The sequence below is a fragment of the Acinetobacter sp. Gutcm_16 genome, assembly GCF_028649355.1.
Classification (GTDB): Bacteria; Pseudomonadota; Gammaproteobacteria; order Pseudomonadales; family Moraxellaceae; genus Acinetobacter; species Acinetobacter johnsonii.
The window spans coordinates 57672-101630 of the sequence record NZ_JAQSUV010000029.1; the positions used below are offsets into that span (position 1 = coordinate 57672).

At 40.9% G+C, this 43959-nt stretch carries 42 protein-coding genes (1 of these 42 cut by a window edge); 23 read left to right on the forward strand and 19 right to left on the reverse strand.

Annotated features, from left to right (window positions below; all coding sequences use genetic code 11):
- A protein-coding gene (locus tag PTT44_RS07380) for a phosphomannomutase CpsG (RefSeq protein WP_273795598.1) crosses the window boundary here: on the reverse strand, positions 1 to 1012 show its 5' portion. 359 nt of this gene lie to the left of the window's left edge; the window shows 1012 of its 1371 coding nt (coding positions 1–1012); the start codon lies at positions 1010 to 1012; its stop codon lies off the left edge, out of view.
- 225 nt (positions 1013 to 1237) lie between these two features.
- Entirely contained in the window at positions 1238 to 1720 is a 483-nt protein-coding gene (locus PTT44_RS07385) for a hypothetical protein (protein WP_004760341.1), read from the reverse strand.
- An 89-nt stretch (positions 1721 to 1809) separates the two neighbouring features.
- Between PTT44_RS07385 and PTT44_RS07390 the strand changes: the two genes are divergently transcribed.
- Positions 1810 to 2028, forward strand: a complete 219-nt coding sequence (locus PTT44_RS07390; RefSeq protein WP_004760343.1) for a helix-turn-helix domain-containing protein — start codon at positions 1810 to 1812, stop codon at positions 2026 to 2028.
- Here the strand turns inward: PTT44_RS07390 and PTT44_RS07395 are convergent.
- From PTT44_RS07395 to ribBA, 16 genes are all read right to left on the reverse strand, one after another.
- The gene (locus PTT44_RS07395; protein ID WP_004760344.1) at positions 2025 to 2984 is read right to left on the reverse strand and encodes a hypothetical protein; all 960 of its coding nucleotides are present in this window, start codon (positions 2982 to 2984) and stop codon (positions 2025 to 2027) included. The two genes, PTT44_RS07390 and PTT44_RS07395, sit on opposite strands and share 4 nt — an antisense overlap.
- Positions 2985 to 2995: 11 nt before the next feature.
- Complete coding sequence (locus PTT44_RS07400; RefSeq protein ID WP_273795599.1) at positions 2996 to 5005, reverse strand: ORC-CDC6 family AAA ATPase; 2010 nt, start codon at positions 5003 to 5005, stop codon at positions 2996 to 2998.
- Positions 5006 to 5007: 2 nt separating this feature from the next.
- Positions 5008 to 6000: a phosphoribosyltransferase-like protein gene (locus tag PTT44_RS07405; RefSeq protein WP_004760349.1), complete on the reverse strand. Its 993-nt coding sequence runs from the start codon at positions 5998 to 6000 to the stop codon at positions 5008 to 5010.
- 4 nt (positions 6001 to 6004) lie between these two features.
- Positions 6005 to 7420: a DNA adenine methylase gene (locus PTT44_RS07410; RefSeq protein WP_004760350.1), complete on the reverse strand. Its 1416-nt coding sequence runs from the start codon at positions 7418 to 7420 to the stop codon at positions 6005 to 6007.
- A 117-nt stretch (positions 7421 to 7537) separates the two neighbouring features.
- Complete coding sequence (locus PTT44_RS07415; protein ID WP_273795600.1) at positions 7538 to 9154, reverse strand: Tn7-like element transposition protein TnsE; 1617 nt, start codon at positions 9152 to 9154, stop codon at positions 7538 to 7540.
- Positions 9147 to 10670, reverse strand: coding sequence for a TnsD family Tn7-like transposition protein (locus tag PTT44_RS07420; RefSeq protein WP_273795601.1), 1524 nt, complete (start codon positions 10668 to 10670; stop codon positions 9147 to 9149). The genes PTT44_RS07415 and PTT44_RS07420 overlap by 8 nt, the downstream gene beginning before the upstream one ends.
- A gap of 13 nt (positions 10671 to 10683) precedes the next feature.
- The gene (locus PTT44_RS07425; protein ID WP_273795602.1) at positions 10684 to 12330 is read right to left on the reverse strand and encodes an AAA family ATPase; all 1647 of its coding nucleotides are present in this window, start codon (positions 12328 to 12330) and stop codon (positions 10684 to 10686) included.
- Positions 12331 to 14418 carry a transposase gene (locus PTT44_RS07430; protein ID WP_273795603.1) on the reverse strand — a complete coding sequence of 696 codons (2088 nt, stop codon included), beginning with the start codon at positions 14416 to 14418 and terminating at the stop codon, positions 12331 to 12333.
- A complete protein-coding gene (locus PTT44_RS07435; RefSeq protein WP_273795604.1) occupies positions 14405 to 15235 on the reverse strand; it encodes a TnsA endonuclease N-terminal domain-containing protein in 831 nt (276 codons plus the stop codon). The genes PTT44_RS07430 and PTT44_RS07435 overlap by 14 nt, the downstream gene beginning before the upstream one ends.
- Positions 15236 to 15387: 152 nt before the next feature.
- Positions 15388 to 17226 (reverse strand): glutamine--fructose-6-phosphate transaminase (isomerizing), encoded by a 1839-nt coding sequence (gene glmS, locus PTT44_RS07440; RefSeq protein ID WP_094148730.1) that lies wholly within the window; start codon positions 17224 to 17226, stop codon positions 15388 to 15390.
- 12 nt (positions 17227 to 17238) lie between these two features.
- On the reverse strand, positions 17239 to 18603 hold the full coding sequence (glmU, locus tag PTT44_RS07445; RefSeq protein ID WP_168159546.1) for a bifunctional UDP-N-acetylglucosamine diphosphorylase/glucosamine-1-phosphate N-acetyltransferase GlmU: 1365 nt from the start codon (positions 18601 to 18603) through the stop codon (positions 17239 to 17241).
- A gap of 20 nt (positions 18604 to 18623) precedes the next feature.
- On the reverse strand, positions 18624 to 19145 hold the full coding sequence (locus tag PTT44_RS07450; RefSeq protein ID WP_004983912.1) for a phosphatidylglycerophosphatase A family protein: 522 nt from the start codon (positions 19143 to 19145) through the stop codon (positions 18624 to 18626).
- A complete protein-coding gene (gene thiL / locus PTT44_RS07455) occupies positions 19123 to 20040 on the reverse strand; it encodes a thiamine-phosphate kinase (protein WP_160362077.1) in 918 nt (305 codons plus the stop codon). The genes PTT44_RS07450 and thiL overlap by 23 nt, the downstream gene beginning before the upstream one ends.
- Positions 20041 to 20052: 12 nt before the next feature.
- Positions 20053 to 20508 (reverse strand): transcription antitermination factor NusB, encoded by a 456-nt coding sequence (nusB, locus tag PTT44_RS07460; RefSeq protein ID WP_004983920.1) that lies wholly within the window; start codon positions 20506 to 20508, stop codon positions 20053 to 20055.
- A gap of 4 nt (positions 20509 to 20512) precedes the next feature.
- Positions 20513 to 20983, reverse strand: a complete 471-nt coding sequence (ribH, locus tag PTT44_RS07465) for a 6,7-dimethyl-8-ribityllumazine synthase (RefSeq protein WP_004684294.1) — start codon at positions 20981 to 20983, stop codon at positions 20513 to 20515.
- Between the two features lie 18 nt (positions 20984 to 21001).
- On the reverse strand, positions 21002 to 22117 hold the full coding sequence (gene ribBA / locus PTT44_RS07470; RefSeq protein WP_004983924.1) for a bifunctional 3,4-dihydroxy-2-butanone-4-phosphate synthase/GTP cyclohydrolase II: 1116 nt from the start codon (positions 22115 to 22117) through the stop codon (positions 21002 to 21004).
- A gap of 520 nt (positions 22118 to 22637) precedes the next feature.
- On the opposite strand from ribBA, the gene PTT44_RS07475 reads away from it, so the two are divergent.
- Positions 22638 to 24032 carry a methylenetetrahydrofolate reductase C-terminal domain-containing protein gene (locus tag PTT44_RS07475; RefSeq protein WP_168159545.1) on the forward strand — a complete coding sequence of 465 codons (1395 nt, stop codon included), beginning with the start codon at positions 22638 to 22640 and terminating at the stop codon, positions 24030 to 24032.
- Positions 24033 to 24034: 2 nt separating this feature from the next.
- Here the strand turns inward: PTT44_RS07475 and PTT44_RS07480 are convergent, their stop codons facing one another.
- Positions 24035 to 24700, reverse strand: a complete 666-nt coding sequence (locus PTT44_RS07480; protein ID WP_168159544.1) for an epoxyqueuosine reductase QueH — start codon at positions 24698 to 24700, stop codon at positions 24035 to 24037.
- Between the two features lie 376 nt (positions 24701 to 25076).
- Between PTT44_RS07480 and PTT44_RS07485 the strand changes: the two genes are divergently transcribed.
- The 21 genes from PTT44_RS07485 to PTT44_RS07585 all read left to right on the forward strand — a co-directional run bounded on the left by PTT44_RS07485 (position 25077) and on the right by PTT44_RS07585 (position 43661).
- Complete coding sequence (locus tag PTT44_RS07485) at positions 25077 to 25199, forward strand: hypothetical protein (RefSeq protein ID WP_004684300.1); 123 nt, start codon at positions 25077 to 25079, stop codon at positions 25197 to 25199.
- A 700-nt stretch (positions 25200 to 25899) separates the two neighbouring features.
- Positions 25900 to 26817 (forward strand): LysR family transcriptional regulator, encoded by a 918-nt coding sequence (locus PTT44_RS07490; protein ID WP_004684302.1) that lies wholly within the window; start codon positions 25900 to 25902, stop codon positions 26815 to 26817.
- Between the two features lie 144 nt (positions 26818 to 26961).
- Complete coding sequence (locus tag PTT44_RS07495; RefSeq protein WP_168159587.1) at positions 26962 to 27582, forward strand: beta-ketoacyl synthase chain length factor; 621 nt, start codon at positions 26962 to 26964, stop codon at positions 27580 to 27582.
- On the forward strand, positions 27576 to 28388 hold the full coding sequence (locus PTT44_RS07500; RefSeq protein ID WP_159153447.1) for a lysophospholipid acyltransferase family protein: 813 nt from the start codon (positions 27576 to 27578) through the stop codon (positions 28386 to 28388). The genes PTT44_RS07495 and PTT44_RS07500 overlap by 7 nt, the downstream gene beginning before the upstream one ends.
- Complete coding sequence (locus PTT44_RS07505) at positions 28372 to 28632, forward strand: phosphopantetheine-binding protein (protein WP_005012584.1); 261 nt, start codon at positions 28372 to 28374, stop codon at positions 28630 to 28632. Before PTT44_RS07500 ends, PTT44_RS07505 begins: the two co-directional genes overlap by 17 nt.
- Before the next feature lie 9 nt (positions 28633 to 28641).
- Positions 28642 to 28890: an acyl carrier protein gene (locus PTT44_RS07510; protein WP_005012586.1), complete on the forward strand. Its 249-nt coding sequence runs from the start codon at positions 28642 to 28644 to the stop codon at positions 28888 to 28890.
- Positions 28887 to 29441 (forward strand): septation protein IspZ, encoded by a 555-nt coding sequence (locus tag PTT44_RS07515; protein ID WP_168159543.1) that lies wholly within the window; start codon positions 28887 to 28889, stop codon positions 29439 to 29441. The genes PTT44_RS07510 and PTT44_RS07515 overlap by 4 nt, the downstream gene beginning before the upstream one ends.
- Before the next feature lie 77 nt (positions 29442 to 29518).
- Positions 29519 to 31180, forward strand: a complete 1662-nt coding sequence (locus tag PTT44_RS07520) for an AMP-binding protein (protein ID WP_168159542.1) — start codon at positions 29519 to 29521, stop codon at positions 31178 to 31180.
- Between the two features lie 14 nt (positions 31181 to 31194).
- On the forward strand, positions 31195 to 31929 hold the full coding sequence (locus tag PTT44_RS07525) for a glycosyltransferase family 2 protein (RefSeq protein ID WP_168159541.1): 735 nt from the start codon (positions 31195 to 31197) through the stop codon (positions 31927 to 31929).
- Between the two features lie 17 nt (positions 31930 to 31946).
- A complete protein-coding gene (locus PTT44_RS07530) occupies positions 31947 to 32861 on the forward strand; it encodes an LpxL/LpxP family acyltransferase (protein ID WP_168159540.1) in 915 nt (304 codons plus the stop codon).
- A 5-nt stretch (positions 32862 to 32866) separates the two neighbouring features.
- The gene (locus tag PTT44_RS07535) at positions 32867 to 34399 is read left to right on the forward strand and encodes an HAL/PAL/TAL family ammonia-lyase (RefSeq protein WP_168159539.1); all 1533 of its coding nucleotides are present in this window, start codon (positions 32867 to 32869) and stop codon (positions 34397 to 34399) included.
- A gap of 9 nt (positions 34400 to 34408) precedes the next feature.
- Positions 34409 to 34828, forward strand: coding sequence for an acyl-CoA thioesterase (locus PTT44_RS07540; protein WP_168159538.1), 420 nt, complete (start codon positions 34409 to 34411; stop codon positions 34826 to 34828).
- 58 nt (positions 34829 to 34886) lie between these two features.
- A complete protein-coding gene (locus tag PTT44_RS07545) occupies positions 34887 to 35477 on the forward strand; it encodes a LolA family protein (RefSeq protein ID WP_435781939.1) in 591 nt (196 codons plus the stop codon).
- Positions 35452 to 37776, forward strand: coding sequence for an MMPL family transporter (locus tag PTT44_RS07550; protein WP_168159536.1), 2325 nt, complete (start codon positions 35452 to 35454; stop codon positions 37774 to 37776). Before PTT44_RS07545 ends, PTT44_RS07550 begins: the two co-directional genes overlap by 26 nt.
- A gap of 18 nt (positions 37777 to 37794) precedes the next feature.
- On the forward strand, positions 37795 to 39096 hold the full coding sequence (locus PTT44_RS07555; protein WP_168159535.1) for an NAD(P)/FAD-dependent oxidoreductase: 1302 nt from the start codon (positions 37795 to 37797) through the stop codon (positions 39094 to 39096).
- Positions 39086 to 39643, forward strand: a complete 558-nt coding sequence (locus tag PTT44_RS07560) for a DUF3261 domain-containing protein (protein WP_168159534.1) — start codon at positions 39086 to 39088, stop codon at positions 39641 to 39643. The genes PTT44_RS07555 and PTT44_RS07560 overlap by 11 nt, the downstream gene beginning before the upstream one ends.
- Complete coding sequence (locus PTT44_RS07565) at positions 39636 to 40832, forward strand: beta-ketoacyl-[acyl-carrier-protein] synthase family protein (RefSeq protein WP_168159533.1); 1197 nt, start codon at positions 39636 to 39638, stop codon at positions 40830 to 40832. Before PTT44_RS07560 ends, PTT44_RS07565 begins: the two co-directional genes overlap by 8 nt.
- The gene (locus PTT44_RS07570) at positions 40829 to 41266 is read left to right on the forward strand and encodes an ApeP family dehydratase (protein WP_168159532.1); all 438 of its coding nucleotides are present in this window, start codon (positions 40829 to 40831) and stop codon (positions 41264 to 41266) included. Before PTT44_RS07565 ends, PTT44_RS07570 begins: the two co-directional genes overlap by 4 nt.
- Positions 41263 to 41988 (forward strand): 3-ketoacyl-ACP reductase FabG2, encoded by a 726-nt coding sequence (locus PTT44_RS07575; RefSeq protein WP_062031687.1) that lies wholly within the window; start codon positions 41263 to 41265, stop codon positions 41986 to 41988. The genes PTT44_RS07570 and PTT44_RS07575 overlap by 4 nt, the downstream gene beginning before the upstream one ends.
- On the forward strand, positions 41988 to 43208 hold the full coding sequence (locus tag PTT44_RS07580; protein ID WP_168159531.1) for a beta-ketoacyl-ACP synthase: 1221 nt from the start codon (positions 41988 to 41990) through the stop codon (positions 43206 to 43208). The genes PTT44_RS07575 and PTT44_RS07580 overlap by 1 nt, the downstream gene beginning before the upstream one ends.
- 18 nt (positions 43209 to 43226) lie before the next feature.
- Complete coding sequence (locus PTT44_RS07585; protein ID WP_168159530.1) at positions 43227 to 43661, forward strand: excinuclease; 435 nt, start codon at positions 43227 to 43229, stop codon at positions 43659 to 43661.
- The last annotated feature ends 298 nt before the right edge of the window (positions 43662 to 43959 follow it).

The following is a 43959-nucleotide window of genomic DNA, read 5'->3' on the forward strand; positions in this document are numbered from 1 at the left end:
AAGAAAAATCGCGGAAATAATGGTGTGCAGACATTTCACCGCCATAAACAGCATTGTGCTCACGCATTTTGTCTTTAATAAAGGAATGTCCTGATTTAGACTGAACAGGGATACCTTGATATTTCTCTACGACATCAAAGGTGTTCCAAATTAGACGTGGGTCATGGACAATTTTTTCGCCTGATTGTTTGAGTAAGAAGGCTTGTGCTAAAAGGCCAACAATATAATAACCTTCAATGAACTGTCCTTTTTCATCAAACAGGAAACAGCGGTCGAAGTCACCATCCCATGCAATACCCATATCTGCGTGATGTTCAAGTACAGCATGGCGTGTGCTATCACGATTTTCAACTAAAATTGGGTTGGGAATGCCATTGGGGAAATGACCATCGGCTTCATGGTGAATTTTAATAAATTCAACAGGGATATTTAGGGCTTTAAATTTTTCTTCGATCGCATCAATGACATGACCTGCGGCGCCATTTCCTGCATTTACGACCAATTTTAATGGGCGGATTTTAGCAGAATTAATATACCCCATAAGATGGTCAATAAACTCAGGCAGAATATTATATGGTGTGGTTGAGCCTTTTTGCGTGACTTCTGTAAATGCCCCCGATTCTGCTAAGGCTTGGATTTCTGCCAGACCACTATCTGCACCAATAGGGCGTGCTTGTTCTCGAACCAATTTCATCCCATTGTAATCCATGGGGTTATGGCTCGCCGTAATCTCAATACCGCCTTGAACATCGAGATGAAATGCACCAAAGTAAACCTCTTCTGTACCTGTCATACCAAGATCAAGGACATCCACCCCAGCATCATTTAAGCCCTGAATAGTGGCTTGTTTGAGACTTTCACTGGTCAGACGGATATCGCAACCGATAACTACAGTTTTGGGTTGATAAATTTGTCCATAGGCACGGCCAATTTTATAGGCAATTTCTTCATTTAGCTCTGTCCCGAGCTTGCCACGAATATCATAGGCTTTAAAGCAGGTAAGTTGCGACATATGCAATTCTCTATTTAGATAAAGAATAAAGGCTGGATATGTATGAAAGTAATAAAGTTTCATACTAACCTAGCTCTATCTAATTGATATTTATAAACTGTAAATAATTGAAGAAAAAATAAAGTTTCATACTAAACATCATTTTTTCTTCAATTTTTACTATACGTTGAGTAATAAAGTTTCATACTGAAATGAAACTTTAGACTCAGTAAATCACCTTTCATTTTATCTCAATGATGTTAAAAAATCAGTGTAAGCTTTTAGTTTTTCAATATCTTGAAGTAATTGGTTTTTTCTTCTCAAAATATCTGTTTTTAGTTCTGGAAAGTCTATAAGAGCTTGTTCGGAAGCTTTGATTTGGTTTTCATATATCTTTTGCTTTTCTTTTAATTGTTTGGCCTTGAATTCAAGTTTTCCCGCATCATTTTTTACGGTTTTAATATCAAATTGCTTTTTAAAAGTATCCATACTTTTTGTTTCAATAAATGTTGAAAGTCTTGGATTATCTAAATGAATGTTTTTAAGTAAGTGGCCTTGTTGTACAAGTTTCCTCAGAAGTCTATAAAGTTGTTGTTGGTTAGCTCGTTGTTTTTCTTCTTTAGAAAGATTCAAATTGTTCCAAATCTTGTTTGATGTCCATCCATCAATTTGATTTTTGTCTAGAAGGTAAAGAAAAGATTGAAAGAAAGGAGAAGTAATTTGTTTCATGATAGAAAGCTGGAAAACTTAAAAAGAGGATTATAGTCCGTGGATATGTAATCCTCAAATGGTGATAGTTCTATTTTTTAAGCATTTGAATGTTTATGTCAGAACTTACTATTCAATTTGGTCAATTGGTTCGCAAGTACAGAAAAGAAAGAAACATGTCACAAGAACAATTGGCATTGCGCTGTAACATGGATCGAAGCTACTTAGGGCGAATTGAAAGAGGAGAAGTTAATCCTACCTTAGAAAAAATTTATGAGTTGGCTGATGCTTTAAAAATTTTACCTACAAGTTTATTACCAGTAAATTAAACTTTGAGTTCAACTTCGTAAGACCATAGTCTTTTTAATCCTTGAGAAGTTTCACGCGAATAACTTAAGCATTCTGGTAATAAAATAGTTATACCTCTGTCTCTGCCCTCTAACACCCAATAAATGGCGAAACCTAAAGTTTGAGCTTTTGTTGAAAGAGGTGCTAAATAGATATTATTTTTTCCATTAAAATTTAGATCTAGCTCTTTAACCAAGTCACTAATAACTTGGGCTGTAGCAAATGGATTATTAGCAGGAGAAAATTTTCTTTTAGTTATCCAATCGGAATTTTGAGTAATGCTCCCACTTAAAGCTGCTCTCATAGAACTTTGTTGATACATGTCAGCGCTTAATGATGGAAATGAGAATACAGGGTGATAAGTGGCACCATCTTTGTAAGATGCTATTTGTGATAGCATTTTATGGTCATAACCAATATTAATTATTAGATGATCTTTAAATTCAGAGTTCGATGTAGCAGAAATCCCACTTATCGATTTAACAATTGATGAAGTTGTTGTGCTAAAATTCGTATTATCTCCATCAGAATAAAACTTTGGTTCAGAATAAATAGCTGTGAATTTATCTACACCATTATATTTTAAAGAAGCCACTAAAAATATTAACACATGCCGCATAAAACCAGTAATATCGATACAAATGTTTTTATCACTTAAATCTCCAATTCTAGATAATAATTCATTAACTTGAGAAATGTCAGTGATATCAGATGGAATGATTACTTCATTTACTTCTGCGCTAGGTATTTCTTCATTACTAAAATGATATTCTGGATGGACTAGCCAAAATTTTTTAGTAGAAGTTATAGACTCAAATAATGTTTTGACTCTTTCACTATCATTAAAAGCAGAAATAAAAATATCAAAATTAGGAAGGTTCTCTGAAATTTTTGTATATTCAATTGGGCGAGTATAAAAAATAGAATAATCAATCATATGTATTAAACTTAAAAATTAAAAAGATCGTTATGTGCCAAAGATGATTCATCTCTAGTAAATGGTTGATTCCATTTGATATTATAATTTTTTAATAAAGCTTCAAATTCCTTAGCCCGATTAAAATCAAAAATAGCATTTACTAAGTTTGGTGGTAGTCCAATATCACCACGTTTACTAATTGGAAGACCATATATAGGTGAAATCATTGGATTGAGAGAAAATTTTCGATTAATTTTTAAATTATTTCTATTTGGTCGGCCATTTTTTATTTCAAATATAAATGAATAATTTAGTGCACTTTGCAAAGTTTCTTTAGATTGCTTTGTTAATCCTTCATCTGAAAAACTAATTAGTAGTGGGGAAACCTCTGGAATGTTTAAAGCAAATCTAGCTACACGTAGTAATTCACATAAATTTTTTACAGCATCTCTAGCAAGATCTGAAGGTCTGCCAAAATTTGAATCTTGTTCAAATATAAATCTCGCTGAATCTAAAACAGCTTTACTTTGGTCTTCTATAGATAATGGTTTTCCATTGATAAAATCTATATTTTTAAACCTCGCCAAATCATATGCTGCACCTAAAATACTTAGTAAGTTACGAGGGTTGCCAGATGACATTTCAATAAATGTATCCAGTCCAGCATAAATCATAGGTTTGGAAGATTCTTTATTTAATTGAGCAATTAAATCTTTTCTCCAACTAGAATATGAATCTCTATAAGACTTAATACTAGGATCTTTGGGGTCTTGAATAAAGAGAGTACAATCATTTCTAATTTTATTAGCTGTAGCTAAATAAGATTCATCACTTTTATATTCTTTTGCAAACCTAAGAATATTGTGTTTTTTTAAAATTATTGAAAAATCTCTGGTTAAAATATTTAATAGTTCTTCAATATCGTTAGGTTCAATAATGTTGGGTATTTCTTTGAGGGTTTCAATAAATCCATTAATAAACTTAAAATCTTTTCCATTGTTAAAGTTTAAATAATCAATAAATTCTTTATAATGATTATTTTTATTAACATTTTCAAAACATTTAGATAAGTTGAAACTGTTGCTGTCAATGATTTTTTCATAAACTAAGCGTTCTTTAACAAAAGAATAGGCAAAGTCTTTATAATTTGAAACCTCTTGAAGAATATCATCTAAATAGGTTTTTTTGAACTCAACATCTTCTCTATTTTCTTCGCCATTCCCAATAGTACTATATGTTTTAAGAGCATAAAGCCTACCACTTATTCTAAAAGTTACACTACCAGAACTATATCTAATTAAGGTATTAATGATCTCTTGTTGGCTTTCAGTATAAAAATTTTCTATTTCATCAATTAAGTAAAGGAGTGGTATATTTTTAAATGAAGGATGCCAAATATCTATTGCATTCTTAATTTTTATAGAGAAAGTACCTAGTGAAAATGGTGGAATTATGTCTAAAGATTTAGTAAATGCATAGGCATTAATTGCATTATCAATTTTTTTTAATTGTTGGTGAATCCAATTTTTAACAGAAATTAGATCAACAAGATTAGAAAATTCATTTTCATTAAGAACATAAGTGGATAAGAGTTTAATAAAATCATGATTATTAAACTTAACATTAGGTGTGGTTTTTTCTATATCGATTAATATCGAGAATAAATCTTCGGCTAATTTCAGTTCTAGATGAACGCCAAACAGTTGTTGCCATTTTGAGATATCGATATCATTCAAGCAAATAAAACGGCTAGCATCTAATGCATTTGCTCTTAAGAAAACACCTAGTGACTGATGTTGATTTACAATATCTAAGCCAGTTAAATTTGAACTTCTTAATTTCGTTGCATTATAAGAATAATGACGAAGTAAGTGTGTTTTACCTGTTCCTTTACCACCTAAAATAAATTTAGACTTTCTTAAAGTTGGTTCGATAACTGCTTCAACAAAATTTTCACTAATATCGATCCAAAGTTTATTAATTTCTTCGTCAGAGTAATCTGATGCTTTTGCAAATGAGAATGGATTCGAATTTATCATGTTTATGATCTCACAGAGCCATAATTTTTTTCAAATCTTTTGAAAATAGGAAACCAAGAATTACTCGTTTCTGGTATATAACCATCTTTCCAAAAAACTGGTAAAGTATTATTAGGGGTATTGTGAGAAAATCCAATTAATAGCTCACAATCACTATGACCGAATGGATTTGAATAAAGAGGTGAACCATAATGTTCAATTATTTTTTTAAAATTTTCCATATTAAACCAGTCAACTTTTTTGAAATATCTAGCTCCAGTAGTACAACTCTTATAACTCTCATCAAGTTCAAAAAGGCAAACCGCATTTCCATTAAAAACATTATGATCATTAAGAACTTCTAGGCCTTGACTGGTAGAAAATATTGACATAAAACTAATTTGTATATGTGGATTATTTTCTCTAATATTTGCAAGAGTATCTTTTAAATAGCCTGTTATTTGGGTTCCCCCTCCTACAAAGTCATCAAAAAAAACATATCTTTTAATATTAATGTCTCTAGCAATCCATTTAATTTTACCATTTTCATCTGATTCAGCTTTAAATGCATGATAAAGATCTCTAAATAGAAATTTTTTTAAATCATTAACTTGTCTGAAAATATATAATAAATGAGCTCCACTTTCGGCAGGATTACCTACACTGATGAAACGTGATAATTTTAATTCTTCTTCAAATAAATTATTTAAAAGTTCAAAATTAGTGGTGTGGTTATTTTTTTTACGTAGTTCATGAATAATAGGTGTCCGAAAGTAATCCCGATATAGAGATATTAGCATTTCTCTAATCATACGTTGACTGAAAAATATAAACTTTGAAAGTGCTAAAGTCATATATAATTTTTCTTCTTGTTCACTCAGTATTTGGCCAGTAAATTGAGATAGCCACTCTTCAATCTCTGGCATTTTTATTGCATTATCCCATATATCTGAAGCTAAAATTTTTAACTTAGATTCTATTTCTATATAATCCACACTGGAAAAAAAGTCATTCATACTTTTACTTTTCAAATACTAAAACGGTTTCACGAGATATTATTGACGCTGTTCGATTACGCTTTGTCATTAGCCCTCTAGATTTAATATCATCAATAAGAACCAGTTTCAATCGTAACCCATATTTTTTAAAGCAATAAGTCATAAACTCATCATTTCTTAGAGTTTCACCACATACCTGATTGTTTCCTAACACGAAGATGATACGTCCTTTAGGGGCTAGGATACGAGAAAGTTCCTGTGCTACTTGTTCCATCTCAATAAGATATTTCTGAGTTATTCTGGCTCTACTTATGTTGGTTTTGGCTATTTTCTCAATAAGATGAGTATATTTTTTTGGTAAATCGCCTGCCTTTAAACATAATAGTTCCGTTATTAAATGTTCTCTACCTATAGATTTTTCTTCTAAAGATCTTAATCCTTTTGGTGGAACAAAGCCTAACCAATTCAATGAAAGACTAGTAGATCGTATATATTTTTGTGCACTGCCATATGGTGGAGAAGTAATAATTAGTGGTACTGAATTATCTGGCATCTTCGTAGTCAGATCAAAATCTTTAAAAATATCCCTTGCATCTATCCCAACCTTTAACGCACTAATTCTTTTTGGAAATTGAGCGTTAGTCTGTCTAATACGTTCGATATTTGCATCTACAATACTTTTGAATTCCTCTATGACATTAAGATTTTGTATCCAGTCTAATCGCTTCTGAATTCGCTGATTCGTAGCTTCTGAAAATTTTTCTTTGGTTTTTAAACGAACAGGAACACTAATGGCTGGATCTGCATAGCTAATTTTTTTTGCCAAAGATGAAAAACAGACTTTAAAAAAGTCCTTTTCATCGATTTCATCAATTTCATTAATAGCTCTTAAAATAATTTCTAATTTGCTTTTATGTTCAGGTAAATACCACAGATGTGAATTCACCACATCAACTGCAGTGGCTTTTTGGTATCTTTTAGCTTTGACTAGAACTTTTTCTTTAATTTTTATTAGCTTATCAATCGAATAAGATGTTGTTTTTACCTTTGCAATTAATAAGGCAAAAGGATTTGCATCAGCTACCAAGGGTAAGAAACCCTGCATGGATGATTCTAAAGCTACTGTACCTGAGCCACAAAATGGATCTAATACAATTTTATTCTTAAAATTACTATGAGCTTTTAAGAAGAAATTAATTATGTGGGGAAGCAACTTTGCGGGGTATGGGTGAATTTGATGTGTTAACTGATCCCCAGCTTTTAACCAATACACAAGTTTTCTAAAATCGACATTGATTGGAGTTCCAGTAATAGAATACTCAAAAATCATTTTATCTAAAATTCTTTGGACGTACTCATCCTTCGGGGGAGAGTCTTGAAGAATATCTATTTCATATTCATCAGCAGTCATGTATCTATTGATATTCAACTCACCCATTTAAAAGATTGAACTCCATGAATTTTAAAGAAATCTAGCATAATGAAGAGCAGCTTAAATTATTAAACATATTTGGGCAAGCTAATCTTAATTAAGATTAGCTATACCTGTGAAATGTCAGTTTTTATTTTTATTGATAAAGATAGTACAGAGTCTGCTTGACCAGTTGTTTAATTCAGATTCTGAGATTTCCTGACGTTTACTATCCATTCTAGGATGGTTTAATGTACTATTTTTATAGCAAATATTTTTAAAAATTCCTTTTGGCCACCTTAAACATTGAGTGACTACAAGTTCCAGTACTTTAGCTCTATCACTAGTATTCCACTGATTTGTATCTTTAATGAATAGAACACGAGTCGAAAGCGGTTTTTTATTGTCAGATGTATCTACCTCTAAGATCACAATATTTTGATTATTAAGCTGGAAACTCACTTCGGCTACACATCTAGGATTGCCATCGGTTTTTACATGTTTGGAATGACCTTGAATGTTTGGTAGTTTGTGTAATTGAAAGCTGAAATTCTTGATAGGGTTCTCTTTGCAAAACAAATCAATCATTTGTTGAAATGCAGAGAATCGATCAAGATACAGGTGAAGGTCTTCAGTCTCATCTTCTGCACCGTTAAATTCAGCAGAGGGAACAGAGCCTTCAGAAACTGGCTCGTTAGTACTAACACCTGATGATTCATTAGCAGATGGTAGGTCTTGATCTTTTGTACCGTAATTTCTATGGCGAGATTTTTTTGATGCTTTCCTTGTCTCAATTGCTTCAAGAAACTCAAAACTAGTAGGAACTACATCAATAATTTGCACATCATCGTTACTACCTTCTTCGTCATCTTTAATTGTCGGTTCTTTCCCATTATTTTTAATGCCTGAAGAGCTTTCAGTTTTACCACCTGATTTTGACTCTATGAATTTATCGCTATAGAACTCAACCTCTTTTGAGATATGGCTTGAGATTTTTTGAAATCCTGAAATTTCATTTACAAAGAACTCAAAAGTTTCTGCTCTGTAGTAACCATAGGTGTCAAAGATTACGCCATCAAGTTGAGGTGGGTTAAAACAAAAATTCCAGATACGATATTGATCAAAATCATAGCCATATTGGGTGAAAAATTGGCTGATACTTTCGAAAGATTTCCTAATATCACTATCAAGTAGAATCCAAGATAAGATTCGTCGTATGCCAGCATCGTTGAAATGAGAAATTGGGTATGAGCATGCTGGCAAAATATTGATGAGGTAGTGATCTGGATTTGAAACAATATCGAAATCGATACTTAAACTGTTTTCTAAAATCGCTGATCTTGCTAAATATGGGGTATAGAAGAACAAAGACCGAGCAAGTTCAAATTGAGGGAGCTTAACTTTGATTGTTTCCGACATTGGCTGACCAAATTGATCAACACGTACTGCATCGAATAAGAAATAATGCTCTAAAAATTTTCCCTTTGCTAAGTCTGAATTGTAGGTAGAGGATACCCAATCTTGAGTTGAGGTAATTTTAAACCGTAAATGATAGCCTTTAGTATATTCTTGCGTGGGGTTGATATGGGTGTTTTTTCTCAACAACTTTGCATTGGAAAAATTAGTATAGTCTGATGAGATCAGACCATCTTCATTTTCTAGGCTTAAGTTAATTGCCCAAGTGGTAGAATTATGTTTTTTAAATAAGGCACCAATCTTTTTTATTTTCATATCTTTAGCTATGTGACTTATTTTAGCCATAATTAATCCTTTTAATTTGATTTAGGAATTTAAGAGCTTCATCGGTGAATCTTTCTTCGCTTAATCCCGATTTTCGCAAGATTTTCCAACCAGCTTGGTGCTGATTAAATATACAAAATTGAATAATAGTTCGAGTAATTCTTCGGATTTGATAATCGCTAATATCTTCTGAATAAATATTCAGAAATTTATTTGTTAAAGGAAGTTGGTGTAGGTTTTTTTCTACAGTGGAATGTTGAGGTAATTGTTTTAAATACCAATTTCTTGATTGTCTAGGCAAATTCAAATCGTCTAATGATTTATAGAATAATTTGAACAGTTGTTTTACCAGCTGCCAATCCCTCAGAGGCCAATTGACTTTTTTACGGCTTGATGTAGGTAAAACATGAAATCTTTTGTTTTGCGTTAGCAACCAAGTTTTATCATTGCGATAAAGCCATGCGTATAAAGCGGCATTTTTGAGTCTAGAGGGCTTTATTCCGTATTTTAGGATCAAAGATACCCACTCATTACGTTTTTCTGTGAGTGTTGATATGTCTTTATACTCCGTTCCTTGAATTTGTGTATCGGTATTAGAAGGATTAGATGGCATCTGATGGATTTCGCTTACAATGTCTTTCCACGTCCAGTCTTCAGGGTAGAGAGCCTCTAATACAATAATATGTTCAAGATAACTGAAAGACTTACGATGCTTTCTGAAGATTGCTTTAAGCCAACTTGTTTCAGATTTCAGTTCATCTAGGTGATGTTGCTGTAACCATTTTAGATCCCATGTTCTTATAACTGCTGCATGAATTTTTGAATGATCAATGTGTTTAGAAGCTTTGTTGAAACCTAATCGTTTTGCAATACGTTGATAAAATTGACTCCATTGATGGAAAGTAGGTGATGTTGTTGGTGGAAGCTTTAACAGCTGATCAACATACCTACTAACGATTAGATCTAATTCATGAGCAGGGTTATTAGGTTGCTTTCGATCTAGGATAAAACTTGCAGGAATAAATTGATGCCTTCCACACAAATGGGCTGTTGGTAAAAATTCTGTCAATTTAATTTTATGTTTGCTGCAACAATTTGCGCCTTGGATATACCAAACTCTTGACCAAAAGAATTCTCCATATTGGCGATATTGGTCTTTTAAGCAAAGGTGACAGTATCGATGCATTGATATTTGTTTAACTTTGGATGCCGCTACTCCTAATGTTAAATGGATAGAACCTTTTGATTGATTCCCCATCCATTGAAGGCATTTTAAACGTATGTTTTCTGGAGAAAATAAAGCGTGGATGGGAAAAAGCGTATGTTTATAGGCAAGATTTTCAAGCGTGTAGTGTGGTGGTAGATGCTTTAAAAGGCATGTTAGATGGCTAGGTAAATCAATCGTGGCAATAACCTTACGATTAGCAAATACTTCTTCGAGTAATTGCTTTGGACTTGTAATAGCATGGTGAATTCCAGCTCGTGCTATCGTGCTGTAAATTAACTCATTAGGATATGTTGTAGGAAAGTTCAACATGCCAATTCCACTATTACATTGATTGTACCCAAGTTTGAGTATCAAAAATTAAATCGCTTGATTGAAGAACGTCATAAAAATTTTGTGATTTTTGCTTTTGAGAAAATTTAAACCTTAAATCATCTGACGGTAAGCTCATCCATTCACTTTGTTTTATTTTTTTGAGATTCATTTTCTCGGGTTTAATTTCTTTGTCCGCCTTAACTTCAGTGAGCCAATTCGAAACGATAGGCATGAGTTCTTTCATATTAAGGTGAGGGAAGTCGACAAAGGCTTTTTTGATTGCAGAGATTACTTTAGATTCTGGATATCCAGTGGCAATCAGTAGGTTATGCAATCTTTGTGCATGTACATTTCCATTGTATTGTTCAACTTTTTCTTGTTCTTCTTCTATTTTTTTCTGAAGTAGAAGTAAGGTTTTGTCCACATATGGAATAGTTAGGTCGGAATAGAGTGCGATGCGATTAGGATCTCCAGACTTGAGTGCTTCTATCATTGGATGGACAAATTTGAGTTCATCTTCATAGACCTGTCTAAGCAAACGAGATGTAATTCTTTCTAGCCCTGTCATGATCGCTCGGCATTGAGCCAAGACAAAAAGTTTGACGACTATATCTAGTACGCCTTGAGAGAGTTCATACCAACAGTCTCGAATTTCTTCACTCAGTTGTTCTTTATTGGTTAGCCATTGGTATTTCCAAAGGGCATTGGTGAAAGCAATCCATTCTGTTCTAGTTGCGGTATTTGATAATGGGGGATTGTTCTTCATAGGTTCCCATATAACAGCCCCAAAACCAGCCCCACGACGCGCTGAACGTAGATCACCATCAAATATAAATTTGGCTTTAGGTGTGCCGACCATAACCACTGGCAAACCTACAACATTGATTAAGGTGACAAAAAAGTTCAGCATTTTTTCAGCACCACCTGAATTTTTAACACTCAGGTGTTGGATTTCGTCAATGACGAGCACACCAATAGCATAGGTATTGGTAATTTGACGCATATAGTTTAGTAGAGCTTCGATTCCTAATCTTTTTAAGGCCACTTTTCTTTCAAAATCTGTTCCCAATGCAACATCAATCGCCTTAAAGAAATGCAAACATAAATTTTTCAATGAGCCATCATGAGGGCAGTCTATTTTGAGATAAACGAGTTGAGTGAAGTTGTATTTTTCATGATAAATCACTTGAGGATAAAGATTCAGAATGCGTTGTAACGTTGTGCTTTTACCACTGCCTGAACAACCGATAAGTGAATAGCTTAAAGCTGTAGATTTCGGCGCATCAAAACGAAAAGCATTAATGTCTCCCGACATAATACGTTCATAACCATTTTGCAAATGTTGGTGCAATTTCCCATCAGCAATATTGCGCCCTACATAGCCTTGACGAATTAATATTGCAATTTTTTGTTCTAATGAAATATGTCGAGTAATGGGTTGAAAAAATTGATGAAGAAGTTGAGATGAAAGATGAATTCTTTCGTTCTTAGATCTCAGAATATCTTCAGGATTAAAGTCCACTTTACCAATCAGATTAGCTTTGATATCTGCAATTTCTTGCATGATTGGTGGAAGAGCTTCAATAAATGGATTGTCTTTATATTCACCAAAACTAGGTGTGTAACGGGCTTGAATAAAATTTAATGGCAAAGTCATTTAGTCATCCTCACCAAATAATTCGTCTGTTAAGTCTGGATAATGAACTGATTCAGCATCTTGAGGCTTAATTGAGGTTTTCAGTTTAGGCATTGGAATAATATTTGTATCCGCTATTTCTTGCTGTTTTACCTTAGCTTTGCGTTCACTACTTTTTTCTTTTGCTTTATTTTCAGTTATTTCAGCGATTCGTTGAGATGGTTTAATTGGACACTTCGAATGCTTAGTTTTAAATTTCTCATTGATAAAAGCTTCAAGCTCTCTTCGTTTTTTTGAAGCCTCTAGTTCGTGCTGTACAAGGTGCTCTTTTTGGGCTTTTTGCCTTTCTTTGACTTCCCACAAAGTACAATCTTTAAATTCTCTCGATCGATCGGAGAGAGACCCCATCCAATATTCGAGACTATTATCTTTCGGAAAAATATAAATTTTATTCACTGAGTAAGGATCATATGCGGCTTCAAGGTTTTGAGGACGAGAACTTCCTGTTTTACGATGTAACCAACCGAGATCAAGTACTTCTTTTGCTAGGTAGTAAAGACCAAATGCTTTAATGCCTAAGTCTGATATTGTGATTTTAGTACGTGGCAATAATGCGATTCTGAGAGCTTCTTCTGGAACATTTCTCAATTTTCCTGTTCTGTTTTGAATGCCCCAATTCCATAAATGTAAGGGTATGGTTGGTAAGTCATTGGGCATATCTGCTTCACGGTCATATGTTTTTAACACATGAAATTGATTGTGCGAGATGATGCAGGCAAGAATGATTTCAGTAAATTGGTGAATATTTAATGTGGCATCTTGGCGGTAATCATTACCACCAGTCTTTTTTACAGTGGTGCCTTCAACAACACCTTTTCCTTTACCTTCTTTTTTGAAATAAGCCTGATACGTATTGAAAGCTTGCTCTACGATGCCTTTAGCATCACCACGTCTAGCTGGCGCATTTTCGAGTCTTACAGCGAAAGTTTTTTCTAAGGCTTCAATTTGATAGCCTAATAGTTCTCCTCGATCCGCGAGTAAAGCATCAGGTAGACCCACAGCTGGCCAATCTTCTGGCTGAATTGAGATCCCATACTCAGCACAATACTTAACCTTGTTGGTCATCGCTATATTCAATGCTTGTATAGCAGCTAAATATGAAGGTGATTCAAAACCGATATAAAAGCCTGCGACTAATCTACTGAAGACGTCAATCACAAAGTAAATGGTGGGTCTACCAACGATACTTTCTGGATTTGAATTTGAAACAAGATAAATATCAGCGATCGTGGCATCAATTTCATAACGTGCACCAGGGCCTAAGGCTTGAGCGTTAGATGTTGATTGCAAAGGACGATAGTCTTTGCGGTAGTTGGATGTACCAATACGAGCTTTTACGCTTTCAATTTTTTTGAATTCTTTTTCGTAGTAATACTTAAACTGCCATATTGTTGGAATATCTGATTCTGCTATATCGGGATATAGATTTTTATAAGTGGTTTGAAATTTTCGATATACAAATGGGAGTGAATGTTTGTTGTCTTTTAAAAAGAATAATTTAATGGTGCGATAGAAAAGCTTTTCAATATCTTCATTAACATTAATGCCTTGTTCACTATTATAGATACGAGGTCGACCTAATTTTTTGTCTTTAGCTGTTCTTTTTTGACCCTTAGCTCCACTATTTTTGTAATCAGGAAGTAATGCATTAGGAGTTTGTCCTCTTTGCCAATATCTGCGAGCTAAGCGATAAATAGTTTGTTTGGTGACGTCATGTTTATCCATGATTTCCCTAATTATTTTTCCTCTTTGAGCTGGAATATAAAATAACTCATGAGAAATTAGAGGGTAAATAAGAGCATAATTTTGGTCACGTTTTATTTCTTGTATTGATTCCTTCTTCGGCTGAATGAAAGCAAGTGGCTCATGTGGGTCTATTGCTCTTTTAATATTGCCATCTTCCAAACCTTTTAAGATTTCTGTTCTACTAACTTCAATTGGAAAAGCATTTTCCAAGTCAAGATTAATCCAAATCACAGAGTCAGGTAGGATAGTTAAAATCCTAAATAAAGAGCTTTCAAAACTTAATACTTCATTAATTTTCAGCATGAAGTACCTCATTCCAAATATTAAGCTCGCCCAATTGAATATGATCTGTATTCAAATCCTTAAAAGAAATATTAAGATCAAATATGAAATACCGCTGAGCCAGCAAGTCTCTAATTTCTCTTAAAGATTGTCCTAACTCAAAATGATATTTTTGATCAACAGTTCTCGCTAATTCATTAATCTTTTTAGATTTATTTTTAATAAAAATATCTGCATAAAAGTTAAGTTTATCTAGCGTATCTTGTTCACTCAGTTCCAGAGTATTTATTGAACTGTATAACCATTGAATGTTCTGGCTGACAGTTTTAGGAACTTGATACTCGGTAAAAATATAAAAAGGTATGTTTTGCTGTTTCCAATATTGTCGTTCAATTTCTATTTTTTCTATTGTGCGTGGGTCATTGAGAGCATTTGAATATTTAACTTGGACTACAAACTTAGGTGTTATTGAATTATGTGTATCCACTAAAAAATCGCTTGTCATAATTTGATAGTGTTTGCCAAATCTAGGGTGAGGGATTCCAATTGTCTTCGCAATTTCTAGAGTTTGTTCGAGGTCTAAGGGATATTGTTCTCGGATATCGATAGTCGTTGAATGCCATTCTAGTAATAGAAAAGTAGAAAGCTCTAGATCGGAGAGAAGGTGATGAGTTCTTTGGCTTTTATGACCAAAAACTCGGTGAGATCGACCTTCTGAACTCACATCTCGAATTGTGAGCCAAGGCTTATAGTTATTTCCAAAACCCTGTCCTCGTCCTTCTTTAATCCATTTTTGAATTTTGAGTTCATGATTTTGTGTGTTCTTAAAGTTGGCCATAAAAAAATCCACACATCATGCTGTTTAGAGCATAGCTTGTGTGGATTTTTTGAGCAATTCGGTATTACACTTTATTACTCAGTATGAGACTTTATTACTTAGTATGAAACTTTATTACTCTCATACAGGATATCCAGCCTTTATTTAAATAATTATTCTACAGTGACCGATTTAGCGAGGTTTCGAGGTTGGTCGACATCCGTGCCACGAAGGACTGCAACATGATAAGACAGCAGTTGTACAGGTACGCTATAAACAATTGGAGCCAATATTGGGCTAATGCTTGGTACATAAACCACATGCTGACGGTCTTTGGCTTTAATGCCACTATTTTCATCGGCAAAGACAAAGAGTTCACCACCACGAGCTTGAACCTCTTCCATATTCGATTTGAGTTTATCGAGCATATCATCTTTCGGTGCGAGAATGACCACAGGCATGTCATTGTCGACTAAAGCGAGCGGACCATGTTTAAGTTCACCTGCGGCATAGCCTTCAGCATGGATATATGAAATCTCTTTGAGTTTTAACGCCCCTTCAAGTGCGATCGGGAAATTCGTGCCACGACCTAAGAATAAGCAGTGCTGCTTCTCTACGAAAAGTTCAGACAAACGTAAAATTTCAGGGTCATTACGTAAGGTATCTAAAATTACTTTAGGGGTATGCCAAAGTTCAGCCGTAATCTCAGCCACATGCTGTACAGAAATGCTTTTCTTAACTGTACCGATTTTTAGGACCAATAACATCAGTGCTGCAAGCTGCGTGGTAAACGCCTTGGTCGATGCTACACCAATTTCAGGACCCGCTAGTGTAAGCAGACTATGATTGGTCTCACGTACCATAGACGATGTTGCGACATTACAAATAGTCATGGTGGTGATATCAGCACCTTTTGCTGCAGCACGTTTTTGGGTATCACGCAGTGCGGCTAAAGTATCAGCGGTTTCACCAGATTGTGAAATGCAGACATAAAGTGTGTGATTGACAATTACAGGGCTGCGATAGCGGAATTCGCTCGCAATTTCTACTTGGCACGGTAAATCAATCAGTTGTTCAAACCAATATTTGGCAATCATCCCTGCATGGTAGCTGGTCCCACAGGCAATGATTTGGATTTGCTGAATTTTTTGGAAATCCGCGACTGCATTGGCAAGAAAGTCTTCACGCAGTGCATTGCCATCTAGAGCTTGAGAAATGGTTTGTTGAATCGCTTCGGGTTGCTCATAAATTTCTTTGAGCATGTAATGTTTATATTCACCTTTAGATGCATTGCTGACGGCAGCATCTAATTCTTTGATTGGGCGCTCGACCCGTTGACCAGCGACAAAAACTTCAATGCTATTGCGGGTTAAACGAGCAATATCACCTTCTTCAAGGTAAATAAAACGATTGGTAATAGGCAGTAAAGCCAATTGATCTGAACTGATAAAGTTTTCGCCAATACCGACGCCAATGACCAAAGGTGAACCTTCACGCACGGTAATCAGTTCATCTGGATGGTCGGTATGTACGATACCCAGTGCATAAGCCCCTTTAAGCTGAGGCACAACTTGTTGCACAGCTTCCAGCAAGCTTGGGGTAGACTTTAAAGCATCTTTAACCAAGTGAGCGACCACTTCAGTATCGGTCTGTGAGGTAAATACATAGCCTAAAGCTTCAAGATCGTCTTTGAGTTCTTGATAGTTTTCAATAATGCCGTTATGGACTACAGCAACATCGCCTGAAATGTGCGGATGTGCATTATCTTCAGTGGGTTTGCCATGGGTTGCCCAACGTGTATGTGCAATACCTAGAGAACCGAGAATATTGGATTGATTAACGGCTTCTTCTAGATTGGATACTTTACCGACACGTCTTTCGCGTAAAACTTGGCCTTGATTGACCAGCGCTAAACCCGCAGAGTCATAGCCACGATATTCAAGACGCTTTAAACCTTCAATTAAAATATTGGTAATACTACGTTCTGCAACGCCACCGACAATACCGCACATAATTTAATCCTCTTATTTCTTCATCTTTTGTGGACGTTGATAGTTTTCTTTTTCAACTTGCTTAGAGCGTTCTACCGCTAAGCTATTCTCTGCAACATCACGGGTAATGGTTGAACCTGCGCCGACGGTTGCCCCATTGCCAATCGTGACAGGTGCAACCAATGAGCTGTTAGAACCAATAAATGCAGCATCACCAATGATGGTTTTAAATTTATTTGCACCATCATAATTACAGGTAATGGTCCCAGCACCAATGTTCGAGCCCGCACCAATTTCAGCATCACCCAAATAAGTAAAGTGGTTGGCTTTTGAACCGAAGCCAATGCTGGTGTTTTTGACTTCAACGAAGTTACCAATATGCACTTCAGCCGCCAGTTTTGCACCTGGACGTAAACGAGCAAAAGGACCAATCTGCGCATCTTCACCAACCATAGCGTTATCAAAGATGCTATACGGCTGAACTTTTGTACCTGCTGCGATCTTGGTGTTTTTGATGATACAACCTGCACCAATTTCTACATGGTCGCCGAATTCACATTCGCCTTCAATAATCACATTGATGTCAATGCGTACGTCCTGTCCAACGGTTAAATTTCCACGAAGGTCAAAGCGACTAGGATCAATTAAATGCACACCTTGCTGCATCAACTTTTTGGCTTGATCGGTTTGGAATTGGCGTTCTAATGCGGCGAGCTGAATACGATCATTGACTCCTTCAACTTCGAAGGCTTGTTCAGGCTCAACCGATGCGACTTGCATCCCATCTGTTAAGGCCATTGCTACAATATCAGTCAGGTAATATTCACCTTGCGCATTATTATTGCTTAAGCGTGGTAACCACTCATGTAATTTGGCATTGCTGACACAGTAAATACCTGTATTAATTTCTTTAATCTGATGCTGCTCTGTGGTCGCATCCTTATGTTCAACAATCGCCTGAATCTGACCATTCTCACGCACTATACGCCCATAACCTGTTGCATCGGCTAAAGTTAAAGTCACTAGACCAATGCCTGTCTCGGCAGTTGCATTGAGTAATTTTTGTAGCGTGTTTTGAGAGATGCAAGGTACATCGCCTGATAAAATCAGTGAGCTGCCTTCCTGTGGAAGGACGGGGAGTGTCATTTGCACTGCATGACCTGTTCCGAGTTGCTCAGCTTGTTCCACCCATTCAATCTTTTCATGAGTAAATGTTTTTTGAACTCGTGCTCCGCCGTGCCCATAAATTGTAATAATATTGGCTGCATTTAATTTTTTTGCAGTGTCGATGACATGACCAAGTAAAGGACGTCCTGCAAGTGGTTGTAGTACTTTGGGTAAAGAAGAACGCATACGTGTTCCTTTACCTGCAGCAAGAATAATAACAGTCGTTGACATGTTCTAATCCTAAAAATGGCCTAAGCCACAGTGAAATAAAAATAAATCCAAATACAAAGTGCAGCCCAAAGTCCTGCAATCAGGTCGTCGAGCATAATACCAAAGCCACCTTCGACTTTTTGGTCAATGACACGAATCGGCCACGGTTTCCACACATCAAAAATACGAAATAAAATAAAACCCAGGAGCAGCCAGAGCCAATTCATTTGCCCTAAATACAGGACAGGCAAAAAGGTGATGGACTGGCCAGCAAACTCATCCCATACAATACGCCCATCATCATGGACGCCCATCACTTTGGCAGTATGCCCACAGATATAAATGCCAATTAGAGACATGAGGATGATGGCAATAATGGTGTTCGATAAGCCAATTGCAAGCCAAATCGGGACGAACAGCAGTGCGAATGCAGAACCAAACGTTCCTGGTGCTTTGGGTGCTAGCCCTGAGCCAAACCCTACACCACAAAATACGATGAAACGGTCATACCAAGACATCTGACGAAAGAGGATAGGGGGCTTATGCAAAGTGTTGATATCCATTAAATTGCAAGGAATGGTCTAAGCCATTTTGTTGAAAACGCAGACCACTTTCGGCATCAATTTTTCCAATGACACTGATGCTGCTATGGTTTTGTTGTTGCAAAAGTTTTTCATAATTCTGCGGGCTTATTGTAAAGCATAATTCATAGTCATCGCCACCCGCCAAAGCATATTGCCATTGTTGTTCTCGTGTTAAATCTTGTAGCGTGGTGTTGATGGGCAATTGATCAAGCTGTAGGGTCGCGCCCACATGGGATGCTTTTAAAATATGACTTAAGTCTTGTGCTAAGCCATCTGACACATCAATCATACTGTGCGCTAAGCCTTTGAGTGCTTGCCCCAGTTCACAGCGTGGGGTAGGGTAGTCTAAACGGTGTTGGAGAGGGTGGCCTAAGTGTTGCAGGGCAAAAGCAGCATCGCCGACAGTACCACTGACACAAATCAAATCACCCACTTGAGCGGCAGAGCGAGTGATGGCTTGACCGATATCGACCCAACCCAGTGCTGTCACGGAAATGGTGAGATGTGGGCTTTGGGTGGTGTCTCCACCAATTAAACTCACGCCAAATTGATCACAGCAATCATATAAACCCTGACTAAAACCTTTGAGCCAGTCATGATCAATTTGGGGTAAGCTCAAAGCCAGTAAAATACTCTGAGGTTTCGCGCCCATTGCGGCGATATCAGATAAATTGACCGCGACAGATTTCCAGCCAATCGCATGTGGGCTGGTATCAAGCGGGAAGTGACGTCCAGCAACCAAGGTATCGGCACAAATGACCAATTGTTGCTGTGGTGGTGGGGTGAGCAAGGCTGAGTCGTCACCGACGCCTAAATCGACAGAATGAGGACTCTTACGATTAAAATAGGTATCAATGATCGAAAACTCAGCCATACAACAAATCTACTACTGTGAGTTCGCTTGTTGCTTTTCTGCTGCACGTAAAGTTGTTGCTAAACGATCTAATACACCATTGATGTATTTATGGCTGTCTGCACCGCCAAAATGTTTAGCAAGCTCGATCGCTTCGTCTAAAACCACACGATATGGAATTTCAAGATGTTCCTTGAGTTCATATGCGCCTAAACGAAGGGTCGCAAGTTCAACGCCATCAAGCGCAGAAACTTCGCGATCAAGCACAGGGATTAAGAGCGCATCCAATGCTTCATGATTGGCAACCACTTGGGTTAACAATTCATGATAATAGCTCAGATCCACTTTGTGCATGGCATTTTCCACACGCGTACGTGCTTCAATCTCATGGACTGGATTGTGGCTCATTTGCCATTCGTAAATTCCTTGTACAGCAAAGCGACGCGCTTTACGTTTTGCTGCATAAGTTGCTTGCAATGTTTGCGACATAGCGTTAAATAGCCTTTAACAAGTTAACCATTTCAATTGCAGTAAGAGCAGCTTCGCCGCCCTTATTACCTGCTTTTGTACCCGAGCGTTCAATCGCTTGTTCAATACTATCCGTAGTCAATACACCATTAATCACTGGAAGACCAGATTCTAGGCCAACCACGCCTAAACCTTTGGCACATTCACCTGCAACAAAGTCGAAGTGCGGTGTGCTACCACGAATCACAGCACCCAGTGCAATGATGGCATCGAAGCGTTCAGACGCCACTAATTTTTTAGCCACGACAGGAAGTTCCCACGCGCCTGGTGCATGAACAACAGTGATATTATCCTCTGATACACCATGACGTTTCAATGTATCAATTGCACCTTCTAATAGATGTTCGACAACAAAACTATTAAAACGACCCACTAAAATCGCATAACGGCCTTCGCTAGCGAGATGTAACATACCTTCAATACGGCGAATTGCCATAGCAACCTCGATGATTTTTTAAGTTGTTTGATGTGCGGTGATATATTCCACCACTTCTAAATTAAACCCAGAGAGTGCATTAAAGCGTAAAGGTGAGCTCAAAAGCTTCATCTTTTCTACGCCTAAATCACGTAAAATTTGTGCGCCCACCCCAATGGTTTGGTACTGCTGAGATAAAGCAGCATTGGATTTGGTTGGTTTTGGTGCTGTAAGGCTGTCTAAGGCTGGGCCTAAGTCTTGTAAATGACGCTGGCCAATCCAAACCAAAACACCCCGATCGCTGCTTGCGATTTCTTGCAGCGCTTTGTCGAGATTCCATGCGGGCTCGCCGTCTTTTTTGTTGAGTTTGAGCAGGTCACGAACAGGGTTGAAACCATGGACACGAACGGTGGTTACCCCTTCTTTTGGTTCGCCTTTCACCAAAGCCAAGTGAATATCTGGATTGCCTAATTCGCGGTAACGATATAAGTCAAAAGTGCCATATTCGGTATCAATGCTTTGCTGATCAATCCGTTCAACCGTTTGTTCATTGGTCATACGGTAGTGGATCAGATCCGCGATGGTGCCAATTTTTAAACCATGCTTTTCAGCAAAAATTTCAAGATCGGCACGGCGCGCCATCGTGCCATCTTCATTGATGATTTCACAGATGACCGATGCAGGCTCTAGACCCGCTAGGCGAGATAAATCACAACCTGCTTCGGTATGACCTGCGCGGTGTAGAACGCCACCAGGCTGCGCCATCAAGGGGAAAATATGCCCAGGTTGAACGATATCTGATGGTTTTGCATGTGCCGCTACTGCCGTTTGAATAGTATGCGCACGTTCTGCAGGTGAAATCCCTGTAGAAATACCTTCTGCCGCTTCAATGGAGAGCGTGAAGTTGGTGCCATGTTGTGCGCCATTGGCATCGACCATCAATGGAAGATTCAATTGTTTACAGCGATCACGGCTGAGCGTTAAGCACACCAAACCACGTGCGTGGGTGATCATAAAGTTGATGTCTTCTGCGCGAACATGGGTCGCTGCGATAACTAAATCACCTTCATTTTCACGATCTTCGTCATCCATCAGGATGACCATTTTACCTGCACGGATATCTGCAACTAGCTCTTCAACGGTATTGAGCGGCATCAACCTTCACCTTCATCGTTGTCGCCATGGACGACATATCATTTGTTTTCATTGGCACATAGTTTAAGCTTTTTTCTGGCTTTTGCCTATGTGCGAATCATTTCCTTGAGTCGTCCATTGTTATACACAGTCAGTCCCAGCTTGAAAAGATGCCTTTATTTTAAAAAGCTGAAATGTGCTTAGTCTTTAAGCAATTGAAAAGCATAAAAAAGAATAATTTTATCGAAAATAGATCAATCGGCTTAGTGAATAGGTAGTCTAGAAAAATGTTGCGCTATTGGCGGCGTGTGGTTGAGCGCTAGAGTACCTTCTTTTTTTGAAATTGACCATCAGGTTCATTTTGAGCAGGGTGCTGCAACTGATGAATCAGATCGGGGTGGATATTTGAGTTCTCTCATCGGGTAGAGGATGAGTTAAAAAATATTGAATGTGCCGTCGCGAAAAACCATACGATTCGTCATCTATTTTTGATTTGTACTATAATTCTTCTTTTTTAATCCTCTGGATTATTTCTCCTGTGATGTCCTTACTTGCTCAATATTTTGCACAGCAACAATTTTGCGTATTGGTTGAATACTTAAGCGCACACCAAGCCCAGTGGCCTGTGAAAACTCAATTTGCAGGTTTTCCTGCTTGTATGACTTTGGCTGATCGGGTACATGCGGATGACGATGAAGCGCCTTTGCAAGTCGCCAAACAGTATCCACAAGAGATTGAGAAAGTCATTCACTTTTCGGGGAAGGCACGCGATATACAAGACTTTGAGCAGTTTTTGCAAGATGCAAAAACACGGGGTCAAAAGAACTTGTTGCTCTTAACGGGTGATAAATTAAAACAGCACTGCTATAGCCACGACCTAGAACCCCGAACACGTTATTTGGAGTCGGTGAATGCTGTCATGGAAGCCAAACGCCAAGGCGGTTTTCATATCGGTGTAGCGTTTAATCCATTTAAATATGCGGAAGCGGAAAAAGAGGCGCAATATTTAAAACTGCATAAAAAAATGAAAGCAGGGGCCGATTATGTGATTACCCAATTGGGCTATGACATGGCTGCTTTGCAAGATGCACATGCATTTTTAGCGCGGCATCAGTATGCTCAAAAAATGTTAGCCTGTGTCATGCCACTGACCTTGGCACGGGCTAAGTTTATGCTGAAGCATAATGTGGCCGGCATTGTGATCACCCCGCATATGTTGCAGGTGTTGCAACAGGAAAAAGAACAGGGTTTAAGTGATCGCGTTTATGTGCGCTGCGCATTACAGATTCTAATGTGTCGACATTTGGGTTTTGCGGGGGTGCATTTATCGGCTTGCCATCAGCCTGAAGAGCAAGTGTTGCTAGAAAGCTATATTGAAGAATATAGGCACTTGAGTTTTGCTGAGTGTGAACGACTTTGGAATACGCTTTGGCAGGTGCAAACTGGTACAGAGTTTCATCCGAAGCTGGCTTATTATTCACGGCCTGCGACCTCAAGTCAGATTATTAAGTACCAACATCTGCATTTGATGCATGATGCTTTATTTGAATCTAAACTGGCCAAAGGCGTGGGGCGGTTTATTTTTAATTTCAATGTTTGGGATCGCTCGCGTGCCAAACAAGCGTTACTGAAAACAGAACATTTGAGTAAGCATGCGGTGGTGGGCTGTGAAAGTTGTGGTCAATGCCGTTTAGGCGAGACCCTGTATATTTGCCCTGAAACTTGCCCCAAAGGCTTGGCCAATGGGCCCTGTGGTGGAACCAGCTTAGACCGCTGTGAATTTGGTGACCGTGAATGCATTCACTCCGTCAAAGCACGCTTAGCCAAAGCCGTTGGACAAACCAAGATATTAAAAGAAAAGCTGATTCCGACCGTGTCGATTGCGGTGCGTGGAACCAGCTCTTGGAAAAATTGGTATGTGGAGGCTGCTGGCTGAAATCAGCTGTCCTGATCCATGGTATTGGAATAGAACTTTTGTCCGAGTTTGATGCGTTCACGGCCTTGGCTCATGCGCCAACGGTTGCTATCCCGCAGTGAATACACACAGCCACAGTACTCTTGTTGATAAAATTCTTCACGTTTGCTGATGTCCAGCATGCGTACCGCACCGCCATGCTTGCGCCAGTTATAGTCCCAGTAGTGAATGCCTGCATAATGTGAAGCAGAACGGTGGCCGCACTCATTGATCTGTTGCATATTCTTCCAACGGGAAATACCGAGAGAGCTGCTGATTAGGCTAAAGCCATGTTCTGCTGCATATAATGCTGTACGTTCAAAACGCATATCAAAACACATGGTGCAACGAATGCCTTTCTCTGGTTCATTTTCCATACCTTTGGCACGTGCAAACCAGTTGTCTGTGTCGTAATCACAGTCAATAAATGGAATATGATGTTTTTCTGCAAAGCGAATATTTTCTTCTTTGCGAATCAGATATTCCTTTACAGGATGAATATTGGGGTTATAGAAAAAGATGGAAAAATCGATACCCGATTCAATCAGGGTTTCCATGACTTCACCTGAGCAAGGTGCACAGCAGGAATGCAAGAGCAGTTTGTCATGACCTGTGGGGAGGCTAAGTTTCTGACGTTCGAGCTTCGACATATTGAATGGTTTTTATCTATTTAAACCAGACAGTTTAAAACGTCTAACGAGCGAATTAATGGCGATTGGATGAAGAATTCTCAGGATGAGCTGATGAATTTTCATGATAAAAATCGACTTTGGTCGATGATTAAGACCTGTATTGAGCGCTGAAGATGAGTAGAGAGAGAACATTTGAGAGGCCCAAACTTGCATAATGGAGCGAGATTCGTCATCATTTACACAAAGGGTGTTTAACAGTTGTGTTAGATAGGTATTCGTTGAAGGCGGGCCACTTCAACAGCAAGAAAGAGAGTATCTAGCTGTGCTTCATTTTTTTACTACGCCTTCCAATAAGGAATTGGAGTGTCGTCATAATTTTCAGTATGAGACCGATATGCGTTTGATCCAACGCTGTAAATTCCTTGAAGATCAAGATGAGAAAAAAGCCATTCAACATCTTTTAAAAGAACGGGGTTATACCAAAGCTGAGATTTTAAAGCTCACGATTGATGGTTAAATCTAAGATCTAAAAAAAGCTTCCTAGTCGGAAGCTTTTTTGTTTTTGTATGCTCTGTTTTGCATTTCATCAGTTTGAGAGACAAGCGACTTTTATTCGATGTTTACATAATGCTTCACGTGGAACATAAAAAAGCCTGAAGACTAGGGCTATCCGAAGTTTTACTCGCCAGTACTTTATGCTTTTTCAGCGCTTTAGCCTGCTCAATTTGGATAGAAGATCAGAATCATCAGTTCTCAATATTTGAGCTGAATTTAACTCAGGTACAAGAGCATGCTGCTTGCTGTCACATGATTTCGTTATATCAAAGTAGACATATCACAAGAGTTCGATGCATAGCCACGAGTTAAATAGGACAGTTGGTGGGCTGGATTCGGTCGTTGTACCTCTCAAAAAACTGAAGGAATCACGCTTCAACCTAGGCATGATTAAGAGATGGGCTTAAAAGTCATCCACAGTTATAAGAGAAAGCCTTACTTCTCGATTGGCGCACATGTACGGATCATGAAGATTGTGAATTTGAATGCTTAAATTTTTTCATTCTCTGTAAATGGGGCGAGTGTTTTTGTTGCAGATCATAGATATTAAAATGAAATAAACTAATTAAAAATATATTAAGGTGAAAAAAAATAAGTGAATCTCACTTTTATAGGTTAAGCTATACCGTATTCATCAAGATTAAAAAATTGGGCCGCGCCAGATGTTAGAACTCCGCCATTTAAAAACCTTAACCGCTTTAAGAGAGCATGGCTCATTGGTGGCTGCTGCGGGAGACCTATGCTTAACGCCTTCAGCTTTGTCGCACCAGTTGCGTGAGTTAGACCAGTGGTTTGGGGTTGAAGTGGTGAACCGTCGTAGCCGTCCCGTTAGCTTTTCTAATGTGGGACAGCGTTTGTTAAAACTGGCTGATGAAGTGTTGCCGCAGGTGCAAATTGCACAAAGCGACATCACCCGTATTGTGCATGGTCAAACTGGACGTATTACTTTTTCCTCAGAGTGTCATAGCTGTTTCGATTGGTTAATGCCGTTATTAAATCAATATCGCCAACAATATCCAGATGTTGATCTGGACTTCGCTTCAGGTTTTGAGGCCAATCCGCATGAGTTATTGCAGACGGGTGAGTTTGATTTATTGATTACAGCCGACCCGATTGCGTTAAAAGGGGTGGAGTATTTTCCGATTTTTGAGTATGAATCGCGTTTGGTTTTATCCAATACCCATCCTTTGGTTCGTGCCAAAGACATTACCGTGCAAGAACTTGCAGAAGAAACCTTGGTGACCTATCCAGTGGATAAGCACCGTTTAGATATTATGTCGCGTCTGTTTATTCCGGCCAATATCCTGCCGAAACAGATCCGTACCACCGACCTCACCCAAATGTTGATTCAACTGGTGGCAAGTGGGCGTGGTATTGGGGCATTACCCGATTGGGTGGTGAACGAATATGAACAAAAGGGTTGGGTGACTTCGCGTCGTTTGGACTGCGTAGCGCCTGAAGGTTTGCGTCGTACTCTTTATGCAGGCTATCGTACTGAGGAAAAAGAGAAGGATTATTTCGAAGGCTTTTTAAAACAACTGGATAAATTTGCCAAGAAAAGAACGCAATATTATATCTAGTTGCTCTTGTTTTAAGGAGGGGGATCAGTGTTGCTGCATCCTCCTTTTTTGAACCTATCAGCGCTTGTTATTTTTTGTGAAAAATGTGGCTCAGTGCTATAATTGCGCGCCTGATAATTTGTCAACTTTTAAACACTGATCATGATGATGCAACTCCACGTATCCCGCTTGAATATGAGCTTGGTTGATCAAGAATTATCAGCTATAGAGTACATTCCTGCGATGCAACGCCGACGCTTATCGCGTCTTGCAAAGCTGGCTTTGAATAGCGCAATGCAGACTTTAGATACCCACAAAGTCGATTATATTGTGTGGGTGTCGCAATATGGCGATGAAGCAAAAACACTGAATATTTTAGCAGATGTGTTACGCGAGCAAACCCCTTCACCGACTCAATTTTCAATCTCGGTACATAATGCAATTTCAGGCTTATATTCTATTTTATGTCAGGATGCGACACCTGCGACCAGTTTGGCGGGTTCGTGGAATGATGGGTTGATTGAAGCCTATGCATGGTTAAAAACAAGGCCAGAAGCTCGTCAGGTTTTGCTGGTGTATTATGATGAAGCCTTGCCGGACATTTATATCGAGCATCAGCCATTTTCTGCTTTTGCGATGGCAGCGATGATTTCATTAGCGCCTGCAAATTTGATATTGACGCCAAAGCATACGAATGCAACGCCAGCCTATCAGCAAGCTTTAGCATTTAACACGTTTTGGACTAATCCTGAGCAAACTGAATCTGAAGCGTGGACGAAATGCTGAAATTAAATCGAATCAAGCAAAAAGCCAACTATGCATGGCGGGTTGGAGCGACAGGATTTAGCTTTGCCAGCTTTGGCTTAGGCGGCGTGGCGATTGGTGGTTTGGTTGCGCCGCTAGTTAAGCTGAGTTCATCTGATCTGGATGTCCGAAAACAGCGCACTCAAAAGGTGATTAAACACAGTTTTAAAGGTTTCACCGAAATGATGGTGAAACTGGGCATTATGACTTACACGGTTGAAGGTTTAGAGAAATTAAAAAACAGTCAACAGGAGTTGGTGATTGCCAATCATCCGACACTGATTGACGTGGTGGTTTTAATTGGTTTAATGGAGCAAGCAAACTGTGTCGTTAAGCAGGCACTGTGGTCAAATCCATTTACCAAAGGTCCTGTGCAAAGTGCGGGCTATATTTTAAATGCGGGTTCTGAACAATTTATTCAGGACTGTGTACACAAATTGCAGCAGGATCATGCCGCGTCCTTGTTGATCTTTCCTGAGGGAACAAGAACAGCAAAAGGTGAGCAGTTGAACGAGTTTCAGCGCGGTGCGGCCAATATTGCCTTACGTGCAGGCGTACCAATTCGTCCTGTGCTGATTAGCTGCACGCCATCGACCCTGACCAAAAATGAAAAGTGGTATCACATTCCAGAACAGCCTTTTCATATCCATGTAAAAGTGTTGGATGCGATCCGAGTGGAAGACGTATTGGATGATGTAACGGTCAATCCCAAAAATGTGCGTCAATTAAATCAACAATTACAGTGGTTTTTTAACCAAGAGTTATCCCTAAATGAGCAATCTTGCTGATGAATTAAAGCAAATGATTATTGATGTCCTCGCCCTTGAAGACATCCGTATTGAAGATATTGATACAGACGCACCTTTATTTGGTGATGGTCTGGGTTTGGACTCGATTGATGCTTTAGAACTGGGTTTGGCATTGAAAAAGCGGTATGGCATTCATCTAAATGCAGAGTCTGCAGAAACCAAAGAACATTTTAAATCAATTCAAAGCTTAGTGGCTTTGGTTGAAGCACAGAAAACAGCATAAGAGGTTGCTATGCTTGCACAAGAAACCGTGTTAGAAAAATTACGTGAGTGGATGGAAGAGCTGTTTGAAATTGCGCCTGAAGATGTGCAGTTAGAGTCAAACTTAGCCTCAGACCTTGATGTTGACAGTATTGATGCCATCGATTTGGTCGTGAAAATTAAAGAACTGACAGGTAAACAAGTCAATCCTGAAGACTTTAAAAATGTGCGGACCGTACAAGACGTGGTGGTCGTAATTCAGAACATGTCTGCTGCATGAACAACATTTTAAAAGGGATAGCAGGGATTGGATTGATCCTCTATCCTTTTTTTGTGGCTTATGCTTTGGCGCATGGACAGTATGTCTGGGTAAGTGCGGTATTGATTGCACTGGGCACCCTGCGTCTATTGAGTAAGGGCAATGCCTTGCTGTGGCCATTGACGGGTTTTGCCATTTTATGTGGCGGGCTGAGTTTGATTTTAAAAGATCATGCGTGGCTTAAACTTTATCCTGTCTTTATGAGTCTCGGGGCGTTGTTTATATTTGCCAGCACCTTGATTCGACCGCCTTCAATGATTGAACGTTTTGCACGTTTGGCAGAACCTAATTTGCCCGAAGAAGGGGTAGAATGGACCCGTCAAGTGACCAAAGTTTGGTGTGGGTTTTTTTGCATCAATGCGGTCCTTGCTTTGATCACTGTTTTCTTTGCACCGATGAAGATTTGGGTGCTGTATAACGGCTTGATCTCTTATCTCTTGATGGGTGGGTTGTTACTGGGTGAATTTGTGTTGCGCAAACGCCAGCAGCGGCTGCATCAGGCACAGAAATAACAGCGTTTCCGCCAGGGCAGCTGAAACAGTGGCCTCGAACTATAGCGATTAGAAATACGGTTTTAAAAACAAATTTTATGTCTTGTCATTTTCAGCAGCATCTTCATTCATTGCGTCCCCTGTGTATTCAGGCGGATTCAAGCCTCATTACATTTCAAAATTTTTGGTTGGATGTGGCTGAACAGGCTGCGCAAATTCAGCCGTTGGAACAGCCTGTATGGGCGCTTTGGCAAGAAGACAGTTACGAGTTTTTAGTGTTGTTGTTTGCGGCATTGCAAGCAGGCAAGCAGGTGCTATTGCCGCCGCATCGGGTCAGCGACTTAGAAAAAGAATTGGCTGAACAACAGATTTATTTTTTAAAACGTTTGCTGTCGACAGCAGAGACAACCTTCGAGCTTCAATTTGATGCTTCCTTTTTCAATCAGGCGCAGCTGTATTTTTATACTTCGGGTTCAACTGGGCAGCCGAAAAAGATTCCCCGCACTTTGCAACAGTTGTTCAACGAAGTCTGTGGTTTGGAAGCCAGTTTTGATTTACCTGAGCAGGCGGTAGCCATTGCCACGGTGAGCCATCAACATATTTATGGTTTGTTGTTTAAGTTGTTGTGGCCCTTAGCCAGTGGGCGCAGTTTCTATCAAAAACAACTGGCTTTCCCTGAAGATGTGGTCGATCTTCAAAAAAAAATTGCCCATGTGCAGCTGCCCAATTATCTGATTTCCAGCCCCGCTTTGTTGAAGCGCTGGACCACAGATGTGGTATTGCAAGACTGCCATAGGGTCTATTCCTCTGGCGGAAAGTTGGATGCAGACGTGCGTCCTTTGCTGAACCGTCCGATTACTGAAGTGTTTGGTAGTTCTGAAACAGGCGGTATCGCTCACCGTCAGGCGGATGATGCGCTATGGACACCCTTTGCCAATGTCGAAATTAACTGTGCCAATCAGCAAGAGTTAGCCGTTAAAACCAACCATGCCTTTAGCGCAGATTGGATTTTGACCGGAGATAAAGTGCAGCTCATGGATGCAGATAATCCCAAAAGTCTGTTTCAGTTATTGGGGCGTTTGGACCGCATTGTTAAACTTGAAGAAAAGCGGTTAAGTCTCGATGCCATTGAAGCAAAAATCGCTGAATTGGATGAAATACGCCAGTGCCATGTCCTAATTCATGAAAAAGAACAGCGTCAGATGTTAGCGGTGGTAGCGGTGCTGACCGAGGATGCAAGGGTGTTGCTCACCGAAAAGGGCAAAGCTGCCTTTACCGCACAACTGAAAAAACAATTACAACTGAAATTGGAAAGTATCGCGATTCCGCGGCAGTGGCGGTTCTTAACGCAAATGCCACAAAATGCACAATCGAAGCTGAATAAACAGTATTTAAAATCGCTTTTTCAGCCGATGACCTTGCCCGTGGTGCTGACGCAGCAATCTCAGGACACGCAGATCAGTTATGCGTTGGAATTTATTCCTGAGTTGGAGTGCTTTAAAGGGCATTTCCCGAACTTCCCGATTTATCCGGGCGTAGGACAAATTGGTTTTATCCAGCATTTTGCCAAACAAAACTGGGCGGATTTACTGTGGTGCAATGGTTTTGAGCAGTTAAAATTTCAAGGACTGATTCAACCCTATCAAACGGTGGAACTGGTGCTTAGCCGTAAAGCGCATAAGGTCAGTTTTGAGCTGAAAAATCATGACAAAATATTGGCATCAGGACGTTTGCTGTTTGCTGTCCCTTCAGACGTTTAAGCCGAGAGAGAAAAATGAAACACTGCTTTGTGATTCCTGTGTATAACCATCCGCATTATTTGGCTGCGTTACTGTCACATTTAAGCGCTTTCGAGTTACCGATCATTATGGTGAACGATGGCAGTGATGCTACTTGTACGGCGGTGTTACATCAGCTCGCGCAGGATTACCCAATGGTCGATTTGGTTGAACATACCCATAATCAGGGTAAGGGACAAGCAGTGATCACAGGTCTTAAACATGCCTTTGAATGTGGTTATAGCCATGCTTTGCAACTGGATGCCGATGGACAACATGACTGGCCGGATGTGCAACGCTTTTTAGACACCTCTATCCAGCACCCCGAAGCCATGGTGATTGGTCAGCCGATCTTTGATGCGACTGTTCCAAAAAAACGTCTCTATGGCCGTTATGCAACACATATTTGGGTGTGGATTAACAGCCTATCTTTTGACATTAAAGACAGCATGTGTGGCTTTCGCGTTTATCCTCTGGCGCAGACGGTGAACATTTTAAATACAGCCAAGTTTCAACCGCGGATGGGCTTTGACTCGGAAATTTTAGTGCGTTTGAAATGGGACAATGTGCCGTTTATCAATCTGCCCACGCATGTGATTTACCCTGAAGGCGGCATTTCACATTTTGATGTTTGGCGTGACAATTTGGGCATGGCGCGCGCGCATAGCCGCTTATTGGGTGGCATGCTGCTGCGGTTCCCCAAACTGATTTATCAGAAAGTCAAAGGCTAAGGCGGTCAGAGAAGCATATGCAGAAATGGAACGCCGTGAAAGAGCGGGGCGGGATGTTGCCGCTGATGCTGATGCTGGGTTTTTACCGTCTGGGTGGGCGCTGGCTGTGCCGAGTCATCTTATACTTTGTGATTTTATGGTATTGGCTCTTTTCCAATACCGCGCGTCAAGCTTCTCTGCTGTACTTAAAGAAATTGCATCATTTTGCAGGTGCACAGTCGCCGTTTCAGGCTGAGCCACAGCTGTGGCTCAGCTATACGCATTTAATGCAATTTGGCGAATGTATTTTAGATAAAATTGAGGGCTGGCTCGGGCATATTCCTGAGCAGAACTTAAAGCTACATGGTCATGCGCACTTTCGTTCGCACTATCAAAAAGGTGCGGTGATTGTGGTGTCGCATTTTGGCAATATTGAATTGCTGCGCGCCATCAAAGCAGAGCATCCGCAGAAAATTAATGTGTTGGTTTATCAAAAACATGCCACCAAGTTCAATGCATTTTTAAAAAAACTGAATGAACATGCCGATGTTAATTTGGTTTCGGTGGATGAGCTAGGAATCGAAACAGCACTGATTTTGCAGGAGAAGCTCGATCAAGGTGAATGGGTGATTGTGGCAGCAGACCGCGTACCCGTGCAGTCAGATCGGGTACAATCGGTTGCTTTTTTAGGCGAGCAAGCGCTGTGGCCGCAAGGCGCTTGGATCTTGGCCAGCTTACTAAAAGCTCCTGTATTGGCAGTGTTTTGCTATCGAGTTGATACACATTTTGAAGTGCATATTCATCAAGTGGCGGAGCAGTTGAACTGGCCGCGTAAAGAGCGTTTACAGGCCATGCAACAGACCACAAGTCAGTATGTGGAACTGTTGGAACAGCATTGCATACGCGCGCCCTATCAATGGTTTAATTTTTATAATTTTTGGAATAAAGGATAAGTCTTGTGTTAATTGTTGGGGAAACTCCGCTCAGTATTGAAGATGTTGTGGCTGTAGCGCGTAAAGAAAAACAGGTGGCATTGCCTGCATCTGCTGAATGGACAGCATTGATTCAACGCGGTGCAGATTTCCTCGATCAGCTGTTGCAAGACGAAGGCGTCATTTATGGTGTGACCACGGGTTATGGCGACTCGTGCTTGGTTGAAATTCCAGCCCACCAAGTGCATGAGCTGCCGCTGCATTTGTCGCGTTTTCATGGCTGTGGCATGGGGCAAAACTTAGACTTAATTACAGCACGTGCTGTTGTGGTGGTGCGTTTATGTTCTTTGGCACGCGGTTATTCGGGTGTTTCGCATGCCTTGTTGCAGCGTTTGGTCTGGATGCTGAATGAAGATGTGATTCCTGTGATTCCCTCGGAAGGTTCGGTGGGTGCCAGTGGGGATCTGACGCCTTTGTCTTATATCGCTGGGGCCTTGGTTGGTGAACGCGATGTGTACTATCAAGGCCAGATCGTGCCGATTGCACAAGTGTATGCCGAAAAAGGCTTGCAGCCTTTGGTGATGCGCCCTAAAGAAGGTTTGGCCCTGATGAATGGTACAGCGGTTATGACTGCGATTGCCTGCCTGAATTATAAAAAAGCCGAACAGATTTCTTTTGCCAGTACTTTAATTACTGCATTGAATGTTTTGGCTTTAGAAGGGAATCCAAGCCATTTTGATGAAGTCTTGTTTGCGCAAAAACCACATCGGGGACAGCAACATATTGCAGCCCAATTACGCGACTGGTTAAACAGTGAAGTACAAACTGAACACCAAAGTTCACGCCTGCAAGACCGTTATTCATTGCGCTGTGCACCGCATGTGATCGGGGTGTTTGAAGACTCTAAACTGTGGCTGCGTCAGTTTATTGAAAATGAGCTGAATTCAAGCAATGACAACCCATTGATTGACCCAGTGAACCTGCGGGTACTGCATGGTGGACATTTCTATGGCGGACATATTGCCCAAGCCATGGACAGCCTAAAAATTATGATTGCGAATATTGCCGACCTGATGGATCGTCAGTTGGCACAGTTGGTGGACTATAAAATGAACAATGGTTTACCGCGTAATTTAACGGGTTCTAGTCCTGAGCGCTTGCCGCTGAATCATGGCTTTAAAGCGGTGCAAATCGGGGTTTCGGCATGGACGGCAGAAGCCTTAAAACAGACGCTCGCTGCGTCGATTTTCTCACGCTCAACCGAATGTCATAATCAAGACAAAGTCAGCATGGGCACTATTGCCGCACGTGATGCTAGCCGTGTGATTACTCTGACTGAACAAGTGATTGCGGCACTCAGTTGTGCAGCAGTTCAGGCGGTCAAACTCAAAGGTGTAGATACAGAACTCAGCCCTGTTTTAACAGCATTTCAACACTGGGTGCTTCAGAACTTCACCTATGTAGAGGAAGATCGTCCTTTGCAACAAGAGCTTCAGGCGCTGGTTCATCGCTTTGAACATTTAGAACTGTTAGACAGCATTGCTGTTCAATATTCATAGGAAATGAGCATGCATGCTGATGTAATCATTGAAGTGCCTTTTCATGATGTTGACACCATGAATGTGGTGTGGCACGGGCATTATTTAAAATATTTTGAAATTGCGCGCTGCAAACTGCTGGATCAATTTCACTATAACTATAACCAAATGCGCGACTCGGGCTATGCATGGCCGGTGATTGAAAGTCATGTCCGCTATGTACAAGGTATTGAGTTTGAGCAAAAAATTCGCGTGCGCGCCATTTTAAAAGAATGGGAAAACCGTTTGAAAATTGAATATCTGATTTTCGATGTGGTTTCGGGTAGAAAGCTGACCAAGGGCTATACCTCGCAAGTGGCGGTGCACATTGAAAAACGTGAAATGTGCTTCCAGTCGCCACAGGTGTTGCTGGACTGTTTAAAAGCATGGCCTGAGTTTAAGGCGGAGTAATGCAAGCATGATTCGATACAAATTCCCTCAGTCGATTTTGGTTGCGTGTACAGCCAGTATGATGACTTTGCTTGCTCCCGCAGTGAATGCACAAAATACTGAATTGAAGCAGGTGTTTGCTCAGCTTGGTGCAACGCCTGTGGTGCGCGCCCAATTTGAGCAACAGAAAAAACTGGCCTCTTTAAATAAAACCTATGTGTCCAAAGGCATTGTGCTGTTCAGCAAAAACCAAGGCGTGCTGTGGCAGATTCAAAGTCCCGTCAAAGCCGATTTGGTGGTGACACCACGTAAGCTGGTACAAAAGACGCAGCGTACGTCTAGTCAAATTGAAGTCGATAAGACTCCTTATGGCTCTGTAGCGACGATGTTTTTACAGTTGATGTCGGGCAATGAAGCGGCACTCGCTAAAAACTTTAATGTGGTGTCGGCCAATTATAGTCCGATGCAGTGGAATGTCAGCTTAACGCCGAAGAGCAGTCTATTTAAAAAGCTTTTTGTCCAAGTCGATGCGCAAGGTCAGCATTATGTGGACCGTATCACGATTTTGGAACAAGCCAATAATCGCACCATCATTCGTTTTAGCCAGCAAACGGCTCAACCTCAAACTTTAACGGCTGCGGAAAATGCGCTTTTCCAATTGGCAAAATAAATTTAGCGCCCTGTGGCTGTTGGTGCTGTGTGTCATTGCTTTGGCACTGGGCGTGGCTTGGCTGAATAAAGGCATTAAGATTGAGACTAATATTTTTGCTTTGCTGCCTGAGGCACATCAAGATGCGCATCTGGAACAAGCACAGCAATACGTCAGTCAGCAGTTAAATGACAAAGTTTTTGTGGTGTTGGATGCCAAAACGGATCAGCAATTAGAACAGGCAACGCAAGCACTCAAAACCCAAGCCGACCAAAGTCAGCTATTTTTACCTGTCCGTCCGCAGCTTGATCCTGATCAATTTGCCCAAGCGCTGTATCAACACAAGGCGGGGTTATTATCCAAGACCGATCAGCAGATTTTGCAGGAGCAGGATGATGCCGCACTGACAGAGCAGGGCTTATTGCAACTGATGAGTCCCGGCATGCCGATCACGGCTGAAATGCTCAAGCAAGATCCCTTGCTGCTGTTCCCGCGTTATGCAGTGGGTTTAAGCGCTTTACATAGCAATGCTGATATCAATTTAGAGCAGGGCTTTGCCACGATTCGTGATACGCAAGGCATCTCACGCCTGATGGTACTTCAGCTTAATAACAGCCCTTATAATATTGCCTACCAAGAGCAGACCGCTGCGTTTATCCAAAATATCAATCAGCAGCTCAAACAGTTGCAAGTTAAACCGCACTGGACAGGTACGCTGCTGTTTGCACAGTTCGGCACTAACTCTGCCAAAGAGGAAATTTCCACCATTGGCGTGGGTTCGACCATCGGGATTTTGCTTCTAGTCTGGTTTGGCTTCCGTTCGATACGACCGATGCTGACGGAAATGGTTGCAGTCGGCACAGGCAGCTTAGTGGCCTTTGCGGTGACCTATTGGGTTTTCGGTGAAATTCACCTGATGACACTGGTCTTTGGCGCAAGTCTGATTGGGGTCTGTGTCGATTTTTCATTTTACTTTATGGCCATGCAGTCTCAGCACCGACAGATTGATGGATTTGCTGTTTTAAAACCATTATTGCCGAGTTTATTTGTGGGGCTAATGACCACGCTGTTGGCCTATGTGGTGCTGAGTTTTACCCCATTTCCGGGTTTTAAACAAATTGCGGTCTTTTCCATGGTTGGACTGAGTGCTGCATGGGTGACCAGTATTTTATTGCTGCCACGTTTGCCTGCGCTGAATGCGGAACCTGCGATACATACACTGGGTTTTATTGGCAAAGCACGCAGTTATGTGCAGAGTCGAAATACGCTGCGTTATGGCATGATTGCACTAATTGTACTGGGGACAGGCAGCAGCCTCGCCTTGCTGAAAAGCAATGATGACATCCGTAATTTGCAAAGTATGGATGCCACCTTAAAGCAAGAAGATCAATATATTCGTTCGCGCTTTATGCAACAGCAAAGCAGTGAATATTTTGTGGTACAGGGCAGAATCCCAGCAGAGTTAGAGCAGCATGAACAGCAACTACTGGCAGAGCTTGAACCCTTACAACAGGCTGGTAAGTTAGATACAGTGCAAGCCTTAGGGCAGTGGATTCCCTCGCTTGAACAGCAAAAACACAATATCGCGATGTTACAGGCGATTCCTCAATCCGCTTTGGTGAAATATGCGCAAGCACTACAGCTTAACGCAGCCGATGTTTTAAACTGGCAAGCGCATTTAAAAGACCAACCGTTGCTGACCGAAGCCGTCTTTAAAGATCATCCCCTGCATTTTTTGCAGATGAGTCCGACACAACGTTTAGTGATGCTGCAAAATGTGCATGACGTCAAAGCCGTGCAACAGCTTGAAAATGTGGATGTACAACTGTTACGCCCCGTTCATCAACTGTCTGAATTGTTTAAACAGCATCGTGTGCAGGCACAGTGGCTATTAGTTAGTGCTTTGATGATTTTAGCCATTGGCTTAGGGGCACTTTATGGCAAAAAATCCATTCTGCCTTTGGTGTTGCCTGTCAGCATGGCATTAATGACCACGTTTGCGATTCAAGCCTGGTTGGGTGTCGAGATTAATTTATTCAGCATTATGGGTACCTTCCTGATCATTGGGATTGGGGTGGACTATGCGATTTTCTACCGTCACGGACATGATCACCCGCAGGTGGTGGGCATGGCTTTGTTTCTGTGCATGATGTCGACGTTCTTTGGCTTTGGTTTGCTGTCTTTTAGTCATACTTATGCCATTCATAGTTTTGGCTTAACGGTGTTATTGGGCGTTATTTTTTCATTTATTTACGCCACACTTTTTACATCTTCCGATGCAAAACATGTGGTGGTTCAACAATATCAGCCAAAGAGCTGAGTCAAAGGGTACAGTGCAATGAGCACCATGCAACAAACAGATGTTTTAATTATTGGGGCGGGACCATCAGGTAGTTCAGCCGCAGCTTTGCTACGCCAAAAAGGCTATCAGGTTACGGTGATTGAAAAGCAATATTTTCCGCGTTTTTCCATCGGCGAGTCTTTATTGCCGCAGTGTATGGTGTTTTTAGAAGAAGCGGGTTTATTGGAAACGGTGCGTGCCCATGCTGACGAATATGCCTTTCAGTTTAAAAATGGCGCGGCTTTTTTAAGAGGCACACAGCGTAGTTTTTATGATTTTACTCAAAAGTTTAGTGAAGGCCCAGGCACTACATGGCAGGTACGACGTGCCAACTTTGACCAGCTTTTGGCTCAGCAAGCTGAAAAAATGGGGGCAGACATTTGTTTTGGTCATGAAGTGCTGGCTGTCGATGTGGCATCAACTCAACCGATTTTGACGGTCAAAGATGAGCAAGGCAACAGTTACCAAATTCAAGGCAAGTTCCTCTTGGATGCCAGTGGTTTTGGCCGCATTTTGCCAAAGTTTCTTGACTTAGAAAGTCCGTCGGACTTTCCAGTGCGCCGTGCAGTCTTTACGCATATTGAAGATGGTTTGTTGGATGACCCTGAGTTTGACCGTGAGAAAATTTTAATTACCGTGCATGAAAAAGATCATCGCGCATGGTATTGGCTGATTCCTTTTGCCGATGGGCGCTCTTCATTTGGCATCGTGGCGGAGCAAGATTTCTTTGAAAAATACGGCTATGACGGCAGTGCAGATTATGATTTAGAAGCCTTACAGAAACGTATTTTAGCCGATGATGCCAGCTTGTCGCATGTGCTACGTCACGCCAAACATGACACGCCTGTACGCACTTTGGTGGGCTACTCTGCTGATGTTAAACATTTGGCATCCAACAACTATGCACTACTTGGCAATGCAGGGGAGTTCCTCGATCCTGTCTTTTCTTCAGGGGTAACGATTGCCTTAAAATCGTCTAGTCTAGCTGTGCCATTGCTTGAACAGGTGTTGCAAGGTCAGGCGGTCGATTGGATGGAGCAATATGAAAAGCCGCTGCGTAAAGGCATTCAAGTGTTCCGTGCCTATGTCGAGTTATGGTATTCAGGTGAATTTCAGGATGTAGTGTTCTCGAACAGACAAGATGAAAAAATTCGTCGCATGATAGCTTCTTTATTGGCTGGCTATGCATGGGATGCGAACAACCCCATGCACCGTAATGCCAAACAACGCTTAAGTACTTTGGCAGAATATTGTCGCAAAGAACAAGTGCAGAAAGAGTCACTAACTGATGAAATTTAAGCTGCATTTGAAAACCGTCAGTTGGATTTTAGCCAGTACATTATTTTGTAGTGCTTGCCAAAGCTGGATTCCTGAAGCGCAAGGGCTCGCAACTCCGCAGTGGGGGGCGCAAAATTACCAGCGCCAAGACCAAATTGAAGTGCAGTGGAAAAGCCAGAGTTTCAGCTTTTTACTGTACCAGCAACAGCGGGGACAGTCGCTTGACATGTTAGCGCTCAGCCTTACGGGGCAGCAGTTGTTTAAGCTCAGTTTTGATGGTCAAAAGGTAGACGTTGAACAACGGATTGAGCCGATGAAACTGTTGCCTTTTGATTATGTGGTGCGCGATATTCTGTATGCAACCTATCCAAATTTTGCTGCGTTACATGCGGCTCAAAATGCGGTCGTACATAAAGCTGATACCATTTATATACAGCAGCAGCCTGTGTTGAAAATTCAGCAAAAAGAGGGCGTGATTGAGCTGGATAATTTGCAAGTGCCGTATCAAATGGTGATCAGCGCGGTGAGCAATACTTTAGAAGATGATCAAGGCGGTACTGATGAATAAAAATGTACAGCATGCTTCAGCCGTTGGTATTCAGTTCAGTGCCACACTGTCGGCTTTGGGACAAAACGCGGCTGAGCTTCAACATGCCTTAACAAGCACAGAAAATACCTTGTCGCAACGAGAGGATCTGATTGCGGGGCGCACGGTATGGGTAGGTGCTGCTGATCAATCCTTGGTCCAACAAGTCCCTGACGGCTTGAGCGATGCAGACTCACGAAATCTACGCTTTGCCCTGACGACTTTGGCGAAAATTGAAACCGAGATTCGTGCTTATATTGCACAGTTTCCTAAACAGCGTCTCGCTGTGATTATCGGTACGTCAACTTCAGGCATTGCGGATAATGAACCTGTGTTAAAAGCGCAGTTTCACCAGCCAGCGCCGCAGTCTATTCAGCATCAAAAACAAGAAATGGGCAGTTTAGCGAAAGCCTTACAACAGTATTTGGGCTGGGAAGGGCCTGCCTATACCATTTCTACCGCCTGTTCCTCAGCGGCCAAAGCGATGGCAGCGGGGCAACGTCTGCTCAATGCCGATTTGGCCGATGCTGTGTTGGTTGGAGGCGTGGATACCTTATGCAAGCTGACCTTAAATGGTTTTGATAGTTTGGAAAGTTTATCGAGCGGAATTTGCCAGCCCTGTGGCGCCAACCGTGAAGGTATCAATATTGGCGAAGCTGCAGGACTGTTTTTACTCTCTAAAGCGCCTGCCCCTGTGATGCTGCTGTCGAGTGGAGAGTCAATGGATGCATGGCATATTTCAGCACCACATCCAGAAGGGCAAGGGGCTGTGGAGGCGATGCAAAAAGCATTAGATGCTGCACAGCTTGAAGCAAGCGATATTGATTATTTAAATTTGCATGGCACATCCACACCGCAAAATGATGCGATGGAGATTAAGGCGGTACAGACCGTTTTTTCAGATGCAGCTGTGGCCTTGAGCAGTACCAAACATAAAACAGGGCATTGTCTGGGGGCAGCGGGTGCAATTGAAGCCTTTATTTGCCAGCAGGTTTTATTAGATCAATCCTGGTTGCCGCTGCATCATGCAGGCGAAGTGGACGATGCTTTGGCTGGGCAAAACTATGTGCTTACACCGCATTTGAATACACCCATTCGCTATGCGATGAGTAATTCTTTTGCTTTTGGCGGCAGCAATATCAGTTTAATTTTCGGGACGGCTTTGCCATGATGGATGCAGTACAGTTTATTCCACATGAAAAACCGATGGTTTTCGTGAGTCATCTGATTGAAGCCAATGATGAGTTCGCCATTGCAGAACTTCACATCACCCCTGATTTGATGTTTTCTGAGCCAGAAGGCTTGCCCACATGGAGCAGCATTGAGCTGATGGCGCAGACCATCAGCGTCTATGCCGGTTATAAAGGACAAACTCAGGGCTTGCCACCGAAAATTGGCTTTTTATTGGGAACGCGTAAAATGCAGTTGCCTTGTGCCTATTTTAGTTTGGGCACAACCGTGCAGATTCGAGTCGAACAAAGTTATCTGCACGAAGGTTTGGGGCAGTTTAATTGTGAAATTGAATATCAAGAACATCGGTTCAGCGCTATGTTGAGCGTATTTGAGCCTGAAAATATGAATGAAATCATTGGAAAACTAGTGTGAACAGAAGAATTTTAGTTACGGGTTCGAGTCGTGGAATAGGTAAAGCGATTGCTTTAGAGTTAGCAAAGGCAGGCTTTGATGTCACGGTCCATGCCCGTTCAAGGCAGTCTGAGGCCGAAGCAGTGGCTCAGGAAATTCAAGCGCTTGGGCAGGCCAGCCATGTACTGATGTTCGATGTGAATGAGCGTGAAAAGATTGCCGCTATTTTAGAGCAAGATATAGCACAGCATGGTGCTTTTTACGGCGCTGTGTTGAATGCAGGATTAACCCGTGATGGTGCTTTCCCCGCACTGACTGATGAAGACTGGGATGACGTGGTCTCGACCTCCCTGAACGGTTTTTATAATGTGCTGAAACCCTTGATGATGCCAATGATCCGCTTGAAAAAGGGCGGACGTATTGTGACCTTATCTTCGGTGTCTGGAATCATGGGTAACCGCGGTCAGGTGAACTATAGTGCTGCTAAAGCAGGCTTAATTGGCGCGACCAAAGCATTGGCACTGGAATTGGCAAAACGCAAAATTACGGTGAACTGTGTGGCTCCAGGCTTGATTGAAACCGAAATGGTCACGGAAGAAGTGAAAGAACATGCTTTGAAAATGATCCCGATGCAGCGCATGGGACAGGTGGAAGAAGTTGCAAAAGCGGTGAAGTTTTTGTGTAGTGATGATGCCAGTTATATCACCCGTCAAGTGATTTCAGTCAATGGAGGCTTGATCTAATGAAACGTGTTGTTGTGACAGGTATGTCTGGGATTACCTCTTTGGGGGAAACCGCAGAGCAAATTTTTGAACAATTTGCACAAGGCAAAAGCGGCATTCGCTATATGCCTGACTGGGAAATTTATCCAGATTTACGTAGTAAATTGGCGGGTCCTGTGGAGTCCTTTACCGTACCTAAGCATTTTAACCGTAAAGTGACCCGAGGCATGGGTCGCGTGGCCTTAATGTCTGCCGTATGTGCTGAAAAAGCATTGGAAGACGCAGGTTTACTGCATGCCGATATCTTAAAAAGTGGCGATGCAGGCGTGGCTTTTGGTTCCTCTGCGGGCAGTGTAGATGCGGTGCGTGAGTTTGGTGCGATGTTGATTGAGCACAATATGAGCCAACTCAATGCCACGACCTACATTCGTATGATGTCGCATACCAGTGCGGTCAATATGACGGTGTATTTTGGCTTAAAAGGTTTAACGCTGCCGACCTCAAGTGCGTGTACTTCAGGTTCTATGGCTATTGGTCAAGCTTATGAAGCGATCAAATATGGCAAACAAACTGTGATGATTGCAGGTGGGGCAGAAGAGCTCAGTGCAGCGGGTTCAGCCGTGTTCGATGTGCTGTTGGCGACTAGTGTGAAAAATGATCGACCTGAGACAACGCCACGCCCGTTTGATGCAGGCCGGGATGGTTTGGTGGTCGGTGAAGGCGCAGGCTGTTTGATTTTAGAAGAATATGAACATGCCCAAGCACGCGGGGCCACCATTTATGCCGAGATCGTTGGCTATGGCAGTAATACCGATGGTCAGCATGTAACTCGACCTGATTCTGAAATGATGGGCCGTTGTATGCAGTTGGCACTGAAAGATGCACAGCTCACTGCTGCGGATATTGATTATGTCAATGCACATGGCACTTCGACCGATCAGGGGGATATTGCTGAATCACAAGCAACTGCGCGCATCTTGGGGAAAAAGCCGATCAGTTCATTAAAAAGTTATTTTGGTCATACACTCGGGGCGTGTGGAGCTATTGAGGCTTGGCTGAGTATTGAAATGATGCGACGCAATCAGTTGGTGCCGACGCTGAATTTAGATCAGATTGACAGTGCTTGTGGCGATCTGGATTATATCGTTTCAGATATGCGTTCAGCAGAAACGCAAATGGTGATGAGCAATAATTTTGCTTTTGGGGGAATTAATACCTCCTTGATTTTTAAATGTATCTAATTAGATAAGGGTAGAACGATGTTATTCAAAAATATTTGTGCAGTCGTTATGTTGTCTTTCGGTGCAATCGCATCGGCTCAAGCGGCTGACAAAATGTATGATTTTAAATTTCAAGACGCAGTGAACCGTGCTGTTGCAGATGGCGTGCTAGATGGCTCAGTAAAATTTTATTTGGCAGGCACCAAGTCGGGCGGAAAGGCGATTGAAAAGGGCCTAGTGACCAATAAAAAGACCAACGGTTTTGCTAAATCTGCGGAAAGTTCATGTGATCATGTACTTCGTTCAGCATTGATTCAATTCCAAAATACCGCTAAAGCCAATGGTGCAAATGCTGTGACCAATCTGGTGAGTTTTTATAAGTCGAATGAAACACGGAGTACCACCACCTACCAATGCGCGAAAGGCACTGCGATGGCTGGTGTGGCATTGAAAGGGGATTTGGTGAAGTTTTAATATGTTTGGATGCGTGAGATGAATTTCCAAATAAGAACAATCTAATTCCAAATTCATTGTATAGCAGCAATATTAGGATGGATTCTTACAGCAAGGGATGCTCTATTTTTAGACATCCCTCATTGGTTCGATGTCTTAATTCAGCATTTTTTGATTGTCAGAGTTAGTATTGATAATTTGAGTAAGGTTCAGAAATGCATAAAAAAGCCCCCATCTTTCGATGAGGGCTTTTTTGAATTTGGAGCGGGAAACGAGACTCGAACTCGCGACCCCAACCTTGGCAAGGTTGTGCTCTACC

Excerpts from the sequence above, each read along its gene's own strand:
- nusB (WP_004983920.1), bottom strand. The coding sequence starts at position 20,508 with ATGTCGCAAACATTGCAAGCAACTTATGCAGCAAAACGTAAAGCGCGT.
- PTT44_RS07400 (WP_273795599.1), bottom strand. The coding sequence starts at position 5,005 with ATGATAAATTCGAATCCATTCTCATTTGCAAAAGCATCAGATTACTCT.
- PTT44_RS07520 (WP_168159542.1), top strand. The coding sequence starts at position 29,519 with ATGTCTTGTCATTTTCAGCAGCATCTTCATTCATTGCGTCCCCTGTGT.
- PTT44_RS07560 (WP_168159534.1), top strand. The coding sequence starts at position 39,086 with ATGAAATTTAAGCTGCATTTGAAAACCGTCAGTTGGATTTTAGCCAGT.
- PTT44_RS07510 (WP_005012586.1), top strand. The coding sequence starts at position 28,642 with ATGCTTGCACAAGAAACCGTGTTAGAAAAATTACGTGAGTGGATGGAA.
- PTT44_RS07530 (WP_168159540.1), top strand. The coding sequence starts at position 31,947 with ATGCAGAAATGGAACGCCGTGAAAGAGCGGGGCGGGATGTTGCCGCTG.
- PTT44_RS07430 (WP_273795603.1), bottom strand. The coding sequence starts at position 14,418 with ATGCTGAAAATTAATGAAGTATTAAGTTTTGAAAGCTCTTTATTTAGG.
- PTT44_RS07570 (WP_168159532.1), top strand. The coding sequence starts at position 40,829 with ATGATGGATGCAGTACAGTTTATTCCACATGAAAAACCGATGGTTTTC.
- PTT44_RS07405 (WP_004760349.1), bottom strand. The coding sequence starts at position 6,000 with ATGAATGACTTTTTTTCCAGTGTGGATTATATAGAAATAGAATCTAAG.
- PTT44_RS07555 (WP_168159535.1), top strand. The coding sequence starts at position 37,795 with ATGAGCACCATGCAACAAACAGATGTTTTAATTATTGGGGCGGGACCA.
- PTT44_RS07475 (WP_168159545.1), top strand. The coding sequence starts at position 22,638 with ATGTCCTTACTTGCTCAATATTTTGCACAGCAACAATTTTGCGTATTG.
- PTT44_RS07420 (WP_273795601.1), bottom strand. The coding sequence starts at position 10,670 with ATGTTGAACTTTCCTACAACATATCCTAATGAGTTAATTTACAGCACG.
- ribH (WP_004684294.1), bottom strand. The coding sequence starts at position 20,983 with ATGGCAATTCGCCGTATTGAAGGTATGTTACATCTCGCTAGCGAAGGC.
- PTT44_RS07485 (WP_004684300.1), top strand. The coding sequence starts at position 25,077 with ATGCGTTTGATCCAACGCTGTAAATTCCTTGAAGATCAAGATGAGAAA.
- PTT44_RS07500 (WP_159153447.1), top strand. The coding sequence starts at position 27,576 with ATGCTGAAATTAAATCGAATCAAGCAAAAAGCCAACTATGCATGGCGG.
- PTT44_RS07515 (WP_168159543.1), top strand. The coding sequence starts at position 28,887 with ATGAACAACATTTTAAAAGGGATAGCAGGGATTGGATTGATCCTCTAT.
- PTT44_RS07490 (WP_004684302.1), top strand. The coding sequence starts at position 25,900 with ATGTTAGAACTCCGCCATTTAAAAACCTTAACCGCTTTAAGAGAGCAT.
- PTT44_RS07565 (WP_168159533.1), top strand. The coding sequence starts at position 39,636 with ATGAATAAAAATGTACAGCATGCTTCAGCCGTTGGTATTCAGTTCAGT.
- ribBA (WP_004983924.1), bottom strand. The coding sequence starts at position 22,117 with ATGCCGCTCAATACCGTTGAAGAGCTAGTTGCAGATATCCGTGCAGGT.
- PTT44_RS07390 (WP_004760343.1), top strand. The coding sequence starts at position 1,810 with ATGTTTATGTCAGAACTTACTATTCAATTTGGTCAATTGGTTCGCAAG.
- PTT44_RS07525 (WP_168159541.1), top strand. The coding sequence starts at position 31,195 with ATGAAACACTGCTTTGTGATTCCTGTGTATAACCATCCGCATTATTTG.
- PTT44_RS07395 (WP_004760344.1), bottom strand. The coding sequence starts at position 2,984 with ATGATTGATTATTCTATTTTTTATACTCGCCCAATTGAATATACAAAA.
- PTT44_RS07580 (WP_168159531.1), top strand. The coding sequence starts at position 41,988 with ATGAAACGTGTTGTTGTGACAGGTATGTCTGGGATTACCTCTTTGGGG.
- PTT44_RS07435 (WP_273795604.1), bottom strand. The coding sequence starts at position 15,235 with ATGGCCAACTTTAAGAACACACAAAATCATGAACTCAAAATTCAAAAA.
- PTT44_RS07415 (WP_273795600.1), bottom strand. The coding sequence starts at position 9,154 with ATGGCTAAAATAAGTCACATAGCTAAAGATATGAAAATAAAAAAGATT.
- PTT44_RS07540 (WP_168159538.1), top strand. The coding sequence starts at position 34,409 with ATGCATGCTGATGTAATCATTGAAGTGCCTTTTCATGATGTTGACACC.
- PTT44_RS07505 (WP_005012584.1), top strand. The coding sequence starts at position 28,372 with ATGAGCAATCTTGCTGATGAATTAAAGCAAATGATTATTGATGTCCTC.
- PTT44_RS07385 (WP_004760341.1), bottom strand. The coding sequence starts at position 1,720 with ATGAAACAAATTACTTCTCCTTTCTTTCAATCTTTTCTTTACCTTCTA.
- PTT44_RS07450 (WP_004983912.1), bottom strand. The coding sequence starts at position 19,145 with ATGGATATCAACACTTTGCATAAGCCCCCTATCCTCTTTCGTCAGATG.
- glmS (WP_094148730.1), bottom strand. The coding sequence starts at position 17,226 with ATGTGCGGTATTGTCGGTGGCGTTGCAGAACGTAGTATTACCAATATT.
- PTT44_RS07495 (WP_168159587.1), top strand. The coding sequence starts at position 26,962 with ATGATGCAACTCCACGTATCCCGCTTGAATATGAGCTTGGTTGATCAA.
- PTT44_RS07425 (WP_273795602.1), bottom strand. The coding sequence starts at position 12,330 with ATGACTTTGCCATTAAATTTTATTCAAGCCCGTTACACACCTAGTTTT.
- PTT44_RS07545 (WP_435781939.1), top strand. The coding sequence starts at position 34,887 with ATGATGACTTTGCTTGCTCCCGCAGTGAATGCACAAAATACTGAATTG.
- thiL (WP_160362077.1), bottom strand. The coding sequence starts at position 20,040 with ATGGCTGAGTTTTCGATCATTGATACCTATTTTAATCGTAAGAGTCCT.
- PTT44_RS07550 (WP_168159536.1), top strand. The coding sequence starts at position 35,452 with ATGCGCTTTTCCAATTGGCAAAATAAATTTAGCGCCCTGTGGCTGTTG.
- PTT44_RS07585 (WP_168159530.1), top strand. The coding sequence starts at position 43,227 with ATGTTATTCAAAAATATTTGTGCAGTCGTTATGTTGTCTTTCGGTGCA.
- PTT44_RS07480 (WP_168159544.1), bottom strand. The coding sequence starts at position 24,700 with ATGTCGAAGCTCGAACGTCAGAAACTTAGCCTCCCCACAGGTCATGAC.
- PTT44_RS07410 (WP_004760350.1), bottom strand. The coding sequence starts at position 7,420 with ATGGGTGAGTTGAATATCAATAGATACATGACTGCTGATGAATATGAA.
- glmU (WP_168159546.1), bottom strand. The coding sequence starts at position 18,603 with ATGTCAACGACTGTTATTATTCTTGCTGCAGGTAAAGGAACACGTATG.